The organism is Nocardia sp. NPDC102475 (assembly GCF_055584605.1).
The window spans coordinates 1-55,814 of sequence record NZ_JBVJLS010000010.1; the positions used below are offsets into that span (position 1 = coordinate 1).

General features: G+C 65.9%; 61 protein-coding genes. 24 read left to right on the forward strand and 37 right to left on the reverse strand.

Going from position 1 to position 55,814, the window contains the following annotated elements; all coding sequences use genetic code 11:
• Positions 1-101 precede the first annotated feature (101 nt).
• On the forward strand, positions 102-962 hold the full coding sequence (locus ACZ60G_RS19085; RefSeq protein ID WP_465811393.1) for a MaoC/PaaZ C-terminal domain-containing protein: 861 nt from the start codon (positions 102-104) through the stop codon (positions 960-962).
• 211 nt (positions 963-1,173) lie between these two features.
• Here the strand turns inward: ACZ60G_RS19085 and ACZ60G_RS19090 are convergent, their stop codons facing one another.
• The 6 genes from ACZ60G_RS19090 to zapE all read right to left on the reverse strand — a co-directional run bounded on the left by ACZ60G_RS19090 (position 1,174) and on the right by zapE (position 6,566).
• Positions 1,174-1,629 carry a hypothetical protein gene (locus ACZ60G_RS19090; RefSeq protein ID WP_465811394.1) on the reverse strand — a complete coding sequence of 152 codons (456 nt, stop codon included), beginning with the start codon at positions 1,627-1,629 and terminating at the stop codon, positions 1,174-1,176.
• Positions 1,626-2,885, reverse strand: a complete 1,260-nt coding sequence (locus ACZ60G_RS19095) for a DUF58 domain-containing protein (RefSeq protein WP_433527319.1) — start codon at positions 2,883-2,885, stop codon at positions 1,626-1,628. The genes ACZ60G_RS19090 and ACZ60G_RS19095 overlap by 4 nt, the downstream gene beginning before the upstream one ends.
• 133 nt (positions 2,886-3,018) lie before the next feature.
• Positions 3,019-3,981: an AAA family ATPase gene (locus tag ACZ60G_RS19100; RefSeq protein ID WP_465811395.1), complete on the reverse strand. Its 963-nt coding sequence runs from the start codon at positions 3,979-3,981 to the stop codon at positions 3,019-3,021.
• A 46-nt stretch (positions 3,982-4,027) separates the two neighbouring features.
• Complete coding sequence (locus ACZ60G_RS19105) at positions 4,028-4,522, reverse strand: hypothetical protein (RefSeq protein ID WP_465811396.1); 495 nt, start codon at positions 4,520-4,522, stop codon at positions 4,028-4,030.
• Positions 4,519-5,466, reverse strand: a complete 948-nt coding sequence (locus ACZ60G_RS19110) for a DUF4129 domain-containing protein (protein WP_465811397.1) — start codon at positions 5,464-5,466, stop codon at positions 4,519-4,521. Before ACZ60G_RS19110 ends, ACZ60G_RS19105 begins: the two co-directional genes overlap by 4 nt.
• Before the next feature lie 137 nt (positions 5,467-5,603).
• Entirely contained in the window at positions 5,604-6,566 is a 963-nt protein-coding gene (zapE, locus tag ACZ60G_RS19115) for a cell division protein ZapE (RefSeq protein ID WP_465811398.1), read from the reverse strand.
• Positions 6,567-6,606: 40 nt separating this feature from the next.
• On the opposite strand from zapE, the gene ACZ60G_RS19120 reads away from it, so the two are divergent.
• Positions 6,607-7,209 carry a TetR/AcrR family transcriptional regulator gene (locus ACZ60G_RS19120; protein WP_465811399.1) on the forward strand — a complete coding sequence of 201 codons (603 nt, stop codon included), beginning with the start codon at positions 6,607-6,609 and terminating at the stop codon, positions 7,207-7,209.
• Positions 7,210-7,353: 144 nt separating this feature from the next.
• Here ACZ60G_RS19120 and ACZ60G_RS19125 read toward each other — a convergent pair whose 3' ends face one another.
• Genes ACZ60G_RS19125 through ACZ60G_RS19165 form a run of 9 tightly spaced genes read right to left on the reverse strand, consistent with a single transcriptional unit; the run spans position 7,354 to position 15,306 of the window.
• The gene (locus tag ACZ60G_RS19125) at positions 7,354-7,794 is read right to left on the reverse strand and encodes an NUDIX hydrolase (protein ID WP_465811400.1); all 441 of its coding nucleotides are present in this window, start codon (positions 7,792-7,794) and stop codon (positions 7,354-7,356) included.
• 38 nt (positions 7,795-7,832) lie between these two features.
• A complete protein-coding gene (locus ACZ60G_RS19130; protein ID WP_465811401.1) occupies positions 7,833-8,045 on the reverse strand; it encodes a type II toxin-antitoxin system HicA family toxin in 213 nt (70 codons plus the stop codon).
• A gap of 15 nt (positions 8,046-8,060) precedes the next feature.
• Complete coding sequence (locus tag ACZ60G_RS19135) at positions 8,061-8,267, reverse strand: type II toxin-antitoxin system HicB family antitoxin (RefSeq protein WP_433758410.1); 207 nt, start codon at positions 8,265-8,267, stop codon at positions 8,061-8,063.
• Positions 8,268-8,313: 46 nt separating this feature from the next.
• Positions 8,314-9,498: a lipid-transfer protein gene (locus ACZ60G_RS19140; RefSeq protein WP_465811402.1), complete on the reverse strand. Its 1,185-nt coding sequence runs from the start codon at positions 9,496-9,498 to the stop codon at positions 8,314-8,316.
• Positions 9,498-9,908 carry a MaoC family dehydratase gene (locus ACZ60G_RS19145; protein WP_465811403.1) on the reverse strand — a complete coding sequence of 137 codons (411 nt, stop codon included), beginning with the start codon at positions 9,906-9,908 and terminating at the stop codon, positions 9,498-9,500. The genes ACZ60G_RS19140 and ACZ60G_RS19145 overlap by 1 nt, the downstream gene beginning before the upstream one ends.
• The gene (locus ACZ60G_RS19150; protein WP_465811598.1) at positions 9,905-10,831 is read right to left on the reverse strand and encodes a bifunctional MaoC family dehydratase N-terminal/OB-fold nucleic acid binding domain-containing protein; all 927 of its coding nucleotides are present in this window, start codon (positions 10,829-10,831) and stop codon (positions 9,905-9,907) included. The genes ACZ60G_RS19145 and ACZ60G_RS19150 overlap by 4 nt, the downstream gene beginning before the upstream one ends.
• A gap of 56 nt (positions 10,832-10,887) precedes the next feature.
• Complete coding sequence (locus tag ACZ60G_RS19155) at positions 10,888-12,048, reverse strand: acyl-CoA dehydrogenase family protein (protein WP_465811404.1); 1,161 nt, start codon at positions 12,046-12,048, stop codon at positions 10,888-10,890.
• A complete protein-coding gene (locus ACZ60G_RS19160) occupies positions 12,033-13,097 on the reverse strand; it encodes an acyl-CoA dehydrogenase family protein (protein WP_465811405.1) in 1,065 nt (354 codons plus the stop codon). Before ACZ60G_RS19160 ends, ACZ60G_RS19155 begins: the two co-directional genes overlap by 16 nt.
• A gap of 25 nt (positions 13,098-13,122) precedes the next feature.
• Complete coding sequence (locus tag ACZ60G_RS19165; RefSeq protein ID WP_465811599.1) at positions 13,123-15,306, reverse strand: acyl-CoA dehydrogenase family protein; 2,184 nt, start codon at positions 15,304-15,306, stop codon at positions 13,123-13,125.
• A 165-nt stretch (positions 15,307-15,471) separates the two neighbouring features.
• Here ACZ60G_RS19165 and kstR point away from each other — a divergent pair, with 165 nt between their 5' ends.
• From kstR to ACZ60G_RS19190, 5 genes are all read left to right on the forward strand, one after another.
• Positions 15,472-16,134 (forward strand): cholesterol catabolism transcriptional regulator KstR, encoded by a 663-nt coding sequence (gene kstR, locus ACZ60G_RS19170; RefSeq protein WP_387294489.1) that lies wholly within the window; start codon positions 15,472-15,474, stop codon positions 16,132-16,134.
• Between the two features lie 288 nt (positions 16,135-16,422).
• The gene (gene otsB / locus ACZ60G_RS19175; RefSeq protein WP_465811406.1) at positions 16,423-18,993 is read left to right on the forward strand and encodes a trehalose-phosphatase; all 2,571 of its coding nucleotides are present in this window, start codon (positions 16,423-16,425) and stop codon (positions 18,991-18,993) included.
• 192 nt (positions 18,994-19,185) lie between these two features.
• Positions 19,186-20,067: a metal ABC transporter solute-binding protein, Zn/Mn family gene (locus ACZ60G_RS19180; RefSeq protein WP_465811407.1), complete on the forward strand. Its 882-nt coding sequence runs from the start codon at positions 19,186-19,188 to the stop codon at positions 20,065-20,067.
• A gap of 65 nt (positions 20,068-20,132) precedes the next feature.
• Positions 20,133-21,041, forward strand: coding sequence for a metal ABC transporter ATP-binding protein (locus tag ACZ60G_RS19185; protein ID WP_465811600.1), 909 nt, complete (start codon positions 20,133-20,135; stop codon positions 21,039-21,041).
• Between the two features lie 29 nt (positions 21,042-21,070).
• Positions 21,071-21,907, forward strand: coding sequence for a metal ABC transporter permease (locus ACZ60G_RS19190; protein ID WP_397056519.1), 837 nt, complete (start codon positions 21,071-21,073; stop codon positions 21,905-21,907).
• 176 nt (positions 21,908-22,083) lie between these two features.
• Here the strand turns inward: ACZ60G_RS19190 and ACZ60G_RS19195 are convergent, their stop codons facing one another.
• Positions 22,084-22,605 (reverse strand): hypothetical protein, encoded by a 522-nt coding sequence (locus tag ACZ60G_RS19195; RefSeq protein ID WP_465811408.1) that lies wholly within the window; start codon positions 22,603-22,605, stop codon positions 22,084-22,086.
• Between the two features lie 232 nt (positions 22,606-22,837).
• Here ACZ60G_RS19195 and ACZ60G_RS19200 point away from each other — a divergent pair, with 232 nt between their 5' ends.
• Both ACZ60G_RS19200 and ACZ60G_RS19205 read left to right on the forward strand, forming a co-directional pair.
• On the forward strand, positions 22,838-24,010 hold the full coding sequence (locus ACZ60G_RS19200) for an acyl-CoA dehydrogenase family protein (RefSeq protein ID WP_465811409.1): 1,173 nt from the start codon (positions 22,838-22,840) through the stop codon (positions 24,008-24,010).
• Positions 24,011-24,066: 56 nt separating this feature from the next.
• Positions 24,067-24,876 carry an enoyl-CoA hydratase/isomerase family protein gene (locus ACZ60G_RS19205; protein WP_465811410.1) on the forward strand — a complete coding sequence of 270 codons (810 nt, stop codon included), beginning with the start codon at positions 24,067-24,069 and terminating at the stop codon, positions 24,874-24,876.
• 9 nt (positions 24,877-24,885) lie between these two features.
• Here ACZ60G_RS19205 and ACZ60G_RS19210 read toward each other — a convergent pair whose 3' ends face one another.
• From ACZ60G_RS19210 to carD, 6 genes are all read right to left on the reverse strand, one after another.
• Complete coding sequence (locus ACZ60G_RS19210; protein ID WP_465811411.1) at positions 24,886-25,164, reverse strand: DUF4190 domain-containing protein; 279 nt, start codon at positions 25,162-25,164, stop codon at positions 24,886-24,888.
• Positions 25,165-25,244: 80 nt separating this feature from the next.
• On the reverse strand, positions 25,245-26,222 hold the full coding sequence (gene rlmB, locus ACZ60G_RS19215) for a 23S rRNA (guanosine(2251)-2'-O)-methyltransferase RlmB (protein ID WP_465811412.1): 978 nt from the start codon (positions 26,220-26,222) through the stop codon (positions 25,245-25,247).
• Positions 26,222-27,649 (reverse strand): cysteine--tRNA ligase, encoded by a 1,428-nt coding sequence (gene cysS, locus ACZ60G_RS19220; protein ID WP_465811413.1) that lies wholly within the window; start codon positions 27,647-27,649, stop codon positions 26,222-26,224. Before cysS ends, rlmB begins: the two co-directional genes overlap by 1 nt.
• A gap of 64 nt (positions 27,650-27,713) precedes the next feature.
• Positions 27,714-28,181, reverse strand: coding sequence for a 2-C-methyl-D-erythritol 2,4-cyclodiphosphate synthase (gene ispF / locus ACZ60G_RS19225; protein WP_062990256.1), 468 nt, complete (start codon positions 28,179-28,181; stop codon positions 27,714-27,716).
• A gap of 2 nt (positions 28,182-28,183) precedes the next feature.
• Positions 28,184-28,888, reverse strand: coding sequence for a 2-C-methyl-D-erythritol 4-phosphate cytidylyltransferase (gene ispD / locus ACZ60G_RS19230; protein ID WP_465811414.1), 705 nt, complete (start codon positions 28,886-28,888; stop codon positions 28,184-28,186).
• Between the two features lie 2 nt (positions 28,889-28,890).
• The gene (gene carD, locus ACZ60G_RS19235; protein WP_040686206.1) at positions 28,891-29,379 is read right to left on the reverse strand and encodes an RNA polymerase-binding transcription factor CarD; all 489 of its coding nucleotides are present in this window, start codon (positions 29,377-29,379) and stop codon (positions 28,891-28,893) included.
• A gap of 565 nt (positions 29,380-29,944) precedes the next feature.
• Between carD and ACZ60G_RS19240 the strand changes: the two genes are divergently transcribed.
• Both ACZ60G_RS19240 and radA read left to right on the forward strand, forming a co-directional pair.
• Positions 29,945-30,664, forward strand: coding sequence for a copper chaperone PCu(A)C domain-containing protein (locus tag ACZ60G_RS19240; RefSeq protein ID WP_465811415.1), 720 nt, complete (start codon positions 29,945-29,947; stop codon positions 30,662-30,664).
• 105 nt (positions 30,665-30,769) lie between these two features.
• Positions 30,770-32,176: a DNA repair protein RadA gene (radA, locus tag ACZ60G_RS19245; RefSeq protein ID WP_465811416.1), complete on the forward strand. Its 1,407-nt coding sequence runs from the start codon at positions 30,770-30,772 to the stop codon at positions 32,174-32,176.
• 18 nt (positions 32,177-32,194) lie between these two features.
• On the opposite strand, the gene ACZ60G_RS19250 is transcribed toward radA, so the two are convergent.
• On the reverse strand, positions 32,195-32,875 hold the full coding sequence (locus ACZ60G_RS19250; protein ID WP_465811417.1) for a hypothetical protein: 681 nt from the start codon (positions 32,873-32,875) through the stop codon (positions 32,195-32,197).
• Between the two features lie 121 nt (positions 32,876-32,996).
• Positions 32,997-33,620: a carbonic anhydrase gene (locus ACZ60G_RS19255; RefSeq protein WP_387294262.1), complete on the reverse strand. Its 624-nt coding sequence runs from the start codon at positions 33,618-33,620 to the stop codon at positions 32,997-32,999.
• 147 nt (positions 33,621-33,767) lie between these two features.
• On the opposite strand from ACZ60G_RS19255, the gene ACZ60G_RS19260 reads away from it, so the two are divergent.
• A complete protein-coding gene (locus ACZ60G_RS19260; RefSeq protein ID WP_465811601.1) occupies positions 33,768-34,652 on the forward strand; it encodes an HhH-GPD family protein in 885 nt (294 codons plus the stop codon).
• A gap of 174 nt (positions 34,653-34,826) precedes the next feature.
• Here ACZ60G_RS19260 and ACZ60G_RS19265 read toward each other — a convergent pair whose 3' ends face one another.
• Positions 34,827-35,579: an alpha/beta fold hydrolase gene (locus ACZ60G_RS19265; protein ID WP_465811418.1), complete on the reverse strand. Its 753-nt coding sequence runs from the start codon at positions 35,577-35,579 to the stop codon at positions 34,827-34,829.
• Positions 35,580-35,731: 152 nt separating this feature from the next.
• On the opposite strand from ACZ60G_RS19265, the gene mhuD reads away from it, so the two are divergent.
• From mhuD to ACZ60G_RS19285, 4 genes are all read left to right on the forward strand, one after another.
• Positions 35,732-36,046, forward strand: a complete 315-nt coding sequence (gene mhuD / locus ACZ60G_RS19270; protein ID WP_397293899.1) for a mycobilin-forming heme oxygenase MhuD — start codon at positions 35,732-35,734, stop codon at positions 36,044-36,046.
• A gap of 248 nt (positions 36,047-36,294) precedes the next feature.
• Entirely contained in the window at positions 36,295-36,489 is a 195-nt protein-coding gene (locus tag ACZ60G_RS19275) for a CbtB domain-containing protein (protein ID WP_040686176.1), read from the forward strand.
• Positions 36,480-37,304: a CbtA family protein gene (locus ACZ60G_RS19280; RefSeq protein WP_465811419.1), complete on the forward strand. Its 825-nt coding sequence runs from the start codon at positions 36,480-36,482 to the stop codon at positions 37,302-37,304. Before ACZ60G_RS19275 ends, ACZ60G_RS19280 begins: the two co-directional genes overlap by 10 nt.
• Before the next feature lie 36 nt (positions 37,305-37,340).
• Positions 37,341-37,856 carry a hypothetical protein gene (locus tag ACZ60G_RS19285; protein WP_465811420.1) on the forward strand — a complete coding sequence of 172 codons (516 nt, stop codon included), beginning with the start codon at positions 37,341-37,343 and terminating at the stop codon, positions 37,854-37,856.
• On the opposite strand, the gene ACZ60G_RS19290 is transcribed toward ACZ60G_RS19285, so the two are convergent.
• Positions 37,813-38,505 (reverse strand): response regulator, encoded by a 693-nt coding sequence (locus ACZ60G_RS19290; protein ID WP_465811421.1) that lies wholly within the window; start codon positions 38,503-38,505, stop codon positions 37,813-37,815. The genes ACZ60G_RS19285 and ACZ60G_RS19290 overlap by 44 nt on opposite strands.
• Complete coding sequence (locus ACZ60G_RS19295) at positions 38,502-39,794, reverse strand: sensor histidine kinase (protein ID WP_465811422.1); 1,293 nt, start codon at positions 39,792-39,794, stop codon at positions 38,502-38,504. The genes ACZ60G_RS19290 and ACZ60G_RS19295 overlap by 4 nt, the downstream gene beginning before the upstream one ends.
• A gap of 271 nt (positions 39,795-40,065) precedes the next feature.
• Here ACZ60G_RS19295 and ACZ60G_RS19300 point away from each other — a divergent pair, with 271 nt between their 5' ends.
• Both ACZ60G_RS19300 and ACZ60G_RS19305 read left to right on the forward strand, forming a co-directional pair.
• The gene (locus ACZ60G_RS19300) at positions 40,066-40,968 is read left to right on the forward strand and encodes an ABC transporter ATP-binding protein (RefSeq protein WP_465811423.1); all 903 of its coding nucleotides are present in this window, start codon (positions 40,066-40,068) and stop codon (positions 40,966-40,968) included.
• Positions 40,965-41,825 carry an ABC transporter permease gene (locus tag ACZ60G_RS19305; protein WP_465811424.1) on the forward strand — a complete coding sequence of 287 codons (861 nt, stop codon included), beginning with the start codon at positions 40,965-40,967 and terminating at the stop codon, positions 41,823-41,825. Before ACZ60G_RS19300 ends, ACZ60G_RS19305 begins: the two co-directional genes overlap by 4 nt.
• A 56-nt stretch (positions 41,826-41,881) precedes the next feature.
• On the opposite strand, the gene ACZ60G_RS19310 is transcribed toward ACZ60G_RS19305, so the two are convergent.
• A complete protein-coding gene (locus tag ACZ60G_RS19310) occupies positions 41,882-42,487 on the reverse strand; it encodes a TetR/AcrR family transcriptional regulator (RefSeq protein ID WP_465811425.1) in 606 nt (201 codons plus the stop codon).
• Between the two features lie 101 nt (positions 42,488-42,588).
• On the opposite strand from ACZ60G_RS19310, the gene ACZ60G_RS19315 reads away from it, so the two are divergent.
• The 6 genes from ACZ60G_RS19315 to ACZ60G_RS19340 all read left to right on the forward strand — a co-directional run bounded on the left by ACZ60G_RS19315 (position 42,589) and on the right by ACZ60G_RS19340 (position 45,687).
• Positions 42,589-43,272, forward strand: a complete 684-nt coding sequence (locus ACZ60G_RS19315) for an FMN-dependent NADH-azoreductase (RefSeq protein WP_465811426.1) — start codon at positions 42,589-42,591, stop codon at positions 43,270-43,272.
• On the forward strand, positions 43,272-43,592 hold the full coding sequence (locus tag ACZ60G_RS19320) for a DMT family transporter (protein ID WP_063042772.1): 321 nt from the start codon (positions 43,272-43,274) through the stop codon (positions 43,590-43,592). The genes ACZ60G_RS19315 and ACZ60G_RS19320 overlap by 1 nt, the downstream gene beginning before the upstream one ends.
• Positions 43,593-43,618: 26 nt before the next feature.
• Positions 43,619-43,840 (forward strand): hypothetical protein, encoded by a 222-nt coding sequence (locus tag ACZ60G_RS19325; protein WP_465811427.1) that lies wholly within the window; start codon positions 43,619-43,621, stop codon positions 43,838-43,840.
• A gap of 44 nt (positions 43,841-43,884) precedes the next feature.
• Positions 43,885-44,325 (forward strand): OsmC family peroxiredoxin, encoded by a 441-nt coding sequence (locus tag ACZ60G_RS19330; RefSeq protein ID WP_040686169.1) that lies wholly within the window; start codon positions 43,885-43,887, stop codon positions 44,323-44,325.
• A 132-nt stretch (positions 44,326-44,457) separates the two neighbouring features.
• The gene (locus tag ACZ60G_RS19335) at positions 44,458-44,745 is read left to right on the forward strand and encodes an SHOCT domain-containing protein (RefSeq protein ID WP_465811428.1); all 288 of its coding nucleotides are present in this window, start codon (positions 44,458-44,460) and stop codon (positions 44,743-44,745) included.
• Positions 44,746-44,880: 135 nt separating this feature from the next.
• Positions 44,881-45,687: an LLM class flavin-dependent oxidoreductase gene (locus ACZ60G_RS19340; protein ID WP_465811429.1), complete on the forward strand. Its 807-nt coding sequence runs from the start codon at positions 44,881-44,883 to the stop codon at positions 45,685-45,687.
• A gap of 91 nt (positions 45,688-45,778) precedes the next feature.
• On the opposite strand, the gene ACZ60G_RS19345 is transcribed toward ACZ60G_RS19340, so the two are convergent.
• The 9 genes from ACZ60G_RS19345 to ACZ60G_RS19385 form a co-directional block, all read right to left on the reverse strand.
• The gene (locus ACZ60G_RS19345) at positions 45,779-46,426 is read right to left on the reverse strand and encodes a vWA domain-containing protein (protein WP_465811430.1); all 648 of its coding nucleotides are present in this window, start codon (positions 46,424-46,426) and stop codon (positions 45,779-45,781) included.
• Between the two features lie 130 nt (positions 46,427-46,556).
• Positions 46,557-49,118 (reverse strand): ATP-dependent Clp protease ATP-binding subunit, encoded by a 2,562-nt coding sequence (locus tag ACZ60G_RS19350; protein ID WP_465811431.1) that lies wholly within the window; start codon positions 49,116-49,118, stop codon positions 46,557-46,559.
• A gap of 250 nt (positions 49,119-49,368) precedes the next feature.
• Positions 49,369-50,307 carry an esterase/lipase family protein gene (locus ACZ60G_RS19355; protein ID WP_465811432.1) on the reverse strand — a complete coding sequence of 313 codons (939 nt, stop codon included), beginning with the start codon at positions 50,305-50,307 and terminating at the stop codon, positions 49,369-49,371.
• 443 nt (positions 50,308-50,750) lie between these two features.
• Entirely contained in the window at positions 50,751-51,419 is a 669-nt protein-coding gene (locus ACZ60G_RS19360) for an anthrone oxygenase family protein (protein ID WP_465811433.1), read from the reverse strand.
• 136 nt (positions 51,420-51,555) lie between these two features.
• Entirely contained in the window at positions 51,556-52,116 is a 561-nt protein-coding gene (locus ACZ60G_RS19365) for an FHA domain-containing protein (RefSeq protein ID WP_465811602.1), read from the reverse strand.
• A gap of 251 nt (positions 52,117-52,367) precedes the next feature.
• Positions 52,368-52,727 (reverse strand): histone-like nucleoid-structuring protein Lsr2, encoded by a 360-nt coding sequence (locus ACZ60G_RS19370; RefSeq protein WP_040686163.1) that lies wholly within the window; start codon positions 52,725-52,727, stop codon positions 52,368-52,370.
• 115 nt (positions 52,728-52,842) lie between these two features.
• On the reverse strand, positions 52,843-54,309 hold the full coding sequence (gene lysS, locus ACZ60G_RS19375) for a lysine--tRNA ligase (protein ID WP_465811603.1): 1,467 nt from the start codon (positions 54,307-54,309) through the stop codon (positions 52,843-52,845).
• 309 nt (positions 54,310-54,618) lie between these two features.
• Positions 54,619-55,041, reverse strand: a complete 423-nt coding sequence (locus tag ACZ60G_RS19380) for a rhodanese-like domain-containing protein (RefSeq protein WP_364489266.1) — start codon at positions 55,039-55,041, stop codon at positions 54,619-54,621.
• A gap of 8 nt (positions 55,042-55,049) precedes the next feature.
• A complete protein-coding gene (locus ACZ60G_RS19385) occupies positions 55,050-55,646 on the reverse strand; it encodes a cysteine dioxygenase (RefSeq protein WP_465811434.1) in 597 nt (198 codons plus the stop codon).
• Between the last annotated feature and the right edge of the window lie 168 nt (positions 55,647-55,814).

Genomic DNA, 55,814 nt, shown 5'->3' on the forward strand with positions numbered 1-55,814 from the left:
CTGGCAAGCCACCCAACGGCAAGAACCGATCAGCCACACCCTGCCGCCCTGGGCATTCAAGGCGTCTGGCCCTGAACACCTACAACCTTATGGAGAACTCGATGCCCATCGACCCGAAAATCGCGCTCGGCGCGGAACTTCCGAGCGGGGAGTTCACTTGGACGCCATCCGAAGTGCAGCTGTACCACCTGGGCCTCGGGGCTGGCGCACGCTGGACGGATCCGGCCGAACTACGCTACGTCGACGACCGCGACCCGCAGGTGCTGCCGACCTTCGCGACCGTGGCACCCACCTTCCACGACACCGAGCCACCGAAGGTGCAGTTCCCCGGCATCGACATCGATCTGGCGAAGGTCGTGCACGGCCACCAGGAGATCGAGGTGCACCGCCCGATTCCGGCCGCGGGCAAGGCGACCATCACCAGGCGCATCACCGAAGTCTGGGACAAAGGCTCCGCTGCCGTCGTGGTACAGGAGCATACGATCACCGGCTCCGACGGCGAACCGCTGTGGACCGCACGCTCATCCATCTTCGCCAAGGGTGAGGGCGGCTTCGGCGGCGAACGCGGCCCGAGCACCAAGGCCGAACTCCCCGACCGCGCCCCGGATTTCGACGTCACCACCCCGACCCTCCCTCAGCAGGCCCTGCTCTACCGCATGTGCGGCGACCGCAACCCCCTGCACTCGGATCCCGAATTCGCCCGCGCCGCAGGCTTCCCCGCTCCGATCCTGCACGGCCTGTGCACCTACGGCATCGTCTGCAAAACCGCCACGGACACCGTGCTCGATTCGGACGCCAGCCGCGTCACCGGCTTCCGCGCCCGCTTCGCAGGCGTCCTCTACCCCGGCGAAACCATCCGCACCCGCATCTGGCGCACCGACGCCGAACTCATCATCAGCGCCACCGTCGCCGACCGCGCCGACGCCCCCGTCCTCGCCGACGTAATCCTGCGCTTCACCTGACCACTGGACGTCTGATCACCATGCGTTGGTGGAGGCAACACGCCGAGAGCCCCATGCACCAACGCATTCTCGACGCCAAGCGAGGCCTGGGGGGACGTTTGATTGCGGCGTGTTGAGGCCACGGCGAAAGGCCCTCCACGAATGCATTCTCGAGGCACAGGGCGGCCTCGGTGTGGGGGTAAGCCTAGGCTGCGGGATTGCGAGCTTGAACTCAGCTGGGCGCGGTCGCGGTCTCGTCGTTGCGTGCTCGTTTGATTGCGACGCCCTGAATGACCAAGGCGTACAGCAGGATCACCAGGATCGGGGCGGCGATCGGGGCCCAGGCCAAGCGCAACGGGAGCAGCGCGGCGCCGACAGCTACCGCAGAAAAGGCCACCGCACCTGTGACGGACGGAACCGTGGTCGGGACAACGCCAACCGGCGCGGACACCGTCGCGGTATTCAGCAGATAAGCCGTAGCCACCAAACCTGCTGCGGCGGCGGCCAGTACACCGGTATCAGCCACGGCGAGCACCCCGATCGCGAGGAGCACCGCGCCGACCGCGGGGAGCCGGAACCACCAGCCCGCCACCACCAGCGCCGCCGCCGGAATCCCGGCCCATGGCGTCATCAAGGTCACCGAGGTCACCAGCAGGACCCCGGACAGAATGGCGAGGAATCGAATCATCGGCGCACCCTTACGGTTCGGCGATGGTCCGGGATCAATCGCATGACCTGATCCAGCCGGGCGTCTTCGGTCCAGGCCACGATATCGACGCCGACGGTTCCCATATCCCGATACATCGAGGCGCGCTCCAGATTCCACATCCGCGCCAGGGTCGGATCGAGATGTTCGTGGAAAGGTGTGCCGCGCAGGACATCGACGACAACCACCACATGTCCGCGCTTGCGCAGATCGATCAGCGCGAGCGCGAACTGAGTGTCCAGCAGCGTGGTGAAAGCGACGATGATCGCACCGAGTGGCACGGCCGCATGCGGCGCCAAGGTGCCGGTGGTCGGAATGTGCTCATCGCCGACATCGAGCACGGTATCCACGATCCGATAGAACTGCCGCCGCCCGATATCCGGGCGCAGCCAGCGCGGGGACTGGCCGAGGCAGACCACCGCGGTGCGGTCACCGGCCTGCAGCGTCGACTGCACCACCTGCGCCGCGCCGCGCACCGACAGCTCGAGCGAATCGGTGGCCGGGCCCGGCGCCTGCTGCGAAGTATCCACCAGCACAACCACATCCGCGGATCGGTTGGTCAGCCGCTCGGTGACATATAACCGCCCGCGCCGCGCACTCACCGGCCAGTTCACGATGCGGAGCTGATCGCCGGGCGCGTAGGCGCGAATATCGGCGTACTCCACACCGGGACCGTGCTTGCGGGTGAGGTGGGTGCCGAGCCGTTCGGGAAGTTCGGTGCGCGGCAATTTCATTCGCTGCGGGTCGGTGATCGGGTAGACGAACAGTTGTCCCGCGGGCAGCACCGCGGAGGCCACGGACAGTCCCGCCGGGCTCAGCGCGGTGACCCGCACCGAGAGCGGATAGCGACCCCAGCGGTCCGCCGTCAGAGCCAACCGCAGCCCGGCGGGCGCCGTCCCGGAATCGATCGCCTCCTCGATGTCGATCCCGAGTCCCGCGAACTTCTCCGGCTTCAACCGAAGCAACGCGTGACCCGATTCTACGAAGGCGCCGATCGTCGTCACGATCTCCTCCGTCTCGAAACATCGCAGCGTGCCGCCGCCGTCCACCTGGATGCGGGTCCTGGACTGCTGCCACGGCGCGGTGGCCAGCACACCGAGCAGCGGAGCCGCGAAGACGACCAGTTGCCAGCGACCGAGCACCACCGCGAGCAGCAGCGCTACCGCCGCACTCACCGCCAGCATGAACACCAACGGCGCTGGACGCCAGCGCAATTCGGCCTCGACGGCGGCACTCATATCCCGATGCCGCGCCCCGCCCGCCATCGGCTCGTCCCTGGTCGGCGGTCGCGCCGCTGCGGCATTGGCCGCCGCGATCCCTTGGATGACGGGGGCGGTGGATTCCGGCGGGGTCATGCCCTTTCCCGCCGGATCATGTCACCGACGCGCGCGGAACCGGCAGACGGCGCAGCAATTCGGTGATCACGTCCTCGCCGCGGATCCGGCGCACCCACATCTCGGGACGCAAGGTGATCCGGTGTGCCATGGCCGCAACGGCGAGCGCCTTGACGTCTTCCGGAATCACATAGTCGCGCCCGAGCAGCAGCGCACGGGCCCGCGACATCTGCACCAGATCGAGTTCGGCGCGCGGACTCGCACCCACCTCGACCTGCGGATGCGCACGCGTCGCACCGGCCAGCGCGACCACATAGCTGACCACGTCCGGATGCACCGTGACGAATTCGACGGACTGGCGCATCTCCAGCAGTCCGTTCGCATCGACCACCTGCACCACCTGCGGTGTCGCCGAACCGCGTTCCAAGCGGCGGCGGATCATCTGACGTTCGTCGTTCTCGGACAGATAGCCCAGCCGCAGCTGCATGGCGAACCGGTCCAGCTGCGCCTCCGGCAGCGGATAGGTGCCCTCGTATTCGATCGGATTATCGGTGGCGAGCACGATGAAAGGCTGTGGCAGCGGAAAGGTTTCGCCGTCGATGCTGACCTGTCCCTCGGCCATCGCCTCCAGCAGCGCGGCCTGGGTCTTCGGTGGGGTGCGGTTGATCTCGTCGGCCAGCAGCACATTGGTGAAGACCGGTCCGCGCCGGAAATTGAAGCGGCCCGTGGACATGTCGTAGATGGTGGAGCCGAGCAGGTCGGCGGGGAGCAGGTCGGGCGTGAATTGCACGCGGGTGAAGTCCAGGCCGAGCGCGGCGGCGAAGGACCTGGCGATGAGCGTCTTGCCGAGGCCGGGCAGATCCTCGATCAGGATGTGACCGCCGGCAAGTACGGCGATCATGATCAGCTGCAACTCATCCCGCTTGCCGACGATCACTCGGGATAGCTCCCGGAGCACCGCCTCGCTGCGCTGGATGGTCGTGTCCATCGGCATCGTCATATGTCTACTCGCACTTGCCTCAAACCCATTCTCCTAAGACGACTCATTACATCTTTTGCAAGCAGCGCAGGATTTCGTCCAGCGCCGCCCGCCCCGGTGCGGGAGTCGTCTGATCCCGCAGTGCCGAGTTGGCCGGATCGACCCAGCGCCACAGCTCCGGGCCGAATTGCAAAATTCCGGCGGCCTCGGTCGCCTTGCGGTTCTTGGCGACCCGCAGGCCGGTGGACAACTCGAACTCCTTGGCCAGCAGCGGACGCAGATGCCGATCCCAGTCGGCCCTGGTGCCGTCCGCGCGATCGGCGAGCATCTCCGCTCTGGCATGCCAGTGGCGCAGCATCTCGGCGGGACCGTTGTCGATATCGTCGGATCCGGCATCGGTTTTGATGGCCGAACGGCCGGTCAACGACCAGATGAGCTGAATCATGGCCAGCGCCACCGGAACTCCGGCGGCGATGAGCAATGCACCGCGGGCCTTGCCGAGGGTGATGAGCTCGATCAGCACGATGAGGAACAGCGCACCGATCACGATCGCGCGGTTCATACCATCTCCCCTTGCAGATCGGCCAGCACGATACGCAGCAGTTGTTCGGCCCGCATCCGCTGCCACTCCAGCATCGAATGCGGACTGAACCTGGCCTCCTCGAAGAGCGCGACCAATTCCCTGGCCGACGCGTCGTGCAGTGCGCCACGCTCGAAGGCGCGGGCCAGCACCTCCATCGGGGTATCCGAAGCCAGGGGTGCGGCGGCGCGATCGAAGGACAGCCCATGTTCCATCGCGACGTAGCAGGCGATGATGGCCTCGCGCGGATCCTGACCGGGCACATTCATGGCGGCCAGACCCATCTCGGCCGCCCTGGCCAGCGAACCCGCGACCGTCGGCGCGGCGGAGGGCGCCGGGACCGGCACCACACGCGGCTTGCGCTGCCCTGCCACCGCGACCACGATCAGCCCGATCAATGCCCCGCCGACCAGCACGGTGGCAGCGACAATGGCTACCAGTAGTGCCGTCCCGGTGAGGTGCTGCGTGGGCGCGCTGTCGGGGGGCGCGGGAGCGGTGACCGCCTCCTGCGGGGTGCGGCTGGTGGTACCGCGCGGCCCCGATGACGTCGCCGGCTCACCCTCGCGGCCGAATCCGACGAAGAAGACCGCCGACGCCGCCGCGACGATCAAGGAAACGACCGCCAGTGCGGCCAGCACCAGTAGGCCGGTACGGCCGAGCAGTCCATGTCTGCGCTCGGAATCACGATCCACCTCCGGCATGGCCAGCGGCAGTCGGTGCTGGCTGGCTATCACCCCGGCGATCAGGATCACCACCGATACCGTGAGCAGTACCGGCATCAACACCACCGAAATCGCCGATGGCACCGTGCGGTGATCGCCGGAAGCATGGGCCCCGGGAATGTGGCCGCGCAGCGCGATCGCGGCACACGCCAGGAGCGTGATCAGCACGATCACGCGCGATATCGGCGCTCCCGCCCTGGCCACTTGCTACCACCACATCTGAGTACAGCTCTGAACAGGCACATAGTTACATGCCGAGTGGTCCGCTCGGGACTGAATCGAATACTTAGGATCGCCTCCTTTTTATCCGTAACCGGCAGTGCATTCAAGTGGGTGCGCAGCTAGCTGAGCACGACGGATTCGGGCTGACGGAGTTCCCTCAGGCGGCTTGCGGTCCGAGCCAGATCGGGGACGGCGGGAACGTCGGCCACCAGGTCCGATAGTGCGATGCGCGCCTCGAGGGTGAGTTCGAGATCGGCGTCGTAGAGCACGTCGATCAGATTGACGAAGCGCATCGCCCAGTCGGGCGGGACCTCGCGCAGGGGTGGGACGTTGCGCAAGGTCCATCGGCGAAAGCGGTGTGCGAGTTCGACGTAGTCCGAGGCGGCGGTGGCGGTGCCGCACAGGGCGGCGAAGTCGAAAGTGATGGCGGAGCCGTCGACGGCGTCGGCGTGGATCTCGCGGGCACCCGAAACAACAACCTCCGAGGTGTCGGCGTCTCTCGCATCGTCGATGCGATAACAGCCGGAGGCGAAGCCCGTGCCGCTGTGCGCGGTGCGGGTGCGGTAGTCGAGTGGGCCGTCGACCGAGACGAGATCCAGATGCGCGCGGATGCGCGCGATGGTCGGCAGGAAGCGGTCGTGGAACAGCGGGTTGGGCAGCAGCTGCTCCGGCGGGTAATTCGAGGTCACCACCAGGACGATGCGGCGGGCGAACAGGACGTCGAGCATGCGGGCGATCAGCATGGCGTCGCCGATATCGTGCACGTGGAATTCGTCGAAACAGACCAGTTCGGCATGACCGAGCAGGTTGTCGATCGCCTTGTCGATGGAGCCCGATTCGTGTGCCGCGGTGTGCAATTGGGCGAAGAAGTTGTGGAAGTGGAAGCGGCGCTTACGGTTCGACGCTATGCCCGCGAAGAAGTCGTCCATCAGCATGGTTTTGCCGCGACCGGGTCTGCCGTGCAGGTAGACGCCGCGATGCCGCTTCATCGGCCTGCCGTGCCGGTCGAGCAGTTCGAGCAGTTCGAGCAAGCTCGCGCGAGCCCGGAGCTGGTCGGCATCGAGCGTGACGTTGTCTTCCATGACACCCTCCTGATCCTCTACAGTTGTAGAGGATCAGGAGATGCGGCCGCCAGCGAAGGTGATGATGTCCACAACCGACCGACGCGCGGCACTCGTCGACGCCGCCATCGATGTGATTGCCACCCAGGGCATTCGAGCGCTCACCCACCGCGCCCTCGATACCGTCCTCGGGCTGCCCGGCGGGTCGGCCTCCTATTACTTCCGCACCAAACGCGCGCTCATCGAGGCGATCGCGGACCGGATCACCACCCGCTCCCGCGACGACTTCGCCGCCGCCGAGCTCGCTCCGTCGGCACCCATCGACCCCGATGACATCGCGAAGGCCATAGCCGGCTGGCTCGACCGCCTACTCGTCGATCGTCGCAATCACCTGATCGTCCGGCATGCGCTGATCATCGATCTGCTCGGCGACCCGGAATTGCACCGGCGACTGGCACACAGCCTGTTCTCGCCCGAGCGGGCACGAGAACTATTCCACGCCTTGGGTTTTCCCGATCCCGATGCGGCCGCCGCCGACTTCATCGCGGTACTCGAAGGCGCGGTGTTCGATAGATTCGCGGGCGCGCGGGCCTATGTTCCGGCAGGCACCCGGGACAGCGTCGACCAGCTCGCGGCCATGCTGTCCCGCCAACTCACCCCGTAGACCCCGGGGCTACTCCGCCGAGCCCAACTCGCCATAACGCGTGCCCCTTCGATCCCGGAGCTCCTTCGTCCAGCCCAACTCGCTATAGGGCGTGCCGCTCGTGAACCCGGATTGTCCCGCCAACTGCCCCCGCCGATCCCAGAACTATTTCGTCCAGCCCAACTCGCTATAAGGCGTGCCACTCGTGAACCCACGAATTCCGGTTGCGGAATAGCGGATCAGCGACTCTTCCGGCAGCGCGTCGAGCGAAAACCACTGCAGTCCATAGCTTTTATCCGGCTCCAGATTCACCGGCTCACCTGCCCAGCGCAGTGCATGGAAGAACAGCCCGAGCCGGGCTTCCCGCCCGGAGCCGATCACGTGCGCGGTGTGAATCAGCCGCAGATCCGCCGGATCGATGACAACCCCGATCTCCTCACCTGCCTCACGCACAGCGGCAGCGGTGGCCGGTTCGCCGGACTCCAGCTTCCCGGCGGGTAGATGCCACAGCCCATCGAATTCGTCGGCACTGCGCCGCCTGCTGAGCAACACCGCATCGTCTTGGACGAGCAGGATGTGGACGTCGATCAGGTGTCGATCGGCCATTCCGAACCTCTCACCGGACCCCTGACGCGCTGAGTGGCCTAATCGAGCAATTGCACGAATTCGGCAACCGACAGACCCGCATCACGAATGATGCGCCGTAGCGTGCCAGGCTTGATATCGGCACCGCGATGCACCGGCACAACGGTAAACCGCCCTTCCGGACTACGCATCATATGATGGCTGCCGTTCACTCGGATCAGCCCGAACCCAGCTCGCTCGAGTGCCTTGATGACCCTGTCCCCCTGAAACAACTGGAAGCGGCGGCATCAGGCGACATCCTGGACGATCGTCAGAACCGACGGCAGTCCAATCTCCTCTAGAACTAGTGTGACGGCTTCGTGTAGGTCAGCAACCGCCTCATCCGGAGTCTCACCGACCCCGTGCGCGCCGCCGTTCGGAAAGACGGCGTGAGCACCCCAAGTACCGTCTTCCTCCTGCTCCAGTTCATATGGAATCTGGACCATCCGCTTCATATGCTCACTCTAGCGGTAACAGCCGAGGTCGACGTCCGTCCGACTTCTAACGCGCTAGCACCAAGCCCGAGGTCGGGACGCCCGTGCCAGCGGTGACCAGGATGTTCTCCACATTTTCCACCGGGTTGACGGAGGTGCCGCGGATCTGCCGTACCGCCTCGGCAATCCCGTTCATACCGTGGATATAGGCCTCGCCCAGCTGTCCGCCGTGGGTATTGAGCGGCAGGCGGCCACCGACTTCGATGGCGCCGTCGGCAATGAAGTCCTTTGCCTCACCGCGTCCGCAGAAGCCGAGTTCCTCCAGCTGCATGAGGACGAACGGAGTGAAGTGGTCGTAGAGGATGGCTGCCTGCATATCCTCCGGACGCAAACCACTCTGCTCCCAGAGCTGATCGCCGACCAAACCCATTTCCGGCAGGCCCGTGAGGGCGTCGCGGTAGTAGCTGGTCATGACATATTGGTCCGCACCGGAACCCTGTGCCGCAGCGGCGATTACAGCCGGACGCTGCGGCAGATCCCGGGCCCGCTCGACGCTGGTGACCACGATCGCGACACCGCCGTCGGACTCCTGGCAGCAGTCGAGCAGATGCAGCGGTTCGGCGATCCAGCGCGAATTCTGGTGATCGTCCAGGGTGATCGGCTTGCCGTAGAAGAAAGCGGCCGGGTTCACCGCGGCGTGTTTGCGGTCGGCGACGGCGACGCGGCCGAAGTCCGCGCTCGTCGCGCCGTAGACGTGCATATACCGGCGGGCGACCATGGCCACCTGCGCGGCCGGTGTCCCCAACCCCTGTGGATAGGACCAGCCGGCATCGATGCCCGAGGAGGTCGGCGCGGTGGCCAGCGCGGTGGAGAACTGGCCGAAGCGCGATACCGAACGCTCGTTGAAGGCGCGATAGGCGACAACCACGTCGGCGACGCCGGTGGCGACCGCCATGGCGGCCTGCTGAACGGTGGCGCAGGCGGCACCGCCGCCATATCCGATGTGGCTGAAGAACTTCAGCTGCGGGATACCGACGGCACGTGCCACGGCCGCCTGGGTATTGGTATCCATGGTGAAGGTGGTCAGGCCGTCCACATCGGCGGGTGTGAGGCCCGCGTCGGCGAGCGCCGCGGTGACCGCCTCGGCGGCCAAACGCAATTCGCTGCGGCCGGAGTCCTTGGAGAAGTCGGTGGCGCCGATGCCGACAATGGCGGCGCGGCCGGAAATCCCGGTGGTGCTGTCAGCGGTCATCATGGCCTCCGCAGTGCGATAACGGCTTTCGCCGTGATGTGGTCACCGAGGCTGTCGCGGCCGACGACATCGATATGGATGTCGTCACCGTGGATCGCGGAGACGGTGCCGGAAAGTGTCAGCGTGTCACCGGCATACAGCGGTACACCCAGGCGCAGCGCGACCGATTTGACGATGGCGCGCGGTCCGGCCCAGTCGGTGACGAAGCGCTGCACCAGCCCGGTATCGGTGAGGATATTGACGAAGATGTCCTTGGAACCACGGGCGATGGCCTTGTCCCTGTCGTGGTGCACATCCTGAAAGTCCCTGGTGGCCAAGGCCGTACTGATCACGAAGGTCGGATCGGCGGTAATGACCAACTCGGGCAGTGCGGTGCCGACCTCGATGGTGGCCGCTTCGACGTAGGTCATGCGGTCACCCGCCAGACCGGCAGCACGGCCTCGTCGTCGAGCTTCTCGAACTCCACCTGCACCGGCAGGCCGATCTTCACATCGGCCGGATCGACGCCGCGCAGCTCACCGAGCATCCGCACACCCTCTTCCAATTCGACCAGCGCGACCACGAAAGGCAATATCCGCCCAGGCACTTTCGGCGCGTGATGCACGACATAACTGAACACTTCACCGCGGCCGGAGGCGACGACATAGTCGGTCTGCTCCGACTTGTCCTGCCACAGTGCCGGAATCGGCGGATGCCGCAGCGTGCCGTCCGGCAGCCGCTGGATCCGCAGCTCCCCGGCCTTGGTGCCCTCCCAGAAGAATTCGGTATCCCAGGAGACCAGCGGTTTGACCCGTTCGCCCGCGGGCGCTTTCGGTGCGGTACCGGTACCGGGCGCGAATTTGAGCAGCCGGAACAGCATTTCGGCGACGACCTCGTCACCGACGTGCCAGCTGGTCTGGAAGGTGACGAACCAGCCATCGCCGAGCGCGGTCTTCTTCGGCCCGCGAATCTCGGAAAGCCTGCTGGTCACCGAGATCTGCTCGCCGACGTTCACATACCGGTGATAGGTCTGCTGACAGTCGGTCGCGACCACGGAGGTATAGCCCGCGCTGTCGAGCAGCTCGGTGACCTGCGCCATCGGATCATCGGCCGGACGAGAACCGTTGAGCCCGAACATGGTCCACACCTGGGCCATGGCCGGTGGGGCCACGGTGCCGGGATGTCCGGCGGCACGCGCGGCCTCCTCGTCGACGTAGATCGGGTTCCGATCCCCGAGCGCCTCCACCCAGTTGTTGATCATCGGCTGGTTCACCGGATCACGCCCGAGGCGTGGCGCGCAATCACCCGCCGCGATGATCTTCTCGGCGGCTTCGGTAATCGCTTCCGGAGTCATGGTTTCCGGCACGCGCGGCTCCTTGTAGTCGTGGCGTACCGCGCTTCGGCGCGGATTCATCGAGGTACCCGAGGCAGCTTCAGCCCGGAGGAGGCGACCAGTTCGCGCATCACCTCATTGACGCCGCCGCCGAAGGTCACCACCAGATTCTGTTTGGTTCTGCGGTCCAGCCAGGTCAGCAGTTCGGCGGTGTCCGGATCGGCCGGATCGCCGTAATGCCCGACGATCTCCTCGGCCAACCGGCCCGCCTCCTGCAGCGATTCGGTGGAGTACACCTTGGTTGCCGAGGCATCGGCGATCACGGTGGCCTGGTCACCGTCGACGGTCGCCGCGACCTGCCAGTTCAACAGTTCGTTGAGCCGAGCCATGGCGTGGATGCGACCGAGCGAGCGCCGCACATCGGCCTCGGCGAGCACACCGCGCGACTGGGCCCATTCGCGCGCCCGGTCGTAGAGCTGTTCGATCTTGCCGGACGGGCCGAGGCTCACCCGCTCGTGGTTGAGCTGGGTGGTGATCAGTCGCCACCCCTTGTTCTCCTCGCCCACCAGCATGTCGGCGGGCACCCGGACATTGTCGAAATACGTGGCGTTGGTGTGGTGCGCACCATCGCAGGTGATGATCGGCGTCCACGAGTAGCCGGGATCGGTGGTATCCACGATCAGGATCGTGATGCCACGGTGCCGCGATTCGACCGAGCCGGTGCGGCAGGCCAGCCAGACATAGTCGGCCTCATGCGCACCGGTGGTGAAGATCTTCTGCCCGTTGACGATCCAATCGCCGGATTCGTCGCGCACCGCACTCGTGCGCAGCGCGGCGAGGTCGGTGCCCGCCTCGGGTTCGGAGTAGCCGATCGCGAAATGGATATCGCCGGAAAGGATTCCGGGCAGGAACTTCGCCTTCTGCTCGTCGGTGCCGAAGCTCTGCAGCGTCGGCCCGACCGTCAACAAGGTGACCAGCGGCAGCGGAACATCCGCGCGCACCGCCTCATTGAAGAAGATCTGCTGTTCCATCGGCCCGAAACCCTGGCCGCCGAACTCCTTCGGCCAACCGACACCGAGCCAACCGTCCGCACCCATCCGGCGCACCACCGCGCGGTAGGCGTCACCGTGGCGGTTGATCGCCATCTCGGCCTCCTCCTCAGGAGTTACGAGATCGGCGAAGTACGCGCGCAATTCATCGCGCAGCTTGCGCTGCTCCGCGGTCAGGTCGATGAACATCTGGCCCCCAATCGATCGAGTCGGAACGATTCGCCGCCGAGCCAGCGGGCGATGTCCTTGGCCTGCGAGAAATAGCGGTGCATCGGGTGGGTCACATCGACCCCGAGGCCACCGTGCAGGTGATGGCATTTCTGCATGGCGGCGGGCAGTTCCGAGGCCACGGTGTAGGCGAGCACATCGAGGTCGTCATCGATGCGCTCCTGATGCTGCGGCGTCGGATCGGAGTGTGCCAGTGCCCAGTTCGCCGAAACGGCGGCGGCGTGCAGGGTCCGCGAGACGACGTACACATCGGCGATCTGCTGTGCGACGGCCTGGAATTCGGCGAGCGGCCGATTGAACTGCCGCCGGGTCCGCAGGTGCTCGGCGGTGAGCAGGAGCGCACCTTTGAGCAGCCCATCCGCGGTCGCTCCGATCGATGCGATGGCCAACCGGTGCAGTTCACCGATGCCGCCGGGCAGCAGTTGCTCGGCCGGAATCTCGACCTGGTCCAGGCGCACCGAACATTCCGGAATCCCGCCGGAAGCCGGTGACGGCGTCAGGGTGAGTCCGGCCGAATCCGAATCAACCAGTGCGATACCGGAATTCGTCGGAATCAAGAGCCAGCGCGCCTGCTCCGCATAAGGCACCGCCACCTTGTGACCGGTGATGCGCACGGTGTCGCCATCGGAAACCGCGGTGGTCTCCGGCTTGACCACGAACGGATTCGCGCGCTCGCTGAGCGCGGCGGTGAGCACCGTGCCCTTGGCGACCTCCGGATATACCCGCTCGGCGACGCTGTCCGGCAATCCGGCCAGCAGCGGCAGCAGGCCGAGGCCGAGGGTCGGCAGGGCGGGTACCGCCACCGCCTCGGCGGCCAGTTCGGTCAACAGGACCGAGACCTCCGCCAAGCCCATACCGTCACCGCCGAACCGCTCCGGCAGCGCGAGCGAGAGCAGTCCGGTCTCGATCAGACTCGGCCACAGCTCGATATCGCGTGCCGGTTCACGCTCCAGCAAACTCACGACGACCTCGGCCACGGCTTCCTGGCCCTCGTCCCGGGTGAAGTCCACGCTTTACTCCCAGTTGGTTGGTCGACTAGCTGTCGGCATCGCGAGGCAGTCCGAGGATTCGCTCACCGGCTACGGTCAACAGAATCTGCTCGGTTCCACCAGCAATCGACAAACAGCGCGTGAGCAGGAACTCTTTTACCACCTCTGAGTCCTGCGCACCGGTTGGACCTGCCGTTTCCACCGCGAATTCGGCCACTGCCTGGCGGTGCCGGACACCGACGAGCTTGCGCACACTGCTCTGCGCTCCCGGATCACCGCCCGCCAGCATCCGAACCGCGGCACGCTGTTCCAGCAACAGTCCAGCGATCGCATCGGCGACGAAGCCGCCGAGCCGATCGTTCAGTAGCTCCGCACCCGGCCCGGTGGCGGGCAGTTTGGCGATGAGCTCCTCCAGTACCGGCCCGATGCCGTTGCCGCCCATGGCGACTCGTTCGGTCGACAGGGTCGAGCGGGCGATCTTCCAGCCGTTGTTCAGCGCGCCGACCAGACCGTCGTCGGGCACGAAGACGTCATCGAGGAAGACCTCGCTGAAGCGCGCCTCCCCGGTGATCTGCACCAGCGGACGCACCTCGAGTCCGGCGCTGCGCATATCGACGAGGAAGTAGCTGATGCCGCGGTGCTTCGGCGCGTCCGGATCGGTGCGGGCCAGGCAGATCGCCCAGTTCGCCCGATCACCCAGTGACGTCCACACCTTCTGTCCGCGCAGCACCCAGCCGCCGTCGACCTTCTTGGCGGTGGTGCGCAGCGCGGCCAGATCCGAACCGGCCTCCGGCTCGCTGAACAGCTGACACCAGACCACCTCGCCGCGCAGCGTCGGCCACGCGAAGCGGTCGATCTGCTCCTGGGTGCCGTGCTGCAGCAGGGTCGGAATGGCCCAGCCGCCGATCGTCAGATCCGGCGACTCCAGGCCCGCGCGCCGCAACTCCTCCGAAATCACCAGGCCTGTCATGGGATTCGCGCCGCGCCCGTACGGTGCGGGCCAGTGCGGCATGGCGAGCCCGGCGTCGACCAGCGCATTGCGCCGCTGATCGGCAGGCAGCGCGGCGATCGCGGCCACCTCGGCGGCCAGCTCGTTCGCATTGCTGTCGCCGACCTCGACGCCAGCTGTGTTCGATTCGCGGCGCTCCCGGGCCCCTCCGTGGTTACGCTCTGCTGCCTCCTCCGGGACCGTCGCTCGCCCCGCAGAGGCGAACACCCGGTCCGCCCCCGTAGTCCGACGCTGCCCGGCTCTGGTCAGCTCGGTGACCCTGGCCCGCCAGCGCGCCGATCCGCCGAGCAGTTGCCGCAGTGCGGTGGCCCGGCGCAGGTAGAAGTGCGCGTCGTGCTCCCAGGTGAAACCGATGCCACCGAGCACCTGAATGCAGTCCTTGGCGGTCTCGACCGCGGCGTCCAGCGAGATCGCGGCGGCGATGGCGGCCGCGATTGGCAGTTCCGCACCGCCCTCGTCGACCGCGGCCGCGGCATCGGCCGCGACGGAACGGATCAGTTCGGCCCGGCAGAGCATCCACGCGCAAATGTGTTTGAGCGCTTGGAAAGAGCCGATCTTGCGTCCGAATTGCTCACGCACCTTGGCGTATTCGACGGCGGTCTCCAGGCACCAGCCCGCCACACCGGCGAGCTCGGCCGAAACCAGTACCGCGAGAAGATCTTCCACCGCATGCGGGGACTCGAACGCCCGGTCCGCAGGCACTCGCACCTCGGCGCAGTGCACACGCGCCAGTGGCGTACTCGGGTCAGAAGGCGCCAGCGACTCGACGCGCAGACCTTCGGCATCGGGTCCGATCACGCACCAGCGCAACCCATCCGGCGTCCGCACCGGCAACAGCACCGAAGTACCCGGCGCAGCGCCGAGCACCGATTCCCAGACACCCGTGAGCAACAACTCATCGGATGTGACCGGTACGCTGACCACGTCCCCGACAACGAAGTCGAGCGCAACACCACACGGCATATCCTCGGCGAGCGCACCCGTGGTGACCAGGTTCGCCAATGCGGTGGACAGCACCGGCCCACCGACCAGATCGTGCGCCGCCTGCTCGACCAATACCGCCAGGTCGGCGACCGATCCACCGTGGCCGCCTGCCGCTTCGGCAAGGGCGACCCGGAAAATTCCGAAGTCCGCCAACCCCGGCCAATAAGCGCGCCAGAAGTCCGTCGGTTCGTCCCGCATTGTTGCAATAGGACGTACCGATCCGGCCCATCCGCGCATCGACTCCTGAACGGCTTTATGCTCGTCAGTGGTGGCGATGGTCACAGTCCGTACCGCCTTTCCGGCGTGACTCCCACACCTAGAACATGTTCTAATATCCTAGCTGGGCGGAAGTCAAGAGACGACCGATGCCCGTTGCCGGAATGCAGGAAAGGACTCTCATCAATGGCCAGTCCCTCCCGATCGCAGCCAGCCGATTCGAATGCGGCCGGGCAAGCATCGGCCACCGCGACGGTCACGACGCTGAGCGAGGACGAGCTCAGCTCGGCCGCGCAGCGGGAACGGCGTAAGCGAATTCTGGACGCGACGCTCGCACTGGCCTCCAAGGGTGGTTACGACGCGGTGCAGATGCGCGCGGTGGCCGAACGCGCCGATGTCGCGGTCGGCACGCTGTACCGGTATTTCCCGTCCAAGGTGCATCTGCTCGTTTCCGCGCTGTCGCGGGAATTCGAGCAGATCGAGGGCAAACGCAAACCGCTTGCCGGCCAGACGCCGAACGAGCGCATGCATCTGCTGCTGACCCAGATCACCCGGATGATGCAGCGCGACCCCTTGCTCACCGAGGCGATGACCCGTGCGTTCATGTTCGCCGACGCCTCGGCCGCCGCGGAGGTCGACCGGGTCGGCAAGGTGATGGACCGGGTATTCGCCAGGGCCATGAACGACGGCGAGCCCACCGAACGCCAGTTGGCGATCGCGCGGGTCATCAGCGATGTCTGGCTGTCGAATCTGGTCGCCTGGCTGACCAGACGCGCCTCGGCCACCGATGTGACCGAGCGACTGGAACTCACCGTGGATCTACTGCTCGGCGACAACGGCGGCCGCTAGCGACTGCTTGCAGGTCGCTCGAAAAGGTCAGCCGATAGCCGGCACCGGTCAGCTCATGCCCGGCAAATCGACCGGGCCTGTCGCGCAGCATCAATCGGGTCGGCCGACGTGAACCTGCACACGCTGGCGGTTGTGTAAGAACGCGTCAGCTGGGCAGATCCAATACGGGGCGGCTAGACGCGTGCGCAATCATGCGCACGCCACGCGGCGCGCTTCGGTGCGGCAAATTCAACACAGTATTGTCACGCGTGCCCCCGAAAAAACTCCTCCGATCACTAGGTTGGATGCGTGAGCGCACAGGATCTGCCACTGGAACTTCGCCGTGCACTGTCGACGGTCGCGCGCGTGCCACGGCTTTTGGTCGCATCGGACTACGACGGGACGATCGCACCCATCGTGTCCGACCCGGCGAAAGCTTTTCCACATCGGGAATCGGTGAGCGCGCTACGAGCGCTTGCCGGTCTCACCGGAACGACCGCCGCCGTGATCTCCGGCCGTGCCCTGCGAGATCTCGCGGCATTGTCGCGACTTCCGGTCGAGGTGCAACTTATCGGTAGTCATGGTTCGGAATTCGATGTGGGTTTCGTGCACGCCATCGACAATGACGCCAAACAACTGCTGGTCGAAGTCCAGACCAGTCTGACGCAGATCGCCGCGGAAAATCCCGGCGCCAGTGTCGAGATCAAACCGGCCAGCGTCGCGCTGCATGTGCGCAATGCGAGTCCGGAAATCGGGCTGCGTGCACTGAAGGCGGTGCGCCAGGGTGCGGCCTGCTGGGTCGGCGTGCAGGTGACCGAGGGTAAGTCGGTTATCGAGCTCGCGGTGATCCAGACGGATAAAGGCGTCGCGCTCGATACTGTCCGGCATCAGGAGGGCGCGTCGGCCGCGGTGTTCTTCGGCGACGATGTCACCGACGAGAAGGCCTTCCGCATGCTGTCCGGCCCGGATGTCGGCATCAAGGTCGGCGACGGCGAGAGCCTGGCCAAATACCGGGTGGACACCACCGAGGCGGTGTCCTGGGCGCTGGCCTTCCTGCTCGAGGAACGGCGCACCTGGTTGGCGGGGGCGAGCGCGCCGCGCATCGAGCGGCTGAGCATGCTGGCCAGTCCGCGCTCGGTGGCGCTGCTCACACCCGACGCGACCGTCACCTGGTTCTGCCACCCCGAGCCCGATTCGGCCGCGGTCTTCGCCCATCTGCTCGGCGGACCGCAGGCCGGACACTTCACCATCGAGCCGGAACGTCCCGGCCTGCCACTGTCGCAGCGCTACATCGACGGCACCATGACCGTCGAAACCCGCTGGGCCAAGCTGCAAGTGGTGGACTACCTGCCGCACGATGTGGCCCCCACCCGCACCGACCTGACCCGGGTGATCACCGGCGATGCGAAGGCCGTCGTAACCTTCGCGCCCCGACCGGAATTCGGTCAGGTACCGGTCAGCATCGAAATCGAATCGAACGGACTGCGCGTAGTCGGCACCAATGATCCGATGGTGCTGCGCTCCCCCGGTGTGCACTGGCAGATCCACTCCGACGGTATGCACAGCTCCGCGCGCGCCGTCGTCGATCCGTCTCGCGGCCCGATCGTGCTGGAAATGCGCTGCGGCACGCAGGATCTCGCGCCCGCCATGGTCAGCGAGCCGGAGCGGCGCAGGGATGCCGAGGACTACTGGTCCAAGTGGGCGGCCAAATTGCAACTGCCGCCACTGAAACCGGATCTGATGAAGCGTTCGGCACTCACGCTGCGCGGGCTCGTGCACGCACCGTCGGGTTCGATCCTGGCCGCCGCCACTACTTCACTGCCGGAAGACATTGGCGGCGTACGCAACTGGGACTACCGCTACTGCTGGCTGCGCGATGCCTCGCTGACCGCACAGGCGCTGGTTTCGCTCGGCTCACTGACCGAGGCCGAGGAGTTCCTCGGCTGGGTGCACCAGGTCCTGGAGACGCTGCCCGGTCCGGAGCGCCTGCACCCGCTGTACACGCTCTACGGCGAAACCCTGCCGCCCGAGGCATCGATCGATCAGCTGCCCGGCTATGCGGGTTCGCGTCCGGTCCGCGTCGGCAACGCCGCGAATATGCAAGTGCAGCTGGATGTTTTCGGTCCGATCGTCGATCTCATCGCATCGCTGGCACACGGTCGCGAGGCGAAGGGGCTGACCGATCCGGACAAGACGCTGCCGGACGCCGACTGGGAACTGGTGCACGCCATGGTCTCGGCGGTGCAGCGGCGCTGGCAGGAACCCGACCACGGCATCTGGGAGATCCGCGGCAACCCGCGCCACCACGTGTACTCGAAGGTGATGGGCTGGCTGACCGTGGACCGGGCGATCACCCTCGCGCAGCGGTTCCAGCGTCAGATCGATCCGCTCTGGATCACGTTGCGCGACACCATCGCCGACGAGGTGAAGTCCAAGGGCTGGAACGACGACGTCCAGTCCTACACCGCCGCCTACGACGGCACCGATCTGGACGCGGCCACCCTGCACATCGGCCTCAGCGGACTGATCGACCCGTCGGATCCGCGTTTCGCGGCGACGGTCGTCGCCACCGAGGCGGAGTTGCGCAGCGGCTCGACGGTGTACCGGTACCACCACGACGACGGCCTGCCCGGCGGCGAGGGCGGCTTCCACCTGTGCGCGGCCTGGTTGGTCGAGGCGTATCTGCTGATCGGTAAGCGCTCGGATGCCGAGGCGCTGTTCGCGCAGCTGGTCGATGTCGCCGGACCGACTGGTCTGCTCAGCGAGGAGTACGACCCGGTCGCCGAACGCTCACTCGGCAACCATCCACAGGCATACAGCCATCTCGGCCTGCTGCGCTGTGCACAGCTGTTGGGTAAGCCGGTGGAAGCGTTCGTCTGAGCCGACTGCCAGACAGTTCCGGGCCCGCGAACCGATCGGTTCGCGGGCCCGGCCCGTATCCACCCCCCGAAGTGATGCGGCAAACATCGACTCGTGCCGAACAGGGCCTCCTGCTACAGTTCAAATGGTAACGATTTCCATTATGATCTAGAGCACGCTCAGATCTGCCGTACTGCCAGGAGTACCCCGCACGTGAGCACACGGATTGCCATCAGATTCGCCGGTATCGCCGTGGGGGTGGCCACCGCTGTGGCGCTCACCGCATGCGGTAGTTCGAAGGATTCGGATAAGCCGAACGTCGTCGCGTCCACCAATGTCTGGGGCAATATCGCGGCAACCATCGCGGGCCCGGATGCCTCGGTAACCGCGCTGATCACCGATCCCGCCGCCGATCCGCATTCGCACGAGACCTCGGCCGTGGAATCGGCCAAGATCAGCGATGCCGATGTGGTCGTGTTCAATGGCGGCGGCTACGACGAGTTCATCGAGAAGGCGATCCAGGGCAAGGACAAGCGCACCGTCGACGCGTTCGAATCCCGGACCGACAAGAGCGACGAGAACGAGCACGTCTTCTACGACATCGGCACGGTGAGCACGGTCGCCGACCGGATCGCGAGCACCCTCGGCGAGATCGACTCCGCCCACGCTGCCGCCTACGCCGATCGCGCCGCCGCGTTCAAGAGCCAGTTGACCGCGATCACCGCCGTCGCCACCAAGATCGCGGGCGAGCACCCGAAGACCCCGGTGCTGCAGACCGAACCGCTGGCACACTACCTGCTGATCGCCGCCGGAACCCAGGATCTGACCCCGCACGAATTCCAGGAGGCGATCGAGCAGGAGACCGATCCGGCTCCCGCCGCCGTCGCCGCCACCCAGGATCTGCTGACCGGTAAGAAGGTTCGCGCGCTGATCTACAACATCCAGACCGAGGACAAGATCACCAAGGATTTGCGGACGCTCGCGCGGTCGAATGGCCTACCCATCGTCGAGGTGACCGAAACGCTGCCCGACGGTGTGGATTACATTCAGTGGCAGACCAAGAACGCCCAGGCCCTGGCCGCGGCGCTGGCCTGATCGAAATTATGACAGCATCGCGCAGCGATCCGATGAGGGGTGGTGGCCGGGTGACGGGTGGGCTAATGGGAGCCACGCTGACCACCGAAGACACCGACAGGGTGGAGCGGCGGTCCGATACCCGCTCAGCCGCCGTAAAACTCGATTCCGCCAGCCTGTCCTTCGGCGAACGCAAGCTTTGGCAAGGGCTGGATCTCGAGATCGCGCCTGGTGAATTCGTCGCGGTTCTCGGGCCGAACGGATCCGGTAAGACCTCGCTGCTGAAGGTGCTGCTCGGTCAGCTCGCGCTCAGCTCCGGCACCGCCGATATCGCGGGCGGGCCCGCACGGGCAGGCAATCCCGATATCGGCTATGTGCCGCAACAGAAGACGATCGATGCCGGTGTGCAGCTGCGCGGCGTCGATCTGGTCGGACTCGGCGTCGACGGGCACCGCTGGGGCCTCGGACTGCGGCGTCGCGCCGAGCGCAAGCACAAGGTCCGTGCGGCCATCGCCGATGTGGGCGCGGAGAAATTCGCCTATGCGCCATTGGAATCCATGTCCGGCGGCGAGCAGCAGCGGCTGCGGGTCGCACAGGCGTTGGTCGGTGATCCCAAGGTGCTGCTCTGCGACGAACCGCTGCTGAGCCTCGACCTGGCCAATCAGCGGTTGGTTTCGGAACTGATCGATCGACGCAGGCGAACCCATGACACCGCAGTGCTTTTCGTGACGCACGAGATCAATCCCATTCTGCCGCTGGTGGATCGGGTGCTGTATCTGGTCGACGGGAAGTTCCGGATCGGCACGCCGGACGAGGTGATGACCTCGGCGGTGCTCTCGGAGCTGTACCAGACCGAGGTCGATGTGCTGCGGGTGCGCGGGCGGCTGGTCGTCGTCGGCACCGGCGACACCATGGACGCACTCGGTGCGGCCGGTGCCCAACACTGCGCAACGCTTTCCGATGAACTGCCCGAATCGGCCGGGGTCCGTTCGTGAACGACAAGCTCTCCGATGTCGTCTCGAAGATGTTCGACTTCACCACCACCGCGGACCTGCTCTCGTATTCCTTTGTGCAGCAGGCGGTATTCGCGGCCGCGCTGCTCGGACTGCTGGCCGGTGTGATCGGGCCGCTGATCATCAGCAGGCAGATGTCGTTCGCGGTGCACGGCACCAGCGAGCTCTCGCTGACCGGCGCGGCCGCCGCGCTGCTCGCCGGTATCGGGGTCGGGCTTGGCGCGATCGTCGGCTCGGTGGTGGCGGCGGTGCTGTTCGGTCTGCTCGGCACCAAAGCCAGAGAACGCGATTCGGTGATCGCGGTGGTGCTGTCGTTCGGACTCGGACTCTCGGTGCTGTTCCTGTGGCTCGGTCCCGAACGCGCCGGATCGAAATTCTCGCTGCTGACCGGTCAGGTGGTCAGCGTCGGCTACAACGGGCTGGCACTGCTGCTGACCTGCACCGTTTTGGTGCTCGCCGTACTCGCGGTGGTGTACCGGCCGCTGCTTTTCGCGAGTTCGGATCCCGAAGTCGCACTCGCCCGCGGAGTTCCGGTGCGGGCGCTTTCGGTGGTGTTCGCGGTCATGCTCGGCATTACCGCGGCCTTCGGTGTGCAGATCGTCGGCGCGCTGCTTGTGCTCGCCTTGCTCATCACGCCCGCGGCCGCGGCGGCACAGCTGACCGCGAATCCGGTGCGCGCCACCGTGCTCGCGGTGGTGTTCGCGGAAACGGCGGCGGTGGGCGGCATCCTGTTGTCGCTCGCGCCCGGCGTTCCGGTCTCCACCTTCGTCACCACCATCTCCTTCCTGATCTACCTGATCTGCCGAGTCATCGGCCCCCGACGCCGTCAGGCCGCCCGCGCCCGCTGACTCCCGCTCACCAACCCGAGCCGGTGCCGCGCCTTTGTTGCTCGCCACGCACGGAATAACCGCCAGCCATGCGTGGCACGCACGGACTACCTGGCATAGCGCACGCGGAAGGTGCGGATGGCAACGCGCGAACCAGGTGCCCGCGCTTGGCGAGCACCTGGCCGGTGGGCGATGGATCAGCCCGTGAAAGGAGCAATCAGGACCACGATCGAACCGCCGAAGACGATGACGTGGCGCAGGTTCTGCAGGTACGGGGTCACCCAGCGAGGGAAGGCGGCTTCGGCTACGTCGAGGAAGCGCTGGACGTCGATGCGGGCCAGTTCCGGGTCACCCTTGCGGGCGAAGGCGGCCTGGACGCTCTTGGCGGCGGTCAGGTTGCTGTACAGGATCGCGACATTGCCGAGCAGCACCAGAATCTGGAAGACCCAGGACAGTGTCCGGACCCAGTCGTTGCCCGCCAGATTCAGCACGGCCATCGCGGTCATCACCAGTGCGATCCCGACCGGAGCCCAGGTCTCGTGGCCACCCGCGTCGAACCGCATACCGTTCTCCGCGAGTATCTCGGGGCGCACACCCTGACGGGCCAGCTCGGCATCGGCGGCGGTCTGGGCCGCGGCTCCGTAGCGGTGGCGCACCAGCGGAATGCTGACGAAAGCGAGGGCGATCAGCAATTGGGCGACGGCTGCGACGGTCATCATGGCGGTTCTCCTCATCGGGTTGTTCGTCGAGTGGCTCCTCGAATGACCGAACGATCTCCCGCCGCGCTGACAGTGCGCTGACACCTGATCGGCCCGCGCTGAAATCAGCTATCAGCGCAGTTCAGAAGGGGCTCTAGCTAGCCAGGGAAGCTTTTGATGGCAACCGCCTTCAGTCGGACGCCCCCGGTTTCGTATGCTCGACCCACGCGCCCCATCGAACGAATGGTGACCAATGATCGACTTCACGATTCCCGCCGAACTCGCCGTCGAACGCGACCGAGTCCGCCAGTTCGTCATCGACAAGATCATCCCCTTCGAGCGCGATCCGCGACTCACCTCGCACGGCCCCACCGACGAACTGCGCCAGGAACTCGTCGAGCTGGCCCGCGCGGAAAAACTGCTGACCGTGCAGGCCCCGGAAGCCCTCGGCGGGCGCGGTCTCACCCATATCGAGCAGGCCGTGATCTACGAGGCGGCGGGCTGGTCCACCCTCGGCCCGGTCGCGATGAACTGCGCCGCGCCCGACGAGGGCAATATGTTCCTGCTCTCCAAGATCGCCAACCCGGAACAGGTCGAGCGCCACCTCGCACCCGCCGTCGCCGGACACCGGCGCACCGTCTTCGCGATGACCGAACCGGACGGCGCGGGTTCGGACCCGAATCAGCTGGCCACCGAGGCCGTCTTCGACGGCGAGAACTTCACCATCAACGGCCGCAAATGGCTCATCACCGGCGCGGACGGCGCGAAGACCTGGATCATCATGGCGCGGGTCGCACCGAACCCGCATGTGCCCGAGGGCCCGACGCTGTTCCTGACCGAAGGCGACCAGCCCGGCATCGTGATCGAACGCACCATGAACACCATGGACCGCAATTACGTCGGCGGTCACGGCGTGGTGCGCTTCGAGAATCTGGTGCTGCCCAAGGACGCGCTGCTCGGCGAGACCGGTCAGGCGCTGCGCTACGCCCAGCTGCGACTGGCCCCGGCCCGGCTCACCCACTGCATGCGCTGGCTCGGTGCGGCCGAACGCGCACAGTCCATCGCCGTCGAATACGCCAGGACCCGCACCGCCTTCGGCAAACCGATCGGCGACCACGAGGGCGTTTCGTTCATGCTGGCCGATAACGAGATCGCCCTGCACCAGTGCCGCCTCACCATCTGGCATGCCTGCTGGCTGATGGACCAGGGCGAGAAGGCCAGGCACGAGAGCTCGATCGCCAAGGCATACGTCTCCGAGGAGCTGTTCAAGGTCGCCGACCGCTGCGTACAGGTGCTCGGTGGCATCGGCATCAGCGATGAGACGGTCGTCGAAATGATCTTCCGCGACATGCGCGCCTTCCGTCTTTACGACGGCCCCACCGAGGTGCACAAGTACGCCATCGGCCGCCATGTGTTGCGGGCATGAGCCACGTTGCCGGAGCCGCGGGCGAGGCAAATTCAACACGACTACCATCCAGTGACATGAGTTCGGAATTGCTCGTCGATGTCTCCGCGGGCATCGCCGTCCTCACACTCAACAGACCCGCACAGCAGAATGCCGTCACCCCGGCCATGGCCGCCGAATTGAGTGCGGCACTGCAGCGATGCGATGTCGAGGATGCGATTCGCGCGGTCGTCATAACCGGCACGGCGCCCGCGTTCTGCGCGGGTGCGGATCTGTCCAACCGGGTCGGCGAGGTCAGCGCGACCATCGAACCGGCCCCGTGGCGGGTGCGCAAACCGGTGATCGCGGCGGTGAACGGGCATGCGGTCGGCATCGGACTCGCACTGGCCCTGCAATGCGATCTGCGGTACATGGCACAGGACGCCGTCTACGGACTCAACCAGGTGCGTCGCGGGGTGCTCGCCGACGGCTACGCGCACTGGACGCTGCCGCGGCTGGTCGGCATGGCCAATGCCGCCGACATCATGCTGACCGGTCGCACCTTCGACGGCGACGAGGCCAAGGCCATGGGCCTGGCCAATGGCTGCCTGCCCGCGGGCGAGGTGCTGCCGACGGCACTCGCCATCGCCCATGACATCGCGAACGGGGCGGCGCCGCTGCCGGTGGCACTGTCGAAGCGGCTGTTATGGGAGAGCCTCGGCATGAGCCCGGCCATGGTCGGTCAGCTGGAGACCGATCTGAACGAGCACGTCGGCAAGAGCATCGACGGCGGTGAGGCGATGGCGGCCTTCCGGGATCGCCGCCAGCCCAATTGGACCGGCAGTATCAGCGAGGAATGGCCGGCCTGGGACAGCAAGGGCGATAAGCAACGGCCCAGCCTGGATTGACCCGCTTGGTTACGCGCGGCCGCCGACCAGGATGAGCAGGAAAACGATCGCCATGCAGACCATGAGGATCGTGCCGATAACGCCGAGGACGTAGCCGACCAGCACCTGGGCGCGGCCGCCGTAACCGCCGTGGGATTCCTCGATCTGGTCGAGCGCGCGTCTGCCGAGCGCCCAGGCCACCGGTCCCAGCACACCGCAGCAGAACAGACTCGCCGCACCGAGCGCCAGCACCGCCGTCGCGTGCGGATGCTCGATCGTCTCCTGCGGAACCTGGTTCGGGATGACCACGAGTCGAATTCTACGGGGCCGGAGTCGATTTGCGGTTCAACCCCGGCGGCCGATTTGCCCTAGCGACCGACTTCCGGTGCTCAGGCCCGGCGCTGACGCGCGATCTCGGAGAGTACGACGCCCGCCGCGACGGAAGCGTTCAACGATTCCACCGGACCCGCCATCGGGATGCCGAGGATCGAATCACAGGTCTCGCGAACCAGCCGGGACAGGCCCTTACCCTCCGAGCCGACCACGACCACGGTGGGAATGCTGCCGTCGAAATCATCGAGGATGGTGTCACCGCCCGCGTCCAGACCGACGATCTGGAACCCCTTCGAAGCCCAATCCTTCAGTGTGCGAGTGAGATTCGTCGCGCGGGCGACCGGAAGCCGGGCCGCGGCACCGGCACTGGTCCGCCAGGCCACCGCGGTCACGCTCGCGCTGCGCCGCTGCGGAATCAGTACACCCTGTCCGCCGAAGGCGGCCACCGAACGGATCACGGCACCGAGATTGCGCGGATCGGAAATATTGTCCAGCGCGACCAGCAGCGCGGGTTCGGCCGAATCCTGCACCCGTGCAACCAGATCATCCGGATGGGCGTACCGATACGGCGGCACCTGCAGCGCAACACCCTGATGCAGTCCGTTGGCGCTCAACCGATCCAGATCGGTGCGCGGCACCTCGAGGATCGAAATGCCCGCATCTGCGGCAATCTTCACACTTTCGGTGAGCCGGTCGTCGTTCTCGGTGCCCACCGCGACGTACAGCGCGGTCGCGGGCACACCCGCACGCAGACATTCGACGACCGGATTGCGGCCGAGCACCATCTCCGGGCTGTCGTCGCTCTTGCGTCCGGCCGGGCGAGCGCCACCGCGCGGACCCGGCCTACCTTGACCCGCGGCCTTCGCCTTGGCGGCCGCACGCTTGGCGGCGGGATGTTTGGTGCGCGCCTCGGCGGGCGGGGTCGCGCCGCGCGGTTCCAGACCGCGCCGACGCTGCCCACCGGAGCCGACGACCGCGCCCTTCTTGCTGCCGCCCTTACGAATCGCGCCTCGACGCTGCGAATTACCTGCCATCAGTTCGCCTTTCCACGCTGCACTGCGCCCGGCGAATGCTGTGCCGCACCCAGCGACCATTCCGGACCCTGTGCGGTATCGGTCACTTCGACTCCGGCGGCCTGCAACCGGTCCCGCGCCGCATCGGCGCTGGCCCAGTCCTTCGCGGCGCGCGCCTGCTGGCGGCGGTCGAGTTCGGCGCGCACCAGAACGTCCAGGGCATCCAGCGCGACGGAATTGTCCTGTGGGCTGTACCACTGCGGATCGAACGGGCAGACGCCGAGGATATTCAGCATGGCCCGGACCTGCCCGGCCAATTCGACCGCCTCATCGATCGCACCCGATTCCAGCGCCTTGTTGCCCTCGTGCACCACGCGATGCACCTCGGCCAGGGCCCGAGGAATCGCCAGATCGTCGTCGAGCGCCTCGGCGAACGCATCGGTCCACTTGCCGACCGCGATCTCCCCGGCCCGCTCGGCCACCCGGTGCACGAACGCCTCGATGCGCTGGTACGAGGCCGCGGCGTCGTAGAGCGCCTTATCCGAGTACTCCAGCATCGAGCGGTAGTGCGCGCTGCCCAGGTAGAACCGAAGTTCAACGGCCCGAACCTTTTTCAGCACATTCGGCACCGACAACACATTGCCCAGCGACTTGGACATCTTCTCGCCGCCCATGGTCACCCAGCCGTTGTGCAGCCAGTACTGTGCGAAACCGTCGCCGGCCGCCTTGGACTGGGCGATCTCGTTCTCGTGGTGCGGGAAGACCAGATCCATTCCGCCACAATGGATATCGAATTCGGGTCCGAGATAGAACTCGGCCATCGCGGAGCATTCCAGATGCCAGCCGGGCCGACCGGGACCCCACGGCGACGGCCAGGTCGGCTCACCGGGTTTGGCGGCCTTCCACAGCGTGAAGTCGCGCGGATCGCGCTTGCCCGCACCGGCGCTCTCGCCCTGGTGCACGTCATCGAGTTTGTGCCCGGACAGGCTGCCGTATTCCGGATAGCTGACCACGTCGAAGTAGACGTTGCCCGCCGAGGCATAGGCGTGCCCGCGCTCGATCAACCGCTGCATCAAATCGATCATCTGGGTGATGTGGCCGGTCGCGCGTGGCTCCACCGAGGGCGGCAGTACGCCGAGGGTTTGGTAGGCGTTGTCGAAGGCGCGCTCGTAGGTGGACGCCCACTCCCACCAGGGCCGGCCCGCTTCGGCGGCCTTGGTCAGGATCTTGTCCTCGATATCGGTGACATTGCGGATGAACCACACGTCGTAGTCGTGGGCGAGCAGCCAGCGCCGTAGTACGTCGAATGCGACTCCGCTGCGCACATGGCCGATATGTGGTTCCCCCTGCACGGTGGCGCCACAGAGGTACACCGAGGCACGGCCGGGGACCAGTGGCGCGAAATCGCGCATGGTCCGCGTGTCGGTGTCAAAAAGGCGCAGAGTCACGGAAGTCGATCCTAGCTGGTAGATAAGGCCGTTCACGGAGCGGCTCAGGTCGGCGGAGGCTGGATCAGCGACACTCTTGTAGCAGGGCGGTAGCCACTGCCGCAATGCCCTCGCCGCGACCGGTCAGCCCGAGGCCGTCGGTTGTGGTGCCCGACACCGAGACCGGGGCGCCGAGCAGCTCGCCGAGCACCTCTTGGGCCTCGGCGCGACGCGGTCCGATCTTCGGCCGATTGCCGATCACCTGGACCGCCGCATTGACGATTTCGAAGTCCGCCTCGTCAAGGAGCCTTCGCACTTCTTTGAGCATGGCCGCGCCGGAAACGCCTGCCCATTCCGGCCGTCCGGTGCCGAAGACCGCGCCGACATCGCCGAGTCCGGCGGCGGAAAGCAGCGCATCGCACAGGGCGTGCGCGGCGACATCGCCGTCGGAATGTCCGGCGCAGCCGTCGTCGCCGTCGAAGAGCAGACCCGCCATCCAGCACGGCCTGCCCGCTTCGATGGGATGGACATCGCTGCCGATGCCGACGCGCATACTCATGACCGGCCCGCCGTCCGCGCACCGTCCAGCACGGCATTTGCCAGCAGCAGATCGAGCCGGGTGGTGATCTTGAAAGCCATGGGGTCGCCCGGAATGGTGCGCACCCGGGTGCCGAGCAGTTCGACCAGACCCGCGTCGTCAGTGGCCTGCATGCGCTCATCGGCATAGGCCGCGCGCAGCAAGTCGGCGGCGAAACCCTGCGGAGTCTGAATGGCGCGCAGACCGGCGCGGTCGGGCGTACCGGTGACCTCGCCGCGCGCGTCGACGGATTTGATGGTGTCCACCACCGGCAATGCGGGCACGACGGCTTCGGCACCAGCGCGCAGTTCCGCGACGACCCGGGCGATCAGCTCGGGCGGGGTCAGTGCGCGGGCGGCGTCGTGCACGAGGAAGTGGGCGGCATCGGGGGCGGCGGCGATACCGCAGCGCACCGAATCGGTGCGCTCGGCGCCGCCGATGACCACGCGCACCGACTCCGAGGGCGGCAGCAGGGCAATGGCGCTCTCGACGAGTTCGGTGGGGACCATCACGATGATCCGGTCGACCGCCCCGGAGGCGATCAGGCCGTCGACGGCCAGCCGGACCATAGGTGTGCCGCCGACCGTGACGAACGCCTTCGGTGTCGATTCACCCAGACGAACGCCACGACCGGCGGCAGGCACCAACGCAGCGACGGATCCGTCGCTGTTAGAAACGTTCACGGTCAGGAAGCCGCGGCAAGAACCTCATCGAGGAGCGTCTCGGCCTTGCCGTCATCGGTTCCCTCGGCGAGCGCGAGCTCACCGACGAGAATCTGACGAGCCTTGGCCAACATCCGCTTCTCACCCGCAGACAGACCGCGGTCCTGCTCCCGACGCCACAGGTCGCGAACGACCTCGGCCACCTTGTTCACATCGCCGGAGGCGAGCTTCTCCAGGTTGGCCTTGTAGCGTCGAGACCAGTTAGTCGGTTCTTCGGTGTGCGGCGCACGCAGCACCTGGAAGACTCGGTCGAGACCCTCCTGGCCGACGACGTCGCGCACGCCGACATATTCGGCGTTCTCTGCGGGAACGCGAACAGTCAGGTCACCTTGGGCGACCTTCAGGACCAGATACTCTTTCTGCACACCCTTGATGGTGCGAGTCTCGATTGCTTCGATCAGCGCCGCTCCGTGGTGGGGGTAAACGACGGTGTCTCCGACCTTAAAAATCATGTGTCCCGTGCCCCTTTCGATGTTCACAGTTTAACATGCGACTCGGTAACGGCGCGATCAACTGTGCAGGTCAGGGCCACAACGAGCCAACCGCAGGGGTTGACAGAACCGGTGCGGTGTGCATTGCGTTGTGCCAGAACAGGTTATCGACCGGCGCGGATAGCACACCGGACGGTCCGCGAACCCAGCAGCGTGTCCGCCACTGCGCCGCCTTCTCGGAAAACCGTTACCTAACGGATGCCGAGCAACGGGGTGTCCGAACCATCCAGCTCTGGGGACCCACAACGGAGCGAGTCTTACGAGCGACCCGTTCGCGGCCCGTCTCGCGTCCGAGTCGTCGAAGCGCATGCGCCGCAGGCGCGAGTCTCGACGGCGCCGCTAGCGACTTGCTTGCAGGTCGCTCGAAAGGGGCGGACGCGAGACACCAGGGGGCGCGAACGGGTCGCGCCGCAGGCGCGGCCAATTCAACACAGCCCGCGCGCCCGCGCCGCGGAGGCTACTACTACGCTGCCTAGTTATTACTCTCCCTAGCGGAGTGAGCCCGGTCGACATGGAGGGACAACCCGTGACTGCCCTGAAAGCTGTGACCGCCTCGACAGGGGCGCGTCGTCGCATGGTTTCGGTTGCCGTGCTCGCCGCCGGAGCGGCACTCGTGCTGTCCGGCTGTAGTGCAGGCCAGACCGCACAGACCGCGAGCCAAGTCGCCGCGGTCAACGGCAACCACGCCGACATCGACCGGATCTCGCTGCGCAATGTGCACATCGTCTTCCCGGCCACGGGCACCGACTACACCAACACCAAGGGCGGCAAGGCGATCATCGCGCTGTCGATCGTCAACAACAGCGAGACCGTCACCGACGAGCTGACCAGCATCACCTCCGACCTCGGCACGGTGAAGATCACCCCGCCCGCAGGCGCCTCGGCCTTCCAGATCGCCCCGCAGCAGACTGTCGTCGCGGCGGCCTCCCCCACCACCGCAACCGCCGCCAAGTCCGACGAGCACGGTGCGACGCCGAGCAGCACTGCCGCGCCGACCACCAGCGCCACACCCGACTCGCACGGGGCCGGCGACAAGACCACCGTCGATCCGGAGAAGAAGCCGGGTCTGATCGAGATCACCGGTCTGACCAAGGACATCATCCCCGGCCTCACCTACCCGGTGACGTTCAACTTCAAGCAGAACGGCACTGTGACCGTGCAGGTCCCGGTCGACGCCGGTGCGGCCGCCGAACGGCACGAGGGCCAGACCGCCGCGACCGAGGGCGAGCACAAGGGCGGACACTGATCCGCTGACGCCCCGGGCAACGTATACGGCTGTCGCGCATTCGCGCGGCAGCCGTTTTCGTATCTGTCGAGCCCGCTTGTCGGGGGTGGTACGTAAGGTGCGCCTGTGGCCAAGACCAAGTCGATCTTCCGATGCTCCGAATGCCGGTACGAGGTCGCCAAGTGGGTGGGCAAATGCCCGGACTGCGGCGCATGGGGCACCGTCGACGAGGTAGCCGGATCGGCGGCGGCCGCGGCATCACCGGTCGGACGAAAAGCCATGCTGCCGAGCACCGCCGCCGCGCCCATCTCGCATATCGATTCGAAGGTCACCAAGGCCAGGCCGACCGGGGTCGAGGAACTCGACCGGGTGCTGGGCGGGGGCATCGTGCCCGGATCGGTCGTCCTGCTCTCCGGTGAGCCCGGAGTCGGCAAATCGACGCTGCTGTTGGAGGTCGCCCACCGTTGGGCCGCTCAGCGTGATGAGAAGTCGCTGTATGTCACCGCCGAGGAATCGGCCGGACAGGTTCGGCTGCGCGCCGACCGGACCAATGCGGTGCACGAAAGGGTCTATCTCGCAGCGGAATCGGATCTGTCGATCGTGCTCGGCCATGTCGAACAGGTGCGCCCGACACTGCTGGTGGTCGACTCGGTGCAGACCATGCTCGTCCCGGAGGTGGACGGCACCATCGGCGGCGTCACCCAGGTGCGCGCGGTGGCGGCGGCGCTCACGTCACTGGCCAAGGCGAGCGGGATCGCGGTGCTACTGGTCGGACATGTCACAAAGGACGGCAATGTCGCGGGCCCGCGCACGCTCGAACATCTGGTGGATGTGGTGCTGCAGTTCGAGGGCGACAAGAACTCCACACTGCGCATGGTGCGCGGCATCAAGAACCGCTTCGGCAGCTCCGACGAGGTCGGCTGTTTCGAATTGCACGACGACGGGATCTCCTGCGTCACCGATCCGTCCGGGCTGTTTCTGCACCACCGCACCGATTCGGTATCGGGTACGGCGGTCACGGTCGCGATGGACGGTAAGCGGCCGCTCGTCGCCGAGGTGCAGGGCCTGACCGTGCACACCGAGATCCCGAATCCGCGACGGGCGGTGAGCGGGCTGGACTACAACCGGGTCGCGATGGTGCTCGCCGTACTGCAGAGCCGCGGGCGGGTGTTCCTCGGCAAGCACGACGTGTACGCCGCGACCGTCGGCGGTATGCGCCTGCTGGAGCCGGCCGCGGATCTCGCTGTGGCACTTGCCATTGCGAGTGCCGAACGCGATCAGGCGCTGCCCGTCGGCTGGATCATCCTCGGCGAGGTCGGGCTGGCGGGCGAGGTGCGCCGGGTCACCGGACTGGAGCGCAGACTCGCCGAGGCCGAACGCCTCGGCTTCACCACCGCCCTGGTGCCACCCGGTTTGGCGCGCACCAAGAGCGGCATGAAGATCCACGAGGTGACCGACGTAAAGTCGGCCATCCGTCTCGCCGGTCTGCGCAAACAGCGCGCGGCAACCACCGAAACGGCCCCCGACTTCTGAGCCCTGTCGCACAACCTGTCAGGCGATGTTGAAGGGTTCGGCGGCGCTGCGGAGCGAGCCCAGTTGAGCGACAACGGCGTACGCGCCGGGTGGAACCTGGACGCGGTCGCCCGCACAGTTGGGTTGGGAGGTCGAGCCGGACCAGGTGACCATGAAGGCCGCCTGTTCGCCGCGGTTCAGGGTGCGGACGTCAGGGGCGCCGTCCGGATAGCAGTCGGTGCTCGACCACAGGCGGCGCTGGCCGTCGAGGCTGGTCACCGAGACCTGCTGCAGTCCGGAGCCGACATCGCGCGAACAGGCCGTGGACGAGATATTGGTGATCACGACGCCGAATACCGGATTCTCACCGGTCTTGTAGGTCGGCTGCTCAACGGTCACCTTCACCGCGAGCGACTGATCCGGGCAGATACCCGCGGCGACCTGGCTGGCGCTCGCAGCCGCAGCGGTAGTGCCGGTGGGCTTCGCGCTGGATTCGCCGGTGGCCGGCGGCGGCATCGAGGAGGATGCGCCCGCAGGCTTATTCGTCGCCGACGCGGAACTGGTCGCGGCCGCCTTTGTCGTACCGGGCGAATCGCCGCCGCGCGTGACCGTCAATACCAACCAGATCACCAGTGCGAGCGCCACGACCAGAACACCTACGGCGAGCGCGCGGCGTCGCCAGTAGATCTCCGGAGGCAGCGGTCCATTCGGTTCCAGCACGGAGTCAACGGTAAGGGCACGATCCGGTACAGCGACTCAGGACCCCGGCGTGTCGGATCGGAAAACCCGCACGCGGCAGGTAAATTCCGCTCCCACCGCTGGATGTCTCGGATCGGCGGTATCAGGCCAGCTCACCGATATTGCCGACGACCCGCTGCAACTTGACTTCGCCCTCGGCCAGTTTGTATGTGACGCAGGCGATCGCGCATTCACCCGTGGCAACGCGCTGCGAAATGATCATCGAGCGCTGCATGAGCAGTCGGCTGGTCTCCACCACATGCCTGGCCTCCATCTCGTCGACGGTGGACAGCCCCTCCCGGCGCCCGATCAGAATCGACGGTGTGACCCGCTCGACCACACTGCGGATGAATCCGCCGGGCACCTCGCCGCCGTCCAGCGCGTCGAGGGTGGCCTTCACCGCGCCGCAGCTGTCATGGCCGAGCACCACGATCAGCGGCACATTCAAAACCTGCACGCCGTACTCGATCGAGCCGAGCACCGAGCTGTCCACGACATGGCCCGCGGTGCGCACGACGAACATATCGCCGAGGCCCTGGTCGAAAATCAGCTCGGCCGCCACGCGGGAGTCACCGCAGCCGAACAGGATCGCGTGCGGGTGCTGGCCGCTGACGAGCTTGGCCCGGTCCGCCGCGCCCTGACTAGGATGCAGCAGGTTGCCGTTCACGAAGCGTGCATTGCCTTCGCGAAGGGATTTCCAGGCACTGATCGGGTTGGAATCCGGCATACCGACCATTGTGCACATCGCAATGGTTACCAGCGAGTCCGGTTCGTTACGGCTCGGCAAATATCGACCGGCCGCAGGACAATAGGAACGGTGAGGGCAGTGTCGGAAGGCGGCGCAGCGCAACAGCGTGCAGGTGGAAAACCCAAGATCACGACGGGTACCAGCCGGGTGGATGCCGAATCGTTGCTGGACTGGTACCGGGAGACCGCGCGGGATCTGCCGTGGCGAGGCAAGGACGTCACGGCCTGGCAGATCCTGATGAGCGAAATCATGCTGCAGCAGACGCCGGTGGTACGGGTCGAACCGATCTGGCGGGAGTGGGTCGTGCGCTGGCCGGTCCCCTCCGCCATGGCGGCCTCGTCGCAGGCCGAGGTGCTGCGCGCCTGGGGCAAGCTCGGATATCCGCGGCGGGCGCTGCGGCTGCACGAATGCGCGAAGGTGATCGCCGAGGAACACGGTGACGAGGTGCCGACCGATGTGGATGTGCTGCTCGGCCTGCCGGGTATCGGCGCGTATACCGCGCGGGCGGTGGCCTGTTTCGCCTACGGACAGCGAGTTCCGGTGGTGGACACCAATGTTCGCCGGGTGGTGGCGCGTGCCGTGCACGGGCGCGCGGAGGCAGGTAATCCGTCGTCGCGCGATCTGCCCGAGACCGAAGCGCTGCTGCCGCGCCGAATCGACCATGCCGCAATGTTTTCCGCCGCGCTGATGGAACTGGGTGCGACGGTGTGCACCGCGCGCACGCCCGACTGTTCGCGTTGCCCGCTGCCGCAATGCGCCTGGGTTTCGGCGGGCAGACCGGTCTCGGATGTGGTTCGTAAGACGCAGAAGTACGAGGGCACCGATCGTCAGGCGCGCGGTCGGCTGCTCGACGTGTTGCGCGACGCGACCGGTCCGGTCGAGCGAATCCGGTTGGATCTGGCCTGGACTCGCGATCCCGGCCAGCGCGACCGCGCTTTGGACTCCCTGCTGGTCGACGGCCTCATCGAACAAACCCCAGACGGGCTGTTCGCGCTGGCCGGTGAGGGCTAGACAATCGGGGGTTTCGAGTCCAACAAGATCGAACAAGCCCCCGATCGGACTCTCCACTATGGACTGCTCGCGCTGGGCGGCAAAGCTGGAACAGCCTCATCCGGCGTCATCGAGCGCCTCATCGAATAAACCGACGGGCCGTTCGCCCTGACCGGCGAGGGGCTGAACACAGCCTCATGCGGGAAGGTTCAGGACTTTCCGAAGGAAGGCTTCGACCTCGGTGCGGTAGCGCTCCGGTTGGTCGTCGTGCACCAGATGGCCCGCGCCCGGGATGCGGACGTAGACGGCGTCCGGGTGGACGTCGGCCATCTGCCGCATCTGGCCCTCGGGGGTGATGGTGAATTCGCCCTCGATCAAGAGAACGGGCGCTTCGACCGCGCGCCATTGCGCCCAGAAGTCGCGGGTCCCCCACTCCTCGGAGATATCGCGGAAGGTGGCGACCGAACCGTGCAGACGGTAGCCGTCGGGGCCGTGCTCGAAGGAGTCGAGGAAGTAGCGCCCGGCGACCGGGCCGAAGTAATCCAGCACCGCGTCCGCATCCGGAAACGGCTGCGGCCAGGACTCGATCATGGCCGCCCAGTTCGCGGCGGTGCGGCCGCGGAAGTCGGGGGCGATATCCTCGACCACCAGCGCGCGCACCCGCTCCGGATATCCCGCGGCGAAAACCCAGCTGTGCAGACCGCCCATCGAATGGCCGATGACCACCATGGGTTCGGAAATTTCGGCGGTGGCAGTGGCGAGGTCGTCGATGAAGGCCTCGGTGGTCAGTTCCACGGGCGCGGGACGACCGTGGCCGGCGGCGTCGAAGGTGTAGACGTGGCCGAACTTCCGCAACCAGTCAAGGTGATCGCGCCAGGTGCGGGCACTGCCCATCAGTCCGTGCAGCAGCAGGATCGGCACGCCCGCCCCGCCTTCGTCATACAACACTGTGACATTTTGCAGCGCCTGCGCGCTGCGTGTTCGCGGCCCCCTGGTGTCTCGCATCCGACCCTTCGAGCGACCCGCAAGCAGTCGCTAGCGGCGCAGCCGAGACTCGCTCCGTGGTAGCCGAGTTCATCGGCGAACGTATTGTCGAGCCCATGGCTGTTGTGAAGATCAATGCGATCGAGGTTCCGGAGGGCGCGGGACCCGAATTGGAGAAGCGATTCGCCCATCGCGCACACGCGGTCGAGGGCTCGCCGGGCTTCCTCGGCTTCCAGTTGCTGCGGCCGGTGGCCGGAGAAAACCGGTACTTCGTTGTCACCCAATGGGATTCGGAGGAGTCGTTCGCGGCGTGGCGGGACGGGCCCGCGCGCGAGGCGCACGCCGGCGAGCGGCAGAAGCCGGTTTCGACGGGTGCCTCACTGCTGGAATTCGAGGTCGTACTGGACGTCGCGGCAAAGCCCGCTTCCTGAAACCGCTGGACAGACGCGGCGCGCGACTCGCCCATCCCGGCCAGGGCAAGTCGCCCGCCGTGTTGACGCCGAGTACAACCGGATGTCACAGTTCGAAGGACAAACGCGAGGGTGACGCGGTAATTCGGTGAAATTCCGGAGCGGTCGCGCCACTGTGTTCTTGCACCGAGTCCTTGGTGCCGGAAAGCCAGACACCGGCACCTTCGCACCGAACAACTCACGGGACGCGCATCCCTAGGAGGACTCGAATGGCTATCGCGCATTCACCGAGTCGGGCAACTGATTCACTCGGCACGCTGCTCATCGCAGTGGGCGTCGTTCTTCTCGCATTGCTCACGCTGTACCTGGTCGGCTTCGACCAGGGCGTCATCTCGCGCAGCGGGATGTACCTGCATGAGCTCATGCACGACGGACGTCACCTGCTCGGTGTGCCGTGCCACTGAGTACACCCACCCCGCCGACTCCGTCGGCTGCCGTCCCCCTGGGCGGGTCCCTCAAGACCCTGCTGCTCCGTGGCCTGCTGGCCGGCCTCATCGCCGGTCTGCTGGCCGCGACAGTGGGCTACTTCGTCGGCGAACCCAAGATCGACGCCGCCATCTCCATCGAAGAGGCCAATACCGCCAAGGCCGCCGAGCATGCCCAGGAACCAGCCGGGCATACGCACGGTGACGAGGAAGAACCGCTGGTCAGTCGGTCCGGACAGAAGTTCGGGCAGTTCCTTGCGCTCGGACTCGCCGGGCTCGCGCTCGGGGCGATCTTCGCTTCGGTCGCGCATTTCGCACGCCGGTACACCACCTTGTCGGGGCCGAAGCTCGCGCTCGGATTGGCATTGGCCGGCTGGACCGCGATCGTGGCGGTGCCGTTCTTCAAGTACCCGGCCAATCCGCCCGCCGTGGGTGAACCGGACACCATCAACCAGCGCACCCTGCTGTGGTTGGCGGCGGTGCTACTCGGACTCGCTGCCGTCGGTATCGGGCTGTACGTCTACAAACTGCTTGCCGCGCAACTCGGTACAGTCCGGCTGATCGCCGGGGTCGCGGCATTCGTCCTCATCGTCGTACTCGGGTACGTCCTGTTGCCCGGTGTGAACGAGGTGAAGGACGACTTCCCGGCCGTCCTGCTGTGGCAGTTCCGTGCGACATCGCTCAGCGAGACGGCCACCCTGTGGGCTTGCCTCGGCCTCGGTTTCGCGGCGCTCACCGAATTCGCCACGCGCGATAGCACTCCGGTACGAGAAACAGCCGCTACCGCAGGCTGATCCGGAGTACGGACCGCGAAAGGCAGTGTCGGTCGTATGACCGGCACTGCCTTTTCCGTATGGCCGCGAACCGACCCACCGCGCTCGGTTTCCGTGGCATTCACCTGCCTCGTCATCGCGCTGCTCTGCGGCGTCGGCGAAGCCATCACCTACACCGCCGCGCAATTGGACCGCCCGAATGCCGATATCGGCTCGCTCGCAACAGGTCTCGCTATTCGCAGCGGCATCTACCTGGTGGTTCTCGGCGTTGCCATGCAGATGGTGCGCGGTGCCCGCTGGGCCAGGCTGGTGCTCACCTTCGGCATCGGCGTAATCGGCCTGGCCTCGCTGATCATCGAACCACTGGCAGCCACGTTGTCCGCCAAGCAAATCGGTGACCTGTTCGACAACCTCACCGCATCCGCAATGATCACCGGAATCTTCCGCACCGGGCACATCCTGGCCGTCTTGGTTGCCATCCCCGCCATGTACCACCCGACCGCCCGCCACTATTTCGCGAGGGACAGCGTTATTGCCAGCCGGGGCGGACCAGGCCGGATTCGTAGGCCATGACCACGAGTTGGGTGCGGTCTCGGGCGTCCAGTTTCATGAGGATGCGGCTGACATGGGTGCGGGCGGTGGCGGGGCTCATGAAGAGGCGTTCGCCGATTTCGGCATTGGTGAGGCCCTCGGCTACCAGGGCCATGACCTCGCGCTCGCGGTCGGTGAGTTCGGTGAAGGCGGCGGGCGGGGGTTGTTTGGCGTGGGCGGAGAATTCGGCGATGAGGCGGCGGGTGACGCCGGGTGAGAGCAGGGCGTCGCCCGCGGCGACGACTCGGATGGCACGGACGAGATCGGCGGGTTCGGTGTGTTTGACCAGAAACCCCGTCGCGCCGGCGCGCATTGCTTCGAAGACGTATTCGTCGAGTTCGAAGGTGGTCAGCACGACCACCTTCACCTCGGCGAGTTTCGGATCCTCGGCGATCATTCTGGTGGCGGCAAGGCCGTCCAGCACCGGCATTCTGATATCCATCAGGACCACATCGGGGGTCAGGCTGCGGGTCATGCGGACGGCCTGTTCGCCGTTGTCGGCCTCACCCACCACCTCGATGCCGTCCTGCGCATCGAGCAGGGCGACGAAACCGCCGCGCACCAGGGCTTGGTCGTCGGCAACCAATACCCGGACAGGCCCACCCGCATCCCTCGGATTGCCGCCGTTCATCGCGCCTCCTCCTGAGCCCCCACCTGGGACGGTAGCCGGGCCACCACGCGGAATCCGCCACTGGGCCGCGGACCCGCGATGAGCTGGCCGCCGAGGGCGTGTGCGCGCTCGCGCATGCCGAGAATGCCATTGCCGCCGCTCGCTCCGGACTTCGATTGTGTGCCGGTGGCGCGAGCGTTGTCGATGGTGATCTCGACCGAATCGGCGGCATAGCGGATAGTTACCGCGGCCGGTGCGCCGGGCGCGTGGCGGACCACATTGGTCAGCGATTCCTGGATGATGCGGGCCGCCGCCACATCGACGACGCTGGGCAGTTTGTGTGCGGTGCCCATAATGCGGGTGTCTACCGTGAGACCGGCGGCGCGGGTGCGCTGCAGCAGTGCGTCCAGGTCCTCGATGCTCGGGACCGGACTCCGTGGGGCGGGCGGCGGGGCTTCGACGCTGGGGGCAACCGAACTATCTCGGTCCCGTTCGGAATCGGGGCGTGCGGGCGCGGATTCCGGCTCGACCTCCGAGTCGCGCACTTCGGCCGCGCTGCCACTGCGGATCGAGTGCAACAACGTATGCACCTCGGCCAAGGCATCCTTACTCGCCGTTTTGATTGCCGCGAGCGCCGATTCGGCCTGTTCCGGCTTCTTGTCGAAGAGCTCCAGCGCCACCGAGGACTGGACATTGATCAGCGAGAGGCTATGCGCCAGTACATCGTGCAGCTCGCGCGCGATCGCGAGCCGTTCCTCGCTGGCCCGCCGTTCGCGCTGCGCCTCCTCGTCGCGGCGCGCCGCCTCGGCCCGCTGCCTGCGTGCCACCAGCACCGCCTGGCGCTGACGGATCCCCTCCGCGATCGCGACCAGCACACCCAGCCAGGCGATCATGCCGAAGGCCAGCCACGGGTCGGCCGGATGCCCGACCAGTGCGGGCAGCGGCCAGAGCAGCGCGAGATAGCCGATCGGCGCGAGCGGATATGTCCACCAGCGCGATCCGACGATCGCGGCGCTGATGAATGCGATCACCAGTGAGACGAAGATCGGGCCGTAGCCGTAACCGCGCAGCAGGTACACCGCGCAGGATGCGATCGTCACGAGCAGCGCGGGCAGCGGGTAGGAACGGCGTAGCAATAACGCCACCGGTCCGATGAGCAACAGCACATAGCCGAATGCGTCGAGCGAGTGCACTCCGGTCTGGCGCAGGTTGGCATTGCGTCCCCCGACGACCTGGATCGCCGCGACGACGAGCGCGAGCACCCAGTCCTGAACGACCGGGCCACGTTTCGATTCCCCTGGCGCTGTCACACTTGCAGCCTATTAGCACGGACGGGCCACCACGTCCGCCGCGCTACGTATGCTCCCCCGGCCCTCGAATATTCTGCCGGGCATTGGTGCCTCAACGGTCGCGTCGCGGACCGTCGGTCGAGGTGACAGCCAGGTTGTGGGCGTTCACCCATGTGCTTGCGAAATCAGTCGTCGCGTCCGCTGTCACGGCGCTTCGTAGGCCGCGGTACGTACGCCGAACATCGCCGCGCGACGGATGTGTCACCCCTGGTCGGGGGCGGATTCTCGGTGCATGACAGATTCCGTCGTGGTCACCGCAGGGCTGACCAAACGCTACGGCACCCACGCCGCCGTCGACCGCGTGTACATGAAGGTCGCGCCCGGTGAGATCTACGGGTTTCTCGGTCCGAACGGTGCCGGTAAGACGACCACGCTGCGAATGCTGGTCGGTTTGATCCGCCCCACCGATGGCACCGCCACCGTGCTCGGACATACCCCGGGCGATCCTGCCGTGGTCCGCCGCATCGGCGTCCTCATCGAGGGGCCCGGCTTCTACCCCTACCTCACCGGCCGCGACAACCTGCGGGTACTCGCGAGATACCGCGGCCTCGAGCGTGCCGATGTGGAGGACGCACTCGACCGCGTCGGCCTCGCCAATCGCGCCGACGACAAATTCCGCACCTACTCCCTCGGCATGAAGCAGCGCCTCGGCGTCGGCGCGGCTCTGCTCGGCCGTCCCGATCTGCTGATCCTGGACGAGCCGACCAATGGCCTCGACCCGCAGGGCATGGCCGAAATGCGGGAGCTCATCACAACTCTCGCCGGTGACGGCCATACCGTGCTGCTGTCCAGCCACATGCTCAGCGAGGTGCAGGAGATCTGCGATCGCGTCGGGGTGATCTCCGGCGGCAAGCTGCTCACCGAATCCACCGTCACCGAATTGCGCGGCGCCTCTTCGCTTTTGCTGCGGGCCGAACCGCTGGAGGTGGCTTTTCCCGCGGTGCGCCGAGTGGTCGGCGAGCGCTCGGCCATGTTGACCGCGGGCGGTATACGGATCGAGGCCGGTGCGGACAGCGCGCCGGTGGTCGCGCGCGCGGTCGTCGAATCCGGCGCGGATCTGCTGGAGCTGCGGACCGATGAAAAGTCCCTGGAAGAAGTGTTCTTCGAAATGACCCAATTGGAGCCTGCGAAATGAACGGGACCGTGAAAGACCTGACGGCGAGCACGAGAGCGGAAATGCTGCGACTGCGTAAGTGGCCCGCATTCTGGATCATTCTCGGCACCTGGATTCTGCTGAATCTCACCTTCTCCTACCTCTTCAACTACCTCGCCTACTCCTCCGGCGATATGAAGACGATGTCGAACGGCGTGCCCAAAGACGTGCTGCTGCACCAGATGTTGCCCGCCGCGGTGCCCGAGGTCTTCACCCAGGGCATGGCGATGTTCGGTGGTGCGCTGATGCTCATTCTGGGTGCATTGACCATCGGTAGCGGATATGGCTGGGGCACTTGGAAGACCGTGCTCACCCAGGGTCCGTCGCGGACCAATGCCATCGGCGGTGCGCTGATCAGCCTGATGGTCACGGTTATCGGGCTGGTGTGCGTCGCGTTCGTGGCGGATATCGGGGTCGCCTCGATTATCGCGACAACCCAATCGCAGTCGCTCGCACTGCCAGGCCTCGGCCAGGCGGTGAACGGAATCATCACCGGCACAGCGATTCTCGGGATGTGGACACTAGCGGGCGCACTGATCGGGGCGATCGCACGCGGTCCCGCACTGGCCGTCGGGCTCGGACTGGTATGGGTGCTGGTTGTGGAGAATCTGCTGCGCGGTGTCGCGGCGATCTTCAGCCCGATCAAGGTGCTCACCGATCATCTGCCCGGTACCGCGGCAGGTTCGATGGCCGGTGCGATGCGGACCGCCGAAGGGCCGTCGACGCCGGGGGTGCTCGACATCCTGTCGCGGACTCAGTCACTCATCGCGCTGGTGGTGTACGTGGCGCTCTTCGCGGTGGGCACGATGTGGCTGGTGCAGCGGCGCGATATGGTCTGATCCACAGACACCGAAAACCGTTGGCGGACAACAGTTCCGTCAGCGGTTCGGCGCATTCAGGACTCGGACACCACGGAACGGGCCAGTTCGGCCAGCGCCGTCGCGATCTGTGCGGAAGTGAGACCCCGCGCCCGCTGATGCCGGTAGACCTCGGCAGCCAACGGTGCGAGCAGCGAATCGACCATGGCGTCCGGTTCCCCGACGCCTGCGGCCACCAACAGCGACCGGACGTGCAGGAACCAGAAGCCGTACGCACCGGTGGCGAACCGGGCGCCGCCGGTCTCCGCGCCGAGCACCAAATCCGCGTGCCCGTCCAATAATTCGACCATGGCGGCATAGAAGGCGGCGAGCCGTTCGGCGGGTGGCGCGCCGGGACCGAGCGGTGGTTCACCGCGCAACAACTGCTCCTGCAGTGCGCGTTCATGTTCGTCGAGCAGTGCGACGGCGATCGAATTCGTATCCGGATAGCGGCGATAGAGCGTGCCGCGACCGACCCCCGCCGCCTTGGCGATGTCGTCCATCGTGACAGTGCGCGGATCCCGCGTTGCGAACAGTTCGGCGGCCGCGGCGAGCACCTTGGCCCGGTTGCGGGCCGCATCCGCGCGCTCGGTCGGCACTGCGGGTTCCGAATGCCCGCCGAGCAGGTCCATATCGCTGTTCATCGCCCCGACTGTACTCGACTTTCCAATCAACTGGACAGAGCGTCCGGTTATCGGTACGGTTCAACCGGACATAATGTCCAGTTAGATGCACAGGAGAGATCATGAGCACGTTGTTGCACCTCGATGCCAGCGCACGGCGTCGTTCCATCAGCCGGGAACTGAGCGCGGCATTCGCCGAGGCGTGGCGCGCCGCGAATCCGGAGAGCGACTACATCTATCGCGACCTGGCGGCCGAGCCGGTGCCCTTCATCGACGAGGCATGGACCGAACTGTGCGATGCCGTCCTCGCTCAACCGAGCACCGATCTGAACCGCCTCGCCGAACTGGTCCACACCCCTGAACAGGCCGCCGCATGGGCGATCGTGGAACCGCTGCTGACCGAGGTGCTGGCCGCCGATGTGATTCTGATCGGCACCCCGATGTACAACTACTCGATCCCGGCAGCACTCAAGGCCTGGCTCGACCAGGTGACCTTTCCGCGAATGTCCTTGGGCGACAGGCAATTCGTCGTCGTCTCCGCACGCGGCGGGTCGTACGCACCCGACGCCCCCAAGGCCGCATTCGACTATCAAGAGCGCTACCTGCGCGATTTCTTCGCGGGCCATTTCGCCGTCACCGACACCGTTTTCGTCAATGCGGAACTCGCCAACTCGAGGCAGGACCCGGCACTGGCGCATCTGCGCGGCAAGCATGACGAATCCTATTCGGCCGCAATGGAATCCGCGCGCCACCTGGCCAGCCGCTATCGACTGCTTGCAGGTCGCTCGAAAGGATCGGAGTACTGATGAACTGGATCATTCTCGGCATCGCCGGACTGGTGGAGATCATCTGGTCGCAGAGCATCAAGCCGACCGAGAACTTCACGCGCCTCGTCCCGACCGTCATCTGCTTCGTACTCGGCGCTGTCGCGGTGTATCTGCTGTCGCGGGCCATGCAGACGCTGCCGGTCGGCACGGCCTATGCGGTCTTCACCGGAATCGGCGCGGTCGGCGCGATCAGCCTCGGTGTTGTGATCAACAAGGATCCGATGAGCGCCGGACGGCTGCTGGCGCTGTCGCTGATTCTCGGCGGCATCGTGCTGGCGCGCGTCACCAATCCGGAGTGAGCAGGTCCGGCGGTACAGTCCGAACCGTGATCGAACCAGTGGGGTACCCGACCTACCTCGGTACTCGACTTCGCGTGGCGCACAAGGAATTTGCCGATGAGGTGGCCCGCGACCGGCATTCGCAGGCCTGGCCGTTGGTACTCGAACAGCTCGATCAGCGCACGGCCGAGCCCGCCTGGGGCGCCACCTGCTGCTGCACACGATTCGGACTGCTGCCTCCGCACGCGTCGCGGGGGCGGCGGGGGTAGGTTCGACTGCGAATTGTGATTCACACATCTTCGAAAGGACCGTGATGCCCACACGTACCGCGCGCACCGCTTGGACCGGCGGCCTCCAGGACGGCTCCGGCCAGGTCGAGCTGGCCAGTTCCGGTGTCGGCAAGTACGACGTTTCCTTCCCCAAGCGCGCCGCTGACGACGCCGACGGCACCACCAGCCCCGAGGAACTGATCGCGGCGGCGCACTCGTCCTGCTTCGCCATGGCCCTCTCGGCCCAGATCGGCAATGCCGGTGGCACGCCCGAGAGCCTGGACGTCACCGCCGATGTGACCCTCGGCCCGGATCCGGACGGCGGCTTCCGCATCAGCGCCATCAAACTCACCGTCCGCGGCCGGGTCTCCGGCCTGGACGCCGACGGCTTCGCCGCCGCCGCGGCCGCCGCCAAGGCGGGCTGCCCGGTCAGCAAGGCCCTCGCCGGGGTGGACAACATCACCCTCGACGCCGCCCTCGCCTGACTTCCCGGCTCCTCGCACCGCCTGTGCGAGGAGCCCAGTGGTTATGCGAGCGCCGCGTACGCGCACAGACGTAGGGCGAATATCGTCGGCAGGCCGATGTCCGGGTGGGGGTGTCGGGCGCAGGGTTGGGTCATGAGCATTTTCACGCAACCCGAGGCCATGACCTTCTTGGCCGATCACTATGACGGCGGATGGCATCCCTGGCCGTTCTTCTGGATCTTCCCCTTGCTGTTCTGGGCCACCGTCATCGTCTTCTTCGTATTCGCGCGGCGGCGGTTCTGGGGTCACCAGAGCGGAATCGGTGCGCTGCGTACCGCATTCGCGCGCGGCGAGATCACCGAGGATCAATATCGGAGTCGGCTGGCGGTGCTGCGCGAACGCGGTGGGAAGCCGCGCGGTGGTGAAACTTCGACCACCTGAGCGCTTTCCACAAAGGCCGCCGCCCACATCCCACGGGCGGCGGGTACCGCACCGGGCGTTTGCCCGAAATCTATCGGCCGCCAGCTCCGGAACGATGCAATGACTCATTCGACCCGAATCACGGGAGACCGCACCATGACCATCACCTTCGGCATCATCATCACACCGCGTTCGGGCTCCGAATGGGCACGTGCGGTACAAAGCGCCGAACAGCAGGGTTACCAGACGATCCTCCTTCCGGACACCCTGAACACCCCGTCCCCCTTCCCCGCACTCGCGGCCGCCGCCGCGGTGACCACCACCATCCGACTCCGCCCGAACGTCCTGGCCGCTCCCCTGCGCAATCCGGCCGCCACCGTCCGGGAAACCGCCGCACTGCAACTGCTTTCGGACGGACGATTCGAACTCGGCATCGGGTCGGGGCGTCCCGATGCGAACGCCGAGGCCGAACGACTCGGCATGCCTTGGGGTTCGCCGGCCCAGCGCCGCGAGCAACTCATCGCCACCGTGCATGCCGTTCGCGAACAGGTCGATCCGGTGCCACCGATCGTCGTTGCCGCGAATGGACCTCGAATGCTCACTGTCGCCGCAGGTTTCGCCGATCGAGTGCTACTTGCCGCCGGACCGGATGCGACCGAGGCCGATCTCGCCGAGATGGTCCGGATCGTGCGCGACAATACCGATCGCGATGTGCGCTTCACCCATCAACTGGTCGGCATCGGTGACGAACTGCCGTTCTGGTTGAGCAAGCGGCTCGGACTCACCGCGGACGGACTGCGCGCGGCCGGATCGGCGGGTGTGCTCGACGGCGATCCGGCCACGGTCGCCGAGGTGCTCGAATACCGCAGGGAGAAGTACGGCATCGATGAACTGATCGTCCCCGGCGAACTGGCCCAAGCCTTCGCCCCGGCACTGGCCTTGTTCACGAACTCGTCTGTCTGACCGGAAGCCCTGACCCCGCCACAGCGCCGCGGTCGCAATTCTCGCGACTGCGGCGCTGTGCTGATATGCGCGCCCGACATTGCCTGCGAAACTACTGCCCGTCCGGATTGGCCGCCTGACGTTCGGCATCGGTGAATCCATCCACCGCCTGTCCTGGCGCGGCCATACTGCGCCGCGCCGAATATGCCGCAGCCGACGCGAATGCCCCGGCCGCTCCGGCCGGTGTCGCGCCGTAGGTCAGCGAGCGCCGCGGATCGAATCCCAGTTCGGACCCCACCGCCACCGCATCCATATTCGCGCCGAGGAATACGAAATCCCAGGAGTACACATCCTGCTGCTGCGTAATCAGGGCCCGCACCGCGGCATGCGTCCATTCCCGGCTGGAATTTTCGTGCCCATCGGTGAGCACAACGACGATCACCGTGCCCGGCCGCTCGTGCTCGGGTCGAGCCGAGAGTTCCCGGCCGATATCGGTGACCAGCCGCCCCACCGCGTCGTACAGTGCGGTTCCGCCACGCGGCTGCAGGCTCAGCGGCGGCACCTCGGCGATCGGCCGATTCGCATAGACCAGTTCGTATTCGGTATCGAACTGCGCCAGCGTCACCAGCGTCGTCTTCGGCACCTTGCGCTGTTCTTCGATGTAGGCATCGAAGCCGCCCTCGGTATCGGTTTTGATCGCCTGCATGGAACCCGACCGATCCAGCAGAACCGCGATCGATGTCAGATCTGAATTTGTCACCTAGCACCCCCGTGATAGTTGTCCGAATGACCGCTCCCCACGGTACGCCGCTGCTCGAGCGTGCGAATTCCAGAAAAAAAATGCCGCCCACCGGAAAATCCGGTGGGCGGCATCTTCTAGCCGTTGCGACTTACTCGCCGGCGGCCTCGGCCGTGGGGGTGCCTTCGCCCGCACCCGTGAGCACGACCTCCGGCTTCTCCTCGGTGGCTGCCGCCTTGGTCAGCTTCGCCTTGCCGGTGAAGGTGAACTTGGCGTTCTCGCCGGAGCCCTCGCCGTCCCAGCCCTCGACGTCGACCACGATGGTCTGTCCCGGACCGATCTCGCCGAAGAGGATCTTCTCCGACAGCTGGTCCTCGATCTCGCGCTGGATGGTCCGGCGCAGCGGCCGGGCGCCGAGCACCGGATCGAAGCCGCGCTTGGCAAGCAGTGCCTTGCCCTGCGGGGACAGCTCGATCTCCATGTCCTTGTTCTTCAGCTGCGTGGCGACGCGGTTGATCATCAGATCCACCATCTCCACGATCTGATCCGTGGTGAGCTGGTGGAAGACGATCACGTCGTCGATGCGGTTGAGGAACTCGGGCCGGAAGTGCTTCTTCAGCTCGTCGTTGACCTTGAGCTTCATCCGCTCGTAGTTCGAACCCTCGGCGTTGGACTGGGTGAAGCCCAGGCCGACCGCCTTGGAGATGTCCGAGGTACCCAGGTTCGAGGTGAAGATCAGCACGGTGTTCTTGAAGTCGACCGTACGTCCCTGGCCGTCGGTGAGACGACCGTCCTCGAGGACCTGCAACAGGGTGTTGTAGATCTCCTGATGTGCCTTTTCGATCTCGTCGAACAAAACGACCGAGAACGGCTTGCGGCGCACCTTCTCGGTGAGCTGGCCGCCCTCTTCGTAGCCCACGTACCCGGGCGGGGCACCGAAGAGCCGCGATGCGGTGAAGCGGTCGTGGAACTCACCCATATCGATCTGGATGAGCGCGTCGTCGTCGCCGAACAGGAAGTTCGCCAGCGCCTTGGACAGCTCGGTCTTACCGACACCGGACGGACCGGCGAAGATGAACGAGCCCGAGGGACGCTTCGGATCCTTCAGACCGGCGCGGGTGCGGCGGATCGCCTTCGACACGGCCTTGACCGCGTCCTCCTGGCCGATGATCCGCTTGTGCAGCTCGTCCTCCATGCGGAGCAGACGGGTGGTCTCCTCCTCGGTGAGCTTGAACACCGGGATACCGGTCCAGTTGGCCAGCACCTCTGCGATCTGCTCGTCATCGACCTCGGCCACGACATCCAGATCACCGGAGCGCCACTGCTTTTCGCGCTCGGCGCGCTTGGCGACCAGCTGCTTTTCCTTATCGCGCAGCCGCGCCGCCTTCTCGAAGTCCTGCGCGTCGATGGCGCTTTCCTTCTCCCGGCGCGCATCGGCGATCTTGTCGTCGAATTCGCGCAGGTCCGGCGGGGCGGTCATGCGACGGATGCGCATGCGCGCACCGGCCTCGTCGATCAGGTCGATCGCCTTGTCCGGCAGGAACCGGTCGTTGATGTAGCGGTCGGCCAGGGTTGCCGCGGCCACCAGCGCGCCATCGGTGATGGACACCCGGTGGTGCGCCTCGTAGCGGTCGCGCAGACCCTTGAGGATATTGATGGTGTGCTCGACCGTCGGCTCGCCGACCTGGACCGGCTGGAACCGGCGCTCGAGTGCGGCGTCCTTCTCGATGTACTTGCGGTACTCGTCGAGCGTGGTCGCACCGATGGTCTGCAGCTCACCGCGGGCCAGCTTCGGCTTCAGGATCGAAGCGGCGTCGATCGCGCCCTCGGCGGCACCCGCACCGACGAGCGTGTGCAGCTCGTCGATGAACAGGATGATGTCGCCACGGGTGTTGATCTCCTTGAGCACCTTCTTCAGGCGCTCTTCGAAGTCACCGCGGTAGCGGCTGCCCGCGACCAGGGAACCCAGGTCGAGGGTGTAGAGCTGCTTGTCCTTCAGCGTCTCCGGGACCTCGCCGTTGACGATGGCCTGGGCCAGACCCTCGACCACGGCGGTCTTACCGACACCGGGCTCGCCGATGAGGACCGGGTTGTTCTTGGTGCGGCGGCTCAGCACCTGCATGACGCGCTCGATTTCCTTCGAGCGGCCGATGACCGGGTCGAGCTTGCCCTCGAGGGCGGCCTGGGTCAGGTTGCGGCCGAACTGGTCGAGCACCAGCGAGGTGGACGGGGTACCGGCCTCGCCGCGCGAACCGGATTCCACCGGCTCCTTGCCCTGGTATCCGGACAGCAGCTGGATGACCTGCTGGCGCACCCGGTTGAGATCCGCACCCAGCTTCACCAGCACCTGCGCCGCGACACCCTCACCTTCACGGATCAGGCCGAGCAGAATGTGCTCGGTGCCGATGTAGTTGTGGCCGAGCTGCAGCGCCTCGCGCAGGCTCAGTTCCAGCACCTTCTTGGCACGCGGGGTGAACGGGATGTGACCGGACGGAGCCTGCTGGCCCTGGCCGATGATCTCCTCCACCTGGCTGCGCACACCCTCCAGCGAAATACCAAGGGATTCCAGCGACTTCGCCGCTACGCCCTCGCCCTCGTGGATCAACCCAAGCAGGATGTGCTCGGTGCCGATGTAGTTGTGGTTGAGCATCCGGGCCTCTTCTTGGGCCAGGACAACGACGCGCCTCGCGCGGTCGGTGAACCTCTCGAACATCGCTCCCTCACTCTCCTGCTCCGAAATTCTGGCATCCGACGCTTCCGTGGCGTCAGCCTGCCATGAAGCCCGGGGGTTGCGGCCCCGGCCTCCACTCTAGTTGGCAGGGGATTACGCCGCCTCCAGTCCACCCTATTGGGGACCGGCGACAACACGGTCATTCACTCATAACGTGCTAGTTGCGGGATACGTTTCCGCGCAGGTTTTGCCCTCAGCGAAATCGCCGGTCGCCGCTTCCCAGCCGTGGGTGTCACCCGGTGAACGGTGGGACGAACTCGCACGGCACCTCGCGCGCATGCGCCGGATCGAGGGCGTTGAGCACGAAGCGGGCGGTGCGGGGACTGCCCGCGATCGCCAGATGTTCGGAGAAGTCGATCGCGCATCCGTCCTGGACCACGATATTCGTCACGTTCGGCCCCGGCACGAAGCCCGAGTCGTACGGGACGACGATCTCGTCCAGGCTGCCCATGATGTTGGTGTAGGTGATGCCGGGAACGTAGACGCCGTCGCTGTTGAGATCCCGCAGGAAGGTTGAATCGCGTAACAGCTCGGTGCAGGCCTGGCACAGCGAACCCGCCGCAGCCTGGAAGTAGGGCCCGGCGCCGAGACGGTCGGCGAATGTGGCCACATCCGCCCCGCCGCCCGCGTTGGTACCGCGCCAGGCCGGTGCGATCGATACATATTCATCGATCTTGTCCGCACCGCCGAGCCGCTTGGCGTAGTAGTTCGGCAGCACCGTGCCCTGCGAATGCCCGACCACATCCATCTTGCTCGCCCCGGTCGCCGCGAGCACCCGATCCACGAACGCCGCGAACTGCACGGCGCTCTGCTCGATCGGCAGCATCCCGCCGACCGCGGAGATCGGCCACGGCAGATCGTAGGCGCCGTAGGTCAGCGAGAAGACGCAATAACCTTCGTTCGCGAGCAGCGGCGCGTACAGTCCCCAATTCGTCTGTGCCCCACCACCCGTACCGTGCACGAGCACAACAGGATTCGGATGCGCCGCACTGGGTCGGCACCCCCAATCATTCGAACCCGGCAGCGAGCCACCGTGATTCACCAGCTCATTCGGAATTCCGGCGAAGAAGTTGTAGTCGACCGGATATTCGGCCTGCGCACTACCACCCGCACCAACCCACAGCACGGCCAGCACGGCAACGACGATTGCGGACCCGGAAACACGCCGCATGGAGACCTCCAAAATCTGGAACGTGTTCCAGAACGTAGCGCAACTTATCGCCGCCCCGAGGGCAGTTCGAGCAAGTCGGCATACGAATCTCGTTCCCCGCCCGATGCTCACCGGCTATGCATCCGGTAGCGTTTCGACCGTGTTCGTACGGTGCGAGTTACCGGCGTCGATTCGGGAGGCGTACGGCATCGATCTCGCTTACTCCGGCTGGCTCGCGCCGAGCGATCAACATTGCGGCAGTGGCGAATCGGCTACCTCGTGATCCGCCGGAAACGCTCGGACCCGATTTGTCGAGCAGGTGCGAGCCGCGACTTCGGCATTGTCCGTCCCGCGCCCGTGGAACCGAACGGCCTTCCTGGAACAGGTCGCCGCAGCCGAACGCCGTCGGCGAGCCGATCACTGATCGGCTCGCCGACGGCGGCAGAGAACTAGTGGGTGGGTTCCTACACCAGGGAATGCGCACCCAGCGGCTGCGAGCCGGTCTGTCCGAATCCATACTGCTGAGCCATGATCGGCGCCCGGTACGGCTGTCCGGCGGATTGCGGACCGACGCTCGACATCGGCCGAGACTGCGAAACCTGCTGTGCGCCAACCGTACCCGCGGCTTGCGTGCGACCGTGCTGAATACCTGCCACGAACAGTGCCCCGGTCAGCACCAAGAAGGCCAGTGTGTGCAGGATGGCGCGGAGGATATTCCAACGGACCCAAGCGGATTCGAAATCGGCGCGGACCTTTGCCAGGTCACCGATCTGGGCCGGGTCGCCTGCCGCCGCGAGTTGGTCGTTGAGTGGGACATTCAATCCGGAGGTGACCGCGAAGGCGATCACATTGAGTGCCAGGGCCACACCGAGCCAGATCAGGGTGGTGCGGTGTTCCTTGCCCAAGTGCAGCGCCGCCGCGAGCAGTGTGAAGCCGACGGTGCCGAGGAATCCGAGCATGAACCACGGGTTGATGATGACCACATTGATCTTCTGCATCACATCGATCAGCGCGCGATCGTCGGTGCGGTTCAGCGCGGGCATCACCGATATCGCATAAGCGTAGAAAACGCCCGCGATCAAGCCGGTTGCGAGGGTGGCCGCCACCAGCGCGGCGAGTCGTAGCGCGAACATGAATTTCTCCTGCCTCGGAACCCGGACCTGATCCGATTTGCTCGGTCCGGCGATGAATCAAGTACACCGTTAACCGTCGCGACCATCCATGGTTCAAGCGCTCGACGACCTAAGCGAGAGTCCACGCCCGCCCGCGTCACAAGTCTCGGTCGGAGATCAATCCACTTTGCATGGCCAAACCGGCCAGTCGGACTCTTTTCTGATTCTGCGGCAGATTTTCCACACCGAACTTGGCGAACAGTGCCCGCAGATGTGTCTTGATCGCATCGACGCTGAGGAACAATTCCTCGGCGATCTGTTGATTCGAAGCCGGGGTCGCGAAACCCGCGCCGTTCTTATACGGACGGCACAGCGCGACCAGCACCGCGCGCTGGGTATCGGTCAGTGAGCGCAGCGTGGGAATAGTGCCGGTCGAGGTCCGCGTCGCATCGTCGACAACGCCGCCGAAATCGTGGAACGAGACCAGCGAGGTACCGACCCGGATCCGATCGCCCGCCATCAGCCGCCGCCGCCCGACGAGTCGCTCGCCGTTGACGAAGGTGCCGTTGCGGGACAGGCCGTCATCGACGATCGTCCAGTGCGCGCCTAGATATTCGACGGCCGCATGCAGCCGCGACACCTCCGCGTCCCAGCGCAGCGCCAGATCGGCCTGCGGGGAACGCCCGATGGTGACGCGGTGCTGGTCCGGGGTGAGCATGAACTCCTGCTGCCGACCCGAGTCATCAGTGAATCGCAGTAGCGATCCGACGAAACCAGTCACTGCGCCGATACCTCATCTCTCCATACCGCCAGTGACGCTCTTCGCACAGTTCCATGGTGCCGCGTCCTGGTACCGCGAGCAAGATCGAGTCGACTCCGAACCTTCCTCATATCGAAGGCCTATCACAAACGAGCCGCCGCCCGGGCGTCGCACGATTCGCCCGGGCGGCAGCCCAATTAAATAAGAACTCAGCCCTTCGCGGCCTTGTTGTACGCATCGGTGATGTCGGCCGAGATACGACCCCGCGCGGACACCTTGTGTCCATTCCGGCGCGCCCACTCGCGAATTGCAGCGCTTTGTTCACGATCGATCGAGACCCGGCTCTTTGCAGCTCCGGGAGCAGCGACCGCAGCCTTGACCCGCCGCCGACCACTGACCCGCCGAGCACTCGAAACCCACTCTTCCAAGCCGTCGCGCAGCTTCGCCGCATTTGCCGACGACAGGTCGATCTCGTACGACACACCGTCGATCGCAAACTCAATGGTCTCGTCCGCGATGGACTCACCATCGACATCGTCGATCAGGCTAACGGTGACCTTCTTTGCCATGAGATGAACGTCCTCTCGAAATCGTGCGACCCGCATACTAGGCCGATTACCCGAGGCAAGAATACCCCGAATTCGAAAAATTCCAAGACGAGGGCCGAACTATGCAATCCGATCGTCAGCGAGTGACTGGACGCACAATTGGGAACAGTATCGTTTCCCGGATTCCCAATCCCGTGAGTGCCATCAACAAGCGATCGATTCCCATACCCGTACCCGTTGTCGGAGGCATGCCGTGCTCCATCGCCGCGAGGAAGTCCTCGTCGAGTGCCATCGCCTCGTCATCACCTTGTGCGGCAAGCCGCGCTTGATCGACGAACCGCTCGCGCTGGATCACCGGATCGACCAACTCCGAATAGCCAGTTGCCAACTCGAAGCCGCGCACATAGAGGTCCCACTTCTCGGTAACTCCGGGCTTGCTGCGATGCTGTCTGGTCAGCGGTGATGTCTCGACCGGGAAGTCACGCACGAAAGTCGGGGCGTAGAGCTTGTCACCGTACTGGTGCTCCCACAGTTCTTCGACAAGTTTGCCGTGGCCATAGCCCTTGTCCTCGGGAATTTCGAGTCCGACCCGATCGGCGAGTGCAAGTAATTCCTCGATCGAAGTTTCCGGAGTCACCGATACACCCAGTGCGTCCGACAGCGAGGGGTACATCTCGACCGTCGCCCACTCGCCGCGGAGATCGTATTCGGTGCCATCTGCAAGGGTTACCACCTGCGTGCCGAAGACCTCCTCGGCAACTTCCTGCACCAATTCCCGAATCATCCGTGCGGAGTCATCGTAGGTGCCGTATGCCTCATAGGTTTCCAACATTGCGAACTCCGGGGAATGCGTGGAGTCCGACCCCTCGTTCCGGAAGTTCCTGTTGATCTCGAAGACCTGTTCCAGGCCGCCCACCACACAGCGCTTGAGGAACAGTTCGGGCGCAATTCGCAGGTAGAGATCGATATCGAGGGCATTGGAATGGGTGACGAACGGTCGCGCCGCCGCACCGCCGTGCAGCGTCTGCAGCATCGGTGTCTCCACCTCGAGGAAGCCGCGGCGCTCGAGCGCGTTGCGCATCGCGCGCACCACCGCGACCCTGGTCCTGGCCATTTCCCTGGCCTCTGGGCGCACGATCAGATCGACATAGCGCTGCCGAACCCGCGACTCCTCGTTCATCTCCTTGTGCGCCACCGGCAGCGGCCGCAGGGCCTTGGCCGACATGGCCCAGGAATCGGCCATAACGCTCAATTCACCGGTTCGTGAGGAGATCACCTCGCCGTGCACGAATACGAAGTCTCCGAGGTCTACATCGGCCTTCCAGGCCGCCAGCGCGTCGGCTCCGACACCGTTGAGGCTGATCATCGCCTGCAGTTTGGTGCCGTCACCCTCCTGCAGCGTCGCGAAACACAGCTTGCCGGTATTACGCAGGAAAATGACACGCCCGGCGACACCGGCCTGCAGACCGGTCTGGGTGTCCGGCTCGAGCTCCGGATAGGCGGCCCGAATTTCACCGAGAGTATGTGTCCGTGGCACCACCACCGGATAGGCATCACCGCCATCGGCGATCAACCGCTCGCGCTTCTCGCGCCGAATCCGCATCTGCTCCGGAACATCGTCCGCGGCGGGCGCGGGACGGTTGGCTTGCCCCGCAGGAACCGAACCCGCGGAGCGACCGGATGAAGGCGTGTTCGGGTTGCTCACGTTCAACAACACTAGCGGGCACCGGAAATCGATTTGCGGGCCGCCCGGGCACGACCGGCCGCTAACGAATCAGACGTGCCCGGAACGGTCCGTCATGTCCTGTTTCGCAACCTTCTCCGGCACGCCGAATAGCGGGCGCGCTCCGGCAATCATCCGAAAGCCATTGCGCGCCTGTATGTTTCGAGATGGAAGTGGTTCGGCCTGAATTTACAGTGTTGCCAACGCCTCGACCTCGCGGGCGAAGTGCGGCGCCCGGACCCCGACACTGAGCAGACCGGCGGCCTTCAATGCCTGATAGCCACCGATCACATCGGTGGCCCGATGCAGACCGAGTTCCTGCAGCGCGGCCGCGGCGAGACTGGAGGTAAAGCCCTCCGAGCAGACGACGATCCATTCCACATCGTGATCGGTGGCCAGCGCCAGCCGGGCCGAACTCGACGGATCCAAACGCCATTCCAGGACATTCCGTTCGATCACCAGCGCACCCGGCAGTGCGCCCTCACGCGCGCGCTGCGCCTGCGGCCGGATATCGACCAGAATCGCGCCCCGATCGAGCGCCTGCGGCGTTTCGAAGGCATAGATCCGATTCAGGCGGGCCCGCGCGTTCTCGAGCATCTGATCGATGGACAAACGGGGCATCACATATCACCTTCGGGCTGGTCGGTGAGGACGGTTCGGGAGCGCCGCAGGGTGCCGTGGCCGGTCACCTCGTAATAGGACATGGCGGTGAGCGGCGGTGAATAAGCGTGCACGCTGAGCGTCGGATCGAGCGGCCCGGCAGATTCCACGGCAGCAGATGCGCGCATCACATCGTGCACCCAGCCGATCGGGAACGAGGCCTGGTCTCCCGCGGTCAGCGTGCGCCTGCGCAGTTCCGTTCCGTTCCAGCGGAATTCCGAGAGCGCGCCGCTGAGCACGGTCAATGCGCCGAGCGAACCAGCGTGGTCGTGCAATTCGGTGGATTTGCCGGGAGTCCAGCTGATCAGCCAGACATCGACCTCGTCGTCGGAAAGCAGCCGGGTGGCCCAGCGCTCATCGGCGGGCCAAATTCCATTGGCCGGCAACAGATGGTCGTAGCGTCCCGCGAGCACGTCTTCGGCGCCCTCGTCGGTCAGCCGGAGCAGATCGGCGGGACGCAGGCGGGTGGGTAATGCGGAGGAGACGGCACGATCCAACGGCGGAGTAGCCGAAAGGGCATTACGTGCGGAATCGAGAGAAAGAACAGAAGAACGCATCAGCGAATCTCCAGGAGTATGTCAACGGTCGAGGGACTTGGTCAGCCTCGAACGGTCGAGGCAGGTCAGCCTCGACAACACTCCTGGGTGCTCACGCGGGAATACACGGATGCGAGTGTATCAGCGCGAAAACCGCCGGCAAAGCGCCAGGTCATGCGCGAGCACTCC

Coding starts and splice junctions, on each gene's coding strand:
- mhuD (WP_397293899.1), top strand. CDS start 35,732: ATGGCTGTTGTGAAGATCAATGCGATCGAGGTTCCGGAGGGCGCGGGA.
- ACZ60G_RS19120 (WP_465811399.1), top strand. CDS start 6,607: ATGCGGCCGCCAGCGAAGGTGATGATGTCCACAACCGACCGACGCGCG.
- ACZ60G_RS19205 (WP_465811410.1), top strand. CDS start 24,067: ATGAGTTCGGAATTGCTCGTCGATGTCTCCGCGGGCATCGCCGTCCTC.
- ACZ60G_RS19365 (WP_465811602.1), bottom strand. CDS start 52,116: ATGCTCACCCCGGACCAGCACCGCGTCACCATCGGGCGTTCCCCGCAG.
- ACZ60G_RS19090 (WP_465811394.1), bottom strand. CDS start 1,629: ATGATTCGATTCCTCGCCATTCTGTCCGGGGTCCTGCTGGTGACCTCG.
- ACZ60G_RS19185 (WP_465811600.1), top strand. CDS start 20,133: ATGGGAGCCACGCTGACCACCGAAGACACCGACAGGGTGGAGCGGCGG.
- ACZ60G_RS19385 (WP_465811434.1), bottom strand. CDS start 55,646: ATGCGTTCTTCTGTTCTTTCTCTCGATTCCGCACGTAATGCCCTTTCG.
- carD (WP_040686206.1), bottom strand. CDS start 29,379: ATGATTTTTAAGGTCGGAGACACCGTCGTTTACCCCCACCACGGAGCG.
- ACZ60G_RS19140 (WP_465811402.1), bottom strand. CDS start 9,498: ATGACCGCTGACAGCACCACCGGGATTTCCGGCCGCGCCGCCATTGTC.
- ACZ60G_RS19340 (WP_465811429.1), top strand. CDS start 44,881: ATGACCATCACCTTCGGCATCATCATCACACCGCGTTCGGGCTCCGAA.
- ACZ60G_RS19355 (WP_465811432.1), bottom strand. CDS start 50,307: ATGCGGCGTGTTTCCGGGTCCGCAATCGTCGTTGCCGTGCTGGCCGTG.
- ACZ60G_RS19195 (WP_465811408.1), bottom strand. CDS start 22,605: ATGATGACCGTCGCAGCCGTCGCCCAATTGCTGATCGCCCTCGCTTTC.
- ACZ60G_RS19330 (WP_040686169.1), top strand. CDS start 43,885: ATGCCCACACGTACCGCGCGCACCGCTTGGACCGGCGGCCTCCAGGAC.
- ACZ60G_RS19155 (WP_465811404.1), bottom strand. CDS start 12,048: ATGTTCATCGACCTGACCGCGGAGCAGCGCAAGCTGCGCGATGAATTG.
- ACZ60G_RS19150 (WP_465811598.1), bottom strand. CDS start 10,831: ATGACTCCGGAAGCGATTACCGAAGCCGCCGAGAAGATCATCGCGGCG.
- rlmB (WP_465811412.1), bottom strand. CDS start 26,222: ATGGCAGGTAATTCGCAGCGTCGAGGCGCGATTCGTAAGGGCGGCAGC.
- ACZ60G_RS19315 (WP_465811426.1), top strand. CDS start 42,589: ATGAGCACGTTGTTGCACCTCGATGCCAGCGCACGGCGTCGTTCCATC.
- lysS (WP_465811603.1), bottom strand. CDS start 54,309: ATGCGGATTCGGCGCGAGAAGCGCGAGCGGTTGATCGCCGATGGCGGT.
- ACZ60G_RS19290 (WP_465811421.1), bottom strand. CDS start 38,505: ATGAACGGCGGCAATCCGAGGGATGCGGGTGGGCCTGTCCGGGTATTG.
- ACZ60G_RS19275 (WP_040686176.1), top strand. CDS start 36,295: ATGGCTATCGCGCATTCACCGAGTCGGGCAACTGATTCACTCGGCACG.
- ACZ60G_RS19190 (WP_397056519.1), top strand. CDS start 21,071: ATGTTCGACTTCACCACCACCGCGGACCTGCTCTCGTATTCCTTTGTG.
- ACZ60G_RS19095 (WP_433527319.1), bottom strand. CDS start 2,885: ATGAGTGCCGCCGTCGAGGCCGAATTGCGCTGGCGTCCAGCGCCGTTG.
- ACZ60G_RS19350 (WP_465811431.1), bottom strand. CDS start 49,118: ATGTTCGAGAGGTTCACCGACCGCGCGAGGCGCGTCGTTGTCCTGGCC.
- ACZ60G_RS19310 (WP_465811425.1), bottom strand. CDS start 42,487: ATGAACAGCGATATGGACCTGCTCGGCGGGCATTCGGAACCCGCAGTG.
- ACZ60G_RS19200 (WP_465811409.1), top strand. CDS start 22,838: ATGATCGACTTCACGATTCCCGCCGAACTCGCCGTCGAACGCGACCGA.
- ACZ60G_RS19285 (WP_465811420.1), top strand. CDS start 37,341: ATGACCGGCACTGCCTTTTCCGTATGGCCGCGAACCGACCCACCGCGC.
- kstR (WP_387294489.1), top strand. CDS start 15,472: ATGGCCAGTCCCTCCCGATCGCAGCCAGCCGATTCGAATGCGGCCGGG.
- ACZ60G_RS19165 (WP_465811599.1), bottom strand. CDS start 15,306: ATGCGCGGATGGGCCGGATCGGTACGTCCTATTGCAACAATGCGGGAC.
- ispF (WP_062990256.1), bottom strand. CDS start 28,181: ATGCGCGTCGGCATCGGCAGCGATGTCCATCCCATCGAAGCGGGCAGG.
- ACZ60G_RS19370 (WP_040686163.1), bottom strand. CDS start 52,727: ATGGCAAAGAAGGTCACCGTTAGCCTGATCGACGATGTCGATGGTGAG.
- ACZ60G_RS19135 (WP_433758410.1), bottom strand. CDS start 8,267: ATGAAGCGGATGGTCCAGATTCCATATGAACTGGAGCAGGAGGAAGAC.
- ACZ60G_RS19100 (WP_465811395.1), bottom strand. CDS start 3,981: ATGACGATGCCGATGGACACGACCATCCAGCGCAGCGAGGCGGTGCTC.
- ACZ60G_RS19320 (WP_063042772.1), top strand. CDS start 43,272: ATGAACTGGATCATTCTCGGCATCGCCGGACTGGTGGAGATCATCTGG.
- ACZ60G_RS19300 (WP_465811423.1), top strand. CDS start 40,066: ATGACAGATTCCGTCGTGGTCACCGCAGGGCTGACCAAACGCTACGGC.
- ACZ60G_RS19335 (WP_465811428.1), top strand. CDS start 44,458: ATGAGCATTTTCACGCAACCCGAGGCCATGACCTTCTTGGCCGATCAC.
- ACZ60G_RS19125 (WP_465811400.1), bottom strand. CDS start 7,794: ATGGCCGATCGACACCTGATCGACGTCCACATCCTGCTCGTCCAAGAC.
- ACZ60G_RS19255 (WP_387294262.1), bottom strand. CDS start 33,620: ATGCCGGATTCCAACCCGATCAGTGCCTGGAAATCCCTTCGCGAAGGC.
- zapE (WP_465811398.1), bottom strand. CDS start 6,566: ATGGAAGACAACGTCACGCTCGATGCCGACCAGCTCCGGGCTCGCGCG.
- ACZ60G_RS19105 (WP_465811396.1), bottom strand. CDS start 4,522: ATGAACCGCGCGATCGTGATCGGTGCGCTGTTCCTCATCGTGCTGATC.
- ACZ60G_RS19145 (WP_465811403.1), bottom strand. CDS start 9,908: ATGACCTACGTCGAAGCGGCCACCATCGAGGTCGGCACCGCACTGCCC.
- ACZ60G_RS19085 (WP_465811393.1), top strand. CDS start 102: ATGCCCATCGACCCGAAAATCGCGCTCGGCGCGGAACTTCCGAGCGGG.
- ACZ60G_RS19360 (WP_465811433.1), bottom strand. CDS start 51,419: ATGTTCGCGCTACGACTCGCCGCGCTGGTGGCGGCCACCCTCGCAACC.
- ACZ60G_RS19305 (WP_465811424.1), top strand. CDS start 40,965: ATGAACGGGACCGTGAAAGACCTGACGGCGAGCACGAGAGCGGAAATG.